This window comes from Bacillus sp. iso_77, assembly GCF_056173625.1.
This window is the reverse complement of sequence record NZ_CM149683.1, coordinates 1095757-1152882: the sequence shown is the minus strand read 5'-3', so window position 1 is coordinate 1152882 and position 57126 is coordinate 1095757. Positions and strand designations below refer to the sequence as shown.

Annotated in this window: 61 protein-coding genes, 1 riboswitch and 1 other annotated feature (2 of these 63 cut by a window edge); of the genes, 14 read left to right on the top strand and 47 right to left on the bottom strand. The window is 40.2% G+C overall.

The window, feature by feature from the left end; all coding sequences use genetic code 11:
• The 3 genes from tenI to AC0VYC_RS05755 form a co-directional block, all read right to left on the bottom strand.
• Positions 1-83, bottom strand: partial view of a thiazole tautomerase TenI gene (gene tenI, locus AC0VYC_RS05765; RefSeq protein WP_327855237.1) — the 5' portion only. It extends 535 nt beyond the left edge of the window; only the first 83 of its 618 coding nucleotides appear in the window; the start codon lies at positions 81-83; its stop codon lies off the left edge, out of view.
• Positions 58-768, bottom strand: a complete 711-nt coding sequence (gene tenA / locus AC0VYC_RS05760; protein WP_017367022.1) for a thiaminase II — start codon at positions 766-768, stop codon at positions 58-60. Before tenA ends, tenI begins: the two co-directional genes overlap by 26 nt.
• 78 nt (positions 769-846) lie before the next feature.
• Positions 847-956, bottom strand: a riboswitch (TPP riboswitch).
• A 53-nt stretch (positions 957-1009) separates the two neighbouring features.
• Positions 1010-2857 (bottom strand): monovalent cation:proton antiporter family protein, encoded by a 1848-nt coding sequence (locus tag AC0VYC_RS05755; protein WP_475389659.1) that lies wholly within the window; start codon positions 2855-2857, stop codon positions 1010-1012.
• A gap of 160 nt (positions 2858-3017) precedes the next feature.
• Between AC0VYC_RS05755 and prpE the strand changes: the two genes are divergently transcribed.
• Complete coding sequence (gene prpE, locus AC0VYC_RS05750) at positions 3018-3761, top strand: bis(5'-nucleosyl)-tetraphosphatase PrpE (RefSeq protein WP_017359667.1); 744 nt, start codon at positions 3018-3020, stop codon at positions 3759-3761.
• A gap of 40 nt (positions 3762-3801) precedes the next feature.
• On the opposite strand, the gene AC0VYC_RS05745 is transcribed toward prpE, so the two are convergent.
• The 4 genes from AC0VYC_RS05745 to AC0VYC_RS05730 all read right to left on the bottom strand — a co-directional run bounded on the left by AC0VYC_RS05745 (position 3802) and on the right by AC0VYC_RS05730 (position 6607).
• On the bottom strand, positions 3802-4695 hold the full coding sequence (locus tag AC0VYC_RS05745) for an RluA family pseudouridine synthase (RefSeq protein WP_178897242.1): 894 nt from the start codon (positions 4693-4695) through the stop codon (positions 3802-3804).
• 17 nt (positions 4696-4712) lie between these two features.
• Positions 4713-5513 (bottom strand): NAD kinase, encoded by an 801-nt coding sequence (locus AC0VYC_RS05740; protein WP_008355343.1) that lies wholly within the window; start codon positions 5511-5513, stop codon positions 4713-4715.
• A gap of 65 nt (positions 5514-5578) precedes the next feature.
• A complete protein-coding gene (gene yjbM, locus AC0VYC_RS05735) occupies positions 5579-6208 on the bottom strand; it encodes a GTP diphosphokinase (RefSeq protein ID WP_008348457.1) in 630 nt (209 codons plus the stop codon).
• 33 nt (positions 6209-6241) lie between these two features.
• Positions 6242-6607: a UPF0738 family protein gene (locus AC0VYC_RS05730; RefSeq protein WP_008348459.1), complete on the bottom strand. Its 366-nt coding sequence runs from the start codon at positions 6605-6607 to the stop codon at positions 6242-6244.
• A 217-nt stretch (positions 6608-6824) separates the two neighbouring features.
• Here AC0VYC_RS05730 and AC0VYC_RS05725 point away from each other — a divergent pair, with 217 nt between their 5' ends.
• The 5 genes from AC0VYC_RS05725 (at position 6825) to AC0VYC_RS05705 (ending at position 10243) form a co-directional block, all read left to right on the top strand.
• Entirely contained in the window at positions 6825-7400 is a 576-nt protein-coding gene (locus tag AC0VYC_RS05725; protein WP_203144248.1) for a CYTH domain-containing protein, read from the top strand.
• A 25-nt stretch (positions 7401-7425) separates the two neighbouring features.
• Positions 7426-8190: a lytic transglycosylase domain-containing protein gene (locus tag AC0VYC_RS05720; RefSeq protein ID WP_008348461.1), complete on the top strand. Its 765-nt coding sequence runs from the start codon at positions 7426-7428 to the stop codon at positions 8188-8190.
• A gap of 277 nt (positions 8191-8467) precedes the next feature.
• A complete protein-coding gene (locus AC0VYC_RS05715) occupies positions 8468-8866 on the top strand; it encodes a globin domain-containing protein (RefSeq protein WP_007499001.1) in 399 nt (132 codons plus the stop codon).
• Entirely contained in the window at positions 8863-9774 is a 912-nt protein-coding gene (locus AC0VYC_RS05710; RefSeq protein ID WP_335350208.1) for a ClpXP adapter SpxH family protein, read from the top strand. The genes AC0VYC_RS05715 and AC0VYC_RS05710 overlap by 4 nt, the downstream gene beginning before the upstream one ends.
• 295 nt (positions 9775-10069) lie before the next feature.
• A complete protein-coding gene (locus tag AC0VYC_RS05705) occupies positions 10070-10243 on the top strand; it encodes a hypothetical protein (RefSeq protein ID WP_475389656.1) in 174 nt (57 codons plus the stop codon).
• Positions 10244-10459: 216 nt separating this feature from the next.
• Here the strand turns inward: AC0VYC_RS05705 and pepF are convergent, their stop codons facing one another.
• From pepF to mecA, 4 genes are all read right to left on the bottom strand, one after another.
• Positions 10460-12286 (bottom strand): oligoendopeptidase F, encoded by a 1827-nt coding sequence (gene pepF, locus AC0VYC_RS05700; protein ID WP_282706805.1) that lies wholly within the window; start codon positions 12284-12286, stop codon positions 10460-10462.
• Positions 12287-12500: 214 nt separating this feature from the next.
• A complete protein-coding gene (locus AC0VYC_RS05695) occupies positions 12501-13661 on the bottom strand; it encodes a competence protein CoiA (RefSeq protein WP_138278393.1) in 1161 nt (386 codons plus the stop codon).
• A gap of 162 nt (positions 13662-13823) precedes the next feature.
• Positions 13824-15344, bottom strand: a complete 1521-nt coding sequence (cls, locus tag AC0VYC_RS05690; protein ID WP_008348473.1) for a cardiolipin synthase — start codon at positions 15342-15344, stop codon at positions 13824-13826.
• An 85-nt stretch (positions 15345-15429) separates the two neighbouring features.
• Positions 15430-16095 (bottom strand): adaptor protein MecA, encoded by a 666-nt coding sequence (gene mecA, locus AC0VYC_RS05685; protein WP_008348474.1) that lies wholly within the window; start codon positions 16093-16095, stop codon positions 15430-15432.
• A gap of 264 nt (positions 16096-16359) precedes the next feature.
• Here mecA and AC0VYC_RS05680 point away from each other — a divergent pair, with 264 nt between their 5' ends.
• The gene (locus AC0VYC_RS05680; protein WP_007499010.1) at positions 16360-17025 is read left to right on the top strand and encodes a TerC family protein; all 666 of its coding nucleotides are present in this window, start codon (positions 16360-16362) and stop codon (positions 17023-17025) included.
• Between the two features lie 40 nt (positions 17026-17065).
• Here AC0VYC_RS05680 and spxA read toward each other — a convergent pair whose 3' ends face one another.
• The 8 genes from spxA to AC0VYC_RS05640 all read right to left on the bottom strand — a co-directional run bounded on the left by spxA (position 17066) and on the right by AC0VYC_RS05640 (position 24486).
• Positions 17066-17461, bottom strand: coding sequence for a transcriptional regulator SpxA (gene spxA, locus AC0VYC_RS05675; protein WP_003211421.1), 396 nt, complete (start codon positions 17459-17461; stop codon positions 17066-17068).
• Between the two features lie 193 nt (positions 17462-17654).
• Complete coding sequence (locus AC0VYC_RS05670; protein ID WP_144678922.1) at positions 17655-18233, bottom strand: GNAT family N-acetyltransferase; 579 nt, start codon at positions 18231-18233, stop codon at positions 17655-17657.
• A gap of 137 nt (positions 18234-18370) precedes the next feature.
• Positions 18371-18658: a hypothetical protein gene (locus AC0VYC_RS05665; protein ID WP_475389654.1), complete on the bottom strand. Its 288-nt coding sequence runs from the start codon at positions 18656-18658 to the stop codon at positions 18371-18373.
• Positions 18659-18763: 105 nt separating this feature from the next.
• The gene (locus AC0VYC_RS05660) at positions 18764-19690 is read right to left on the bottom strand and encodes an ABC transporter ATP-binding protein (protein ID WP_035392432.1); all 927 of its coding nucleotides are present in this window, start codon (positions 19688-19690) and stop codon (positions 18764-18766) included.
• Complete coding sequence (locus AC0VYC_RS05655) at positions 19687-20742, bottom strand: ABC transporter ATP-binding protein (RefSeq protein ID WP_475389651.1); 1056 nt, start codon at positions 20740-20742, stop codon at positions 19687-19689. The genes AC0VYC_RS05660 and AC0VYC_RS05655 overlap by 4 nt, the downstream gene beginning before the upstream one ends.
• An 18-nt stretch (positions 20743-20760) precedes the next feature.
• Complete coding sequence (gene opp3C, locus AC0VYC_RS05650; protein WP_035392435.1) at positions 20761-21789, bottom strand: oligopeptide ABC transporter permease; 1029 nt, start codon at positions 21787-21789, stop codon at positions 20761-20763.
• On the bottom strand, positions 21789-22718 hold the full coding sequence (opp3b, locus tag AC0VYC_RS05645; protein ID WP_035392438.1) for an oligopeptide ABC transporter permease: 930 nt from the start codon (positions 22716-22718) through the stop codon (positions 21789-21791). Before opp3b ends, opp3C begins: the two co-directional genes overlap by 1 nt.
• 109 nt (positions 22719-22827) lie before the next feature.
• Positions 22828-24486 (bottom strand): peptide ABC transporter substrate-binding protein, encoded by a 1659-nt coding sequence (locus tag AC0VYC_RS05640; protein WP_475389650.1) that lies wholly within the window; start codon positions 24484-24486, stop codon positions 22828-22830.
• 449 nt (positions 24487-24935) lie between these two features.
• Here AC0VYC_RS05640 and AC0VYC_RS05635 point away from each other — a divergent pair, with 449 nt between their 5' ends.
• Together AC0VYC_RS05635 and trpS are read left to right on the top strand one after the other, a co-directional pair.
• Complete coding sequence (locus tag AC0VYC_RS05635; protein ID WP_223255625.1) at positions 24936-25199, top strand: DUF3899 domain-containing protein; 264 nt, start codon at positions 24936-24938, stop codon at positions 25197-25199.
• Between the two features lie 44 nt (positions 25200-25243).
• Positions 25244-25462: a binding site (T-box leader), on the top strand.
• A 53-nt stretch (positions 25463-25515) separates the two neighbouring features.
• Positions 25516-26511 (top strand): tryptophan--tRNA ligase, encoded by a 996-nt coding sequence (trpS, locus tag AC0VYC_RS05630; RefSeq protein WP_008348488.1) that lies wholly within the window; start codon positions 25516-25518, stop codon positions 26509-26511.
• A 35-nt stretch (positions 26512-26546) separates the two neighbouring features.
• Here trpS and AC0VYC_RS05625 read toward each other — a convergent pair whose 3' ends face one another.
• The 9 genes from AC0VYC_RS05625 to AC0VYC_RS05585 form a co-directional block, all read right to left on the bottom strand.
• Positions 26547-27299 carry a YjbA family protein gene (locus AC0VYC_RS05625; protein ID WP_025207150.1) on the bottom strand — a complete coding sequence of 251 codons (753 nt, stop codon included), beginning with the start codon at positions 27297-27299 and terminating at the stop codon, positions 26547-26549.
• A 165-nt stretch (positions 27300-27464) separates the two neighbouring features.
• The gene (gene opp4C / locus AC0VYC_RS05620; RefSeq protein ID WP_335350224.1) at positions 27465-28364 is read right to left on the bottom strand and encodes an oligopeptide ABC transporter permease; all 900 of its coding nucleotides are present in this window, start codon (positions 28362-28364) and stop codon (positions 27465-27467) included.
• A gap of 33 nt (positions 28365-28397) precedes the next feature.
• A complete protein-coding gene (locus AC0VYC_RS05615) occupies positions 28398-29348 on the bottom strand; it encodes an ABC transporter permease (protein WP_008348492.1) in 951 nt (316 codons plus the stop codon).
• Between the two features lie 77 nt (positions 29349-29425).
• On the bottom strand, positions 29426-31060 hold the full coding sequence (locus AC0VYC_RS05610; protein WP_427243865.1) for a peptide-binding protein: 1635 nt from the start codon (positions 31058-31060) through the stop codon (positions 29426-29428).
• Between the two features lie 85 nt (positions 31061-31145).
• Entirely contained in the window at positions 31146-32141 is a 996-nt protein-coding gene (locus AC0VYC_RS05605; protein ID WP_024720061.1) for an ABC transporter ATP-binding protein, read from the bottom strand.
• Between the two features lie 23 nt (positions 32142-32164).
• Complete coding sequence (locus tag AC0VYC_RS05600) at positions 32165-33145, bottom strand: ABC transporter ATP-binding protein (RefSeq protein WP_475389646.1); 981 nt, start codon at positions 33143-33145, stop codon at positions 32165-32167.
• A gap of 170 nt (positions 33146-33315) precedes the next feature.
• Positions 33316-34110, bottom strand: a complete 795-nt coding sequence (locus AC0VYC_RS05595) for a DUF2268 domain-containing putative Zn-dependent protease (protein WP_056407963.1) — start codon at positions 34108-34110, stop codon at positions 33316-33318.
• A 77-nt stretch (positions 34111-34187) separates the two neighbouring features.
• Positions 34188-35429, bottom strand: a complete 1242-nt coding sequence (gene fabF / locus AC0VYC_RS05590) for a beta-ketoacyl-ACP synthase II (protein WP_008348501.1) — start codon at positions 35427-35429, stop codon at positions 34188-34190.
• A gap of 21 nt (positions 35430-35450) precedes the next feature.
• The gene (locus tag AC0VYC_RS05585; protein ID WP_024720058.1) at positions 35451-36389 is read right to left on the bottom strand and encodes a beta-ketoacyl-ACP synthase III; all 939 of its coding nucleotides are present in this window, start codon (positions 36387-36389) and stop codon (positions 35451-35453) included.
• Between the two features lie 169 nt (positions 36390-36558).
• Between AC0VYC_RS05585 and AC0VYC_RS05580 the strand changes: the two genes are divergently transcribed.
• The gene (locus AC0VYC_RS05580) at positions 36559-36792 is read left to right on the top strand and encodes a hypothetical protein (RefSeq protein ID WP_008348506.1); all 234 of its coding nucleotides are present in this window, start codon (positions 36559-36561) and stop codon (positions 36790-36792) included.
• Positions 36793-36802: 10 nt separating this feature from the next.
• Here the strand turns inward: AC0VYC_RS05580 and AC0VYC_RS05575 are convergent, their stop codons facing one another.
• From AC0VYC_RS05575 to AC0VYC_RS05560, 4 genes are all read right to left on the bottom strand, one after another.
• A complete protein-coding gene (locus tag AC0VYC_RS05575) occupies positions 36803-37000 on the bottom strand; it encodes a ComZ family protein (protein WP_008348507.1) in 198 nt (65 codons plus the stop codon).
• Between the two features lie 11 nt (positions 37001-37011).
• Positions 37012-37977 (bottom strand): BMP family ABC transporter substrate-binding protein, encoded by a 966-nt coding sequence (locus AC0VYC_RS05570; protein ID WP_017360174.1) that lies wholly within the window; start codon positions 37975-37977, stop codon positions 37012-37014.
• Between the two features lie 90 nt (positions 37978-38067).
• Positions 38068-38643 (bottom strand): nad binding enzyme, encoded by a 576-nt coding sequence (locus AC0VYC_RS05565; RefSeq protein WP_144666830.1) that lies wholly within the window; start codon positions 38641-38643, stop codon positions 38068-38070.
• A gap of 75 nt (positions 38644-38718) precedes the next feature.
• On the bottom strand, positions 38719-39459 hold the full coding sequence (locus AC0VYC_RS05560) for a hypothetical protein (protein WP_007499048.1): 741 nt from the start codon (positions 39457-39459) through the stop codon (positions 38719-38721).
• Between the two features lie 212 nt (positions 39460-39671).
• On the opposite strand from AC0VYC_RS05560, the gene AC0VYC_RS05555 reads away from it, so the two are divergent.
• The gene (locus tag AC0VYC_RS05555) at positions 39672-39866 is read left to right on the top strand and encodes a YjzD family protein (protein WP_024720055.1); all 195 of its coding nucleotides are present in this window, start codon (positions 39672-39674) and stop codon (positions 39864-39866) included.
• Between the two features lie 119 nt (positions 39867-39985).
• On the opposite strand, the gene AC0VYC_RS05550 is transcribed toward AC0VYC_RS05555, so the two are convergent.
• From AC0VYC_RS05550 to AC0VYC_RS05490, 13 genes are all read right to left on the bottom strand, one after another.
• Entirely contained in the window at positions 39986-41251 is a 1266-nt protein-coding gene (locus tag AC0VYC_RS05550) for an MFS transporter (RefSeq protein WP_007499050.1), read from the bottom strand.
• Positions 41252-41420: 169 nt separating this feature from the next.
• Positions 41421-41600, bottom strand: coding sequence for a YjzC family protein (locus AC0VYC_RS05545; RefSeq protein ID WP_008348517.1), 180 nt, complete (start codon positions 41598-41600; stop codon positions 41421-41423).
• Positions 41601-41703: 103 nt separating this feature from the next.
• Entirely contained in the window at positions 41704-42654 is a 951-nt protein-coding gene (gene argF, locus AC0VYC_RS05540) for an ornithine carbamoyltransferase (RefSeq protein WP_047945536.1), read from the bottom strand.
• Positions 42651-45731, bottom strand: a complete 3081-nt coding sequence (locus AC0VYC_RS05535) for a carbamoyl phosphate synthase large subunit (RefSeq protein WP_326378644.1) — start codon at positions 45729-45731, stop codon at positions 42651-42653. The genes argF and AC0VYC_RS05535 overlap by 4 nt, the downstream gene beginning before the upstream one ends.
• The gene (locus tag AC0VYC_RS05530) at positions 45724-46785 is read right to left on the bottom strand and encodes a carbamoyl phosphate synthase small subunit (RefSeq protein WP_374998402.1); all 1062 of its coding nucleotides are present in this window, start codon (positions 46783-46785) and stop codon (positions 45724-45726) included. The genes AC0VYC_RS05535 and AC0VYC_RS05530 overlap by 8 nt, the downstream gene beginning before the upstream one ends.
• Positions 46786-46854: 69 nt before the next feature.
• On the bottom strand, positions 46855-48006 hold the full coding sequence (locus AC0VYC_RS05525; protein WP_035700272.1) for an acetylornithine transaminase: 1152 nt from the start codon (positions 48004-48006) through the stop codon (positions 46855-46857).
• Positions 48003-48779 (bottom strand): acetylglutamate kinase, encoded by a 777-nt coding sequence (argB, locus tag AC0VYC_RS05520; RefSeq protein WP_017360181.1) that lies wholly within the window; start codon positions 48777-48779, stop codon positions 48003-48005. Before argB ends, AC0VYC_RS05525 begins: the two co-directional genes overlap by 4 nt.
• A 14-nt stretch (positions 48780-48793) precedes the next feature.
• Complete coding sequence (argJ, locus tag AC0VYC_RS05515) at positions 48794-50014, bottom strand: bifunctional ornithine acetyltransferase/N-acetylglutamate synthase (RefSeq protein WP_039167371.1); 1221 nt, start codon at positions 50012-50014, stop codon at positions 48794-48796.
• Between the two features lie 20 nt (positions 50015-50034).
• A complete protein-coding gene (gene argC / locus AC0VYC_RS05510) occupies positions 50035-51072 on the bottom strand; it encodes an N-acetyl-gamma-glutamyl-phosphate reductase (RefSeq protein WP_026050072.1) in 1038 nt (345 codons plus the stop codon).
• Between the two features lie 138 nt (positions 51073-51210).
• A complete protein-coding gene (locus AC0VYC_RS05505; RefSeq protein WP_008348533.1) occupies positions 51211-51759 on the bottom strand; it encodes an MFS transporter in 549 nt (182 codons plus the stop codon).
• The gene (locus tag AC0VYC_RS05500; RefSeq protein WP_475389637.1) at positions 51756-53201 is read right to left on the bottom strand and encodes an FAD-binding protein; all 1446 of its coding nucleotides are present in this window, start codon (positions 53199-53201) and stop codon (positions 51756-51758) included. Before AC0VYC_RS05500 ends, AC0VYC_RS05505 begins: the two co-directional genes overlap by 4 nt.
• A 122-nt stretch (positions 53202-53323) precedes the next feature.
• Positions 53324-53632, bottom strand: a complete 309-nt coding sequence (locus AC0VYC_RS05495) for a metal-sulfur cluster assembly factor (protein ID WP_003211530.1) — start codon at positions 53630-53632, stop codon at positions 53324-53326.
• Between the two features lie 46 nt (positions 53633-53678).
• Positions 53679-54464: an alpha/beta fold hydrolase gene (locus AC0VYC_RS05490; protein ID WP_475389634.1), complete on the bottom strand. Its 786-nt coding sequence runs from the start codon at positions 54462-54464 to the stop codon at positions 53679-53681.
• Positions 54465-54601: 137 nt separating this feature from the next.
• Between AC0VYC_RS05490 and AC0VYC_RS05485 the strand changes: the two genes are divergently transcribed.
• From AC0VYC_RS05485 to AC0VYC_RS05475, 3 genes are all read left to right on the top strand, one after another.
• Positions 54602-55414: a Cof-type HAD-IIB family hydrolase gene (locus AC0VYC_RS05485; protein WP_008348537.1), complete on the top strand. Its 813-nt coding sequence runs from the start codon at positions 54602-54604 to the stop codon at positions 55412-55414.
• 88 nt (positions 55415-55502) lie between these two features.
• Entirely contained in the window at positions 55503-55655 is a 153-nt protein-coding gene (locus AC0VYC_RS05480; protein WP_475389632.1) for a competence protein, read from the top strand.
• Positions 55652-55843: a DUF3813 domain-containing protein gene (locus AC0VYC_RS05475; RefSeq protein WP_008348541.1), complete on the top strand. Its 192-nt coding sequence runs from the start codon at positions 55652-55654 to the stop codon at positions 55841-55843. Before AC0VYC_RS05480 ends, AC0VYC_RS05475 begins: the two co-directional genes overlap by 4 nt.
• A gap of 40 nt (positions 55844-55883) precedes the next feature.
• Here the strand turns inward: AC0VYC_RS05475 and AC0VYC_RS05470 are convergent, their stop codons facing one another.
• Both AC0VYC_RS05470 and AC0VYC_RS05465 read right to left on the bottom strand, forming a co-directional pair.
• Positions 55884-56339 (bottom strand): BsuPI-related putative proteinase inhibitor, encoded by a 456-nt coding sequence (locus tag AC0VYC_RS05470; RefSeq protein ID WP_008348542.1) that lies wholly within the window; start codon positions 56337-56339, stop codon positions 55884-55886.
• 14 nt (positions 56340-56353) lie between these two features.
• Positions 56354-57126 carry the 3' portion of a YitT family protein gene (locus AC0VYC_RS05465; protein WP_007499067.1) on the bottom strand. 70 nt of this gene lie beyond the right edge of the window, so the window shows 773 of its 843 coding nt (coding positions 71-843); its start codon lies off the right edge, out of view; the stop codon is at positions 56354-56356.

Below are 57126 nucleotides of genomic sequence, written 5' to 3'. Positions count from 1 at the left end.
TCTACTTCAGACGCAATGTCTTTTATTTGCTTGATGAGCTCCCTGACAGGAAGCGTATCATTTGTCACTGCATGGAGTTCCATTTGCACCAACCCCATCTAAGCATGCTGTTTGCCACATTTCTTTTTCATACGCCATCTCCCAGAAATGGTATTCGTAATAGCTCGAAATCACGAAATTTTCTTTCATATTAGCCCGCACATGTTCTGGCGCTTTTTCTGCAAGTTCATCAAAACGGTTCACCTGTTCAAAAACAAGCTCTTTAAACCAATCCCCGCCATATGTCAAAATCCATTCTTGATAAATCGGATGGTCAGGCGTTGTTTGTTTCAGTTTTTCTCCTACCTCATAATAAAGCCAGTAGCACGGCAATAATGCGGCTAAAATTTCTTCAAAACGACCGCTTTTCACAGATCGGTACATATGCGAGGTATATGCATAAGCAGTTGGAGAAGGTTTAAAGTTTGCCAGCGCTTCATCAGAGATCTGGAGCAGTTCTGTGAACTTTCTATGCAGTGATAGCTCTGCTTCATACGTACCCTGCGCATGATATGCCATTCTGCCTGTCGTATGTAAGTCCTCACTAATAGCGGCTCCATACGATTGTACTTTTGCAAAATGAGTTAAATAGTACGAATCCTGCATCACATAATAAGTGAAACGATCGAGTGAAAGTGTGCCATCACCAATCCCTTTCACAAAAGGGTGTGTAAAGCTCCCATTCCACCATCTAGCTGCTGCTTCTTTACATTCGTTCGAAAATGTCATGTTCCTCTCCTCCTGTTTTTCCATATAAAAAAACCACTTTCCGCGTGGAAAGTGGTTTGGAATTTGTAAAAAGCATAGTCAAACACCGCACCACTTCCCTACGCAGGTATGAACCTGTTCAGGTAATGAGGGTCTAAAAGTCTACACTTTTATCTCAGCCCTTTTAAAGGACTCCCCTAGTGGATCAAACATATATTGTTGTACCTCTATCTTAATCAGGATTTGTTCATCGGTCAAGGGTTCATCGCAACTCTAATTGGGCTCTAAGTCCTGCCACATACTCCCGGGAGCCAGACACAAGCACGCGGTCACCGCTTCTAAGCGTCGTATCCCCATGCGGTACTAAGCTGTCAATTCCTCTAAAAATACGGACAAACACCAAATCGCCGGTAAAAGGAAATTCCCTCAGCATGACATTATGATACCGATGATTGTTCATTTGAATTTGATACAAAGAAGAATCCTCATTTGTTAACAAGCGAATCGCATCAGGTGCTTCAATCAATGCCCTCAGCACCGTTTTAGATGATAAGAAGTTAGAAAAGGTATCGATCCCTGCTTCCTTTAAAGTCAGCTCGGCTTCCGCTTTGTTAACACTTGCAATGACTTGTTTAGACCCTTCTTCTTTTGCAAATAAAGCAATTTCCTTATTTTTCGTTTCACTGCCTGTAGCTACAACGAGCACATCCTCTTGCCCGATGCCAGCCTGCCTGAGCGTATCATCGTCATATTGTTCAATCGCTTCAACTTCAAAGATGGAGTCAGCAAGCAAGGCTTCTTTATTTTCCTGAAAGACGTGTAAAATACGAATGTCATATTCATCCTGATGCAAATCAAGCGTCACAGGTAACGTCAGCTGATTCGCTCCAATAAACGTCACACGCTTTTTATGATTGGTTTCACGTTCTTGTTTAAATAACGCCTTAAACCAAACAGGCGTTAAAACACTCGTGAGCACAGCGACTAGAATAAGGGCTCCTGACATTTTATGATCAATGACACCAAGCCGCTCACCAATCGTTGCAGCAGCAATAACTAGGGATAACGTCGAGGTTAATAAAAAACCAGAACCGATAACTTTTTTCATGTCATACCATTTTTTTAAATAAAGAATCGGAACGAGTTTACTAAGCAATAATGCGATAAACAGTAGCGGAATCATGATCATGATGGTTGGATCTTTAAAGAGTGACCATATATTCAGGTCCACACCAACCATCACAAAAAAGATCGGAATTAAAAATCCATAGCCAAACGAGTCCAGCTGCTGTACGAGCTCTTTATTAGGCGAAAGAAGAGACACAAGCACACCTGCTAAAAAAGCCCCAAGAATATTTTCAGCACCGAGTGATTCAGATAAGGCAACTAAGACTATAATGAGAGTAAAGATGGCTCTTGTCCCAATTTGCACCGTTCCTTTTGACATTGACTGAAAAATGGACTTTGTCTTAAATACCCGGCCAAATAAATAAAGAAGAATACCTGCCGCAAATAATAATAAGAGCAACCACATGTTCCCTGTTCCATCGCCATAAATGGAGGAAAACACAGCAAGTAAAATCATTGTCACCAAATCAGCAATGACGGCTACAAGCAAAATGATTTGACCAATATTCGTCTGCATCAACTTTTCCTCTTTTAAGGTAGGAACCACGACACCCAATGAGATGGTGGAAATAATAAGCGTCATTAAAAAGGCATTTTGAATAAATCCTGCAAGGACAAACGCATAAGACAGGATAAAGGACATACAAAATACGCCAACAAAAATAATGGTCGCTGTTTTAAATGTATTCGGTTCTTTTAATCCATTTGGTAGTTCTCGCGCTTTCTTCTTTGATTCAAAAGAAGAAAAATCTATTTCAAGTCCACTTAAAAACATAAGAAAAATAAAACCTAGCATGGATAACGTATCTAGCCATGCGTCGTGTTCAACAACTAGTTGAAGACCGCTTTTTCCAATGATGAGCCCCATGATGATTTCAGCGACAACGACCGGGATGGTCAGCTTAAACCGGTGCAATAAAATGGGGGTGAAAAAGGCTACAATAATAACGACAACGAGTGATGAAACAGATGTATGCTCCATTGGCTAAAGCCTCCTAACATTCATGTTTAATTTTTAAGTTTTACGTTAAAGCATTGATTCTAACAATTGCCCAAAATAAATGAAAGCCATTTGTTATATTTTCTAAAATTCAAACTTCTTTATATCCGATCAATGGATGAAAAAATCAGGAGGAACCTTTATGAAATTCGATATCATCGGCGATATCCACGGCTGCTACGAAGAGCTGCTTACCCTCATACACAAACTAGGATACGAACTCAAACATGGACTACCTGTCCACCCTGATAAGAGAACACTGGCCCTTGTTGGTGATTTAACAGACCGCGGCCCTCGATCAGTTGCCGTCATGCAATTTGTCATACACGCCTATTCTAAGGGCGCAATCCGCTATGTGCCTGGTAACCATTGTTTTAAGCTGTATCGTTATTTGAAAGGAAATCCCGTAAAATTACTGCATGGCATTGAAACAACGGTGAACGAAATCAAAAACCTGCCCCATGATGAACAAACCATTTTATCACGTGAATTTAAACATTTATTTGAAAAGGCACCGCTTTATGATGTACTGATTCCGAATGAACTGATCATTGCACACGCAGCGATGAAGGAAAAGGATATTGGCAAAAAACCGAACAAACAGATGAGGTCTTATCTATTATTTGGAGCAGTCACCGGAGAAACATGGCCAGACGGTCGACCTGTCAGGAAGGACTGGGCGAAGGAATATCACGGAAAACCATGGATTGTGTACGGGCATACACCCGTAAAAGAACCAAGATTCATCGGTAGAACGGTTAACATTGATACAGGCTGCGTCTTTGGCCACAAGCTCTCTGCCCTTAGATATCCAGAGCTTGAGACCGTATCTGTTCCTTCATCTATGCCATATGACGATTCAAGATTTCAGCATTTCACGCAATAAAAAACCCAGTCCACCATGACAGGTGACCGGGTTTACTTGTTTACTGAAGCAATAATGTCATATCATCCGGTAAAGGAGCCGAAAAGGTCATGGACTCCCCTGTTATCGGATGCGGAAAAACAAGGGTTTCACTATGAAGTGCCTGCCTGCCTATTCTCTCGCTTGTTCCACCATATAGCGTATCTCCAACAAGCGGATGACCAAGGAATTGCATGTGAACACGAATTTGATGAGTTCTTCCCGTTTCAAGGGTAAGGGACACATCAGACATATCTAAATGAGTATGTACCGCCCGCACCGTATAATGTGTTACGGCTTCCTGACCAGATTCATCCACCATTCGTTCAATAATGCTGTCCCCTTTTCGAGCAATTTTTGCTCTAATTGTTCCTTCCTTTTGCGTGATCATGCCATGTGTAATGGCTCTATACGTTCGCTTGACTTCCCCTTTTTTCTGCGCCTTTGATAAAAGGCTGTGTGCAAAGCGATGTTTAGCGACTAACATGACACCAGAAGTATCACGATCAAGACGGTTCACCAAGTGGACAGTCAGCCGAACGGACTGCTCAGCATAATGGTGAAGCACCCCATTTGCAATACTATACTCAGGGTGCTCTCGAGAAGGAATCGATGGGATATACGGCTTTTTATTCAGCACAAGCACGTGCTCGTCCTCAAATAAAATATCAAGCGGAATGGCCGCAGGTTTTAGCCCTTCACTCACTTTTTCCTCGGGAAATAAAATGGTGAGCCTGTCTCCCTCGCGCAGCTCATATCTCACGGTCACATGCTCTCCATTAATCAGAAGATCACCGCCATCAAATTTAATATCTGTCAGCATTCGTTTTGAAATGCCAAGATCGATTAAGTAGTCCTTCAGCAGCCTGCCTTCTTCTTTGGCTGATATGGTTTTGTTTATCTTAAAGTATTCCAGCGAGAACAACCTCTTTCTTATTCTCCTTTGCCGATAAAGGAATCTTGCACCCTTTTCCAAAACGGAAATGGTCTAAATCGGGCAAACCGGACATTCTCGTCTGCCACTCGGCATTGAATGGATTTCACATCTTTATGCAGCAGCGACAAATGATCTATCGTCACCTGAAAATCCACATCATTAATCGGTTTGATCACACACGTATGGTGGTCGGGCAAAATGAGCGGCGAACCGACCGTTCTAAACACTCTGTTGTTGATTGAAGCCATTTCTGCCAGCTGGATCGCCCTAATGGATGGGTGAATAATAGCCCCGCCAAGTGCCTTATTATAGGCTGTACTGCCAGATGGTGTAGACAAACAAAGACCGTCTCCTCTGAATGTTTCAAAAAGCTGACCCCTAATCTCAACATCTGCCACAAGTGTACCTTCCATACTTTTAATCGTACATTCATTCATTGCTAAATATTTTTCTTCTCTGCCCCCATCGTTGTACCTGACGATGACTTCAAGAATCGGATATTCCACAATATGATAAGGCGTTTTGGCAATGGCTAACACAAGCTTTTCAATTTCACTCGGGACCCAGTCCGCATAAAAACCAAGATGGCCTGTATGTACGCCGACAAAAGCGGTTTCGTTCAGACGGTTGCTATACCGGTGAAAAGCGTATAAAAGGGTTCCGTCTCCGCCAACTGTAATGACGAGATCGGGTTCCTCTTCATTTAATTCCATTCCAAAATCCAATAAGTAGGTCTGTATTTTATTTTTAAGTGTGTCAGATACAGAATTCCCTTTCGAAGAAACTGCAAATTTCATGAATTCTTCTCCTTTTCCACCTTGCTGCGACGAGAAAGCAGCATCATATTTGATTAAGCTTAGGCTCAGCTATCGTTTTTCTTTTTCCGGGAAAATGCCACTTGCGCTTCTTGAATTTCCCCTCTGATTTCAGACATCTCATCATCAAGAAGAGATGCTGCCTCAGAAGCTCTTTGAAGGCGCTGCTTGACCTTCTCCGGGATATTCCCGCTATATTTATAATTCAGAGAATGCTCGATGGTCGCCCAAAAATTCATGGCTAATGTACGGATTTGGATTTCGACGAGGAGCTGCTTCTCTCCATTGATCGTTTGTAGCGGATATAACACAACAAGGTGGTACGATCGGTATCCGCTTTCTTTATGTTCTGCAATATAGTCGCGTTTATCTACAACCACAAAGTCTTTTCGTGACTGAAGCATTTTCTTGACGACTTGTATATCTTCTACAAATTGGCACATAATGCGAAGCCCTGCAATATCCTGCATCGTTTCAATCTCATGCATCGGGATGTTTTTACGCTTTGCCTTTTCCAATATGCTGGCAACGGGTTTCACTCGGCCAGTGACAAATTCTACTGGTGAATGGTCATCCTCAAATTCATACAGTTTTCGAATGCCTTTTAGTTTCACTTTTAATTCTTCGACTGCTTGCTTATATGGTGCGAGGAATTGATCCCATTGTTTTTTGTCCATGAAACTTCCCCCAATTCCAAATACCTAATTATTTCAGAGGAATGTGCTCTTCACTTTCTCTTCCATATCTCCGTAATTGGCATTGTCTTTAATATTGTCGATTAAATAGTTTAATTCCTGATGAAGTTGAATGAGTTCTAGCGTTTGCTCTTCCGCCGCCAAATAGACAGGGATTTCACGATTCATTGCTTCTTTTAATGGAGCCCATGTATGTTCTCCTAAAATAAGATACGTAAAAGACTCCTCAGTCTCAAGTATGTAAACGAACGCAAAGTGATCAGAATCAACAAGCATTTGTCCTGATGCTTTTGCTTTTTGAATTTGCTCATCTGACTGGACCGTCAAGATCAGCCTGTCTTCTTTTAAAGTTGCTTCTGTGATTTCAATTCTGTTTTGCATCATGATCTCCTTTACAACAAAGTACAGCTTTATTTTATCATATCAAGTTCAATATTGATAAACCGAACTTTTTGAGAAAATTTGATTTCTCCATTTCGTTGTTCATTTTGCCTCATTTAGCATCTATATACGTCTCTTTTTAAGGAATAAATAAGAAAAAAAGAAGCTTTTCATGTACAATAATCATATTTCCTCTAAATGAAAGGTTGATGTCAAAATGGCACAGGAAATTGAGATAGAACTAAAACAATTATTAATGAAAGAAGAATTTGAACAGCTAAAAGAATATTTTCAATTAAAGGACGAGGACTTCCACACTCAAACCAACTATTATTTTGATACACCTCAATTTGATATAAAATCCAAATTCGCTGCATTACGAATGAGAGAAAAAGGCGGGCAGTGGGTCCTCACATTAAAGGAACCGCATGAGATCGGCCTTTTGGAAACTCACCAAACGATCGATCCTCCCGCAAGTCTTGAACATTTCCACCTGCCAGAAGGTGAAGTGGCAGACAGATTAGTACACCTTCACATTCAAAAGGATCAAACCGTGTATTTTGGTTCACTGGAAACGTCAAGAGCAGAAAAAATGATTAAAGAAGGCTTAATTGTTTTGGATCACAGCCGATATTTAACAGTAGAGGACTATGAACTTGAATTTGAAGTGAGCGATTTAGACATTGGACAAGCCGCTTTCACAGCATTGCTTCAGCAATTTCAGATCCCACCAAGACACACGAAAAACAAAGTCGTACGTTTTTATGAAGAAAAAATGAAAACAAAAGAATAGATGAATTCCTTGAAGGAGGAACATGATGAACGTCAATCAACTTCAATCCTTTATGCAGCTTCAAGCACTCAAAACGTTACAATCTGATAATGGACAAACACAACTCACAGCTGGACAAGAATCAAGCGCTGAGACTTCATTCCAGTCGCTGTTGCAAGATTTTTTAGGCGGATCAGAATTATCTCGTCTCCCGCTTTCCATTTCTGCTTTCATGGGATCGGACCCATCAACGTCTCCGAACACGCAATATGCACGCATGAACCCATATTTATCTGCGATAGCAGGCAGTGAACAGCTTCAATCTCAGTCTCTTTATGCAAATGACAGCCAATTGAATACCGCAAATGGTATTGGAAACGTCTTAAATAACAGCTACACACCGCCGCTTCAAAAAGCTGTTTCAGGCTCTTCATCAAAAGAGATTAATCAGATCGTCTCACAAATGGCTCAAAAGCACGGAGTTCCAGAAAAGCTGATCCACGCAGTGATCAAGCAAGAATCCGGTTATCGCACGAATGCTGTCAGCCATGCTGGTGCACTTGGACTGATGCAGCTTATGCCGTCTACTGCTAAATCACTTGGCGTGAACAATGCCTTTGATGCAGCCCAAAACATTGAAGGCGGAACGAAGTATTTAAAACAAATGCTGCAAAAATATAATGGAAATGTCTCACTTGCCTTAGCCGCTTATAACGCAGGCTCAGGGAATGTAGATAAGTACGGAGGCATTCCTCCATTTAAAGAAACACAAAATTATGTAAAGAAAATCACAGCTCAATATTTCGCCTAAACCGAAGAGAATAACCTCTTCGGTTTTTTGTATGTCGCTTTTCACCCTTTTTTGACTGAATGTGTTATGATATGGTCAATTGAACACGGACCCTGTCTCCCTCACTATTCCCAAAGGACCAAAGCGGTTTGTTTGTGGAATTGAGTAGAGGTTGTTAAAATAAGTATACAAGAATAGAAACAACAAAATAGAACAAACTGAATATCACTTTTGAAATACATGAAATTCGCAATAGGGTGAGCCATCCTATTAGCTACGAGTTAAAGGAGTAGTCAACATGGTACAATCGTTTAACGCACCTTACGAAGCGGTTGGAGAGGAACTTCTATCGCAACTTGTTGATACTTTTTATGAAAATGTAAAGTGTCATCCTTTGCTTCATCCTATTTTCCCGGATGACTTAAAAGAAACAGCAAGAAAACAAAAACAGTTCTTAACTCAATATTTAGGCGGACCGCCGCTTTATACTGAGGAGCATGGTCACCCAATGCTACGGGCGAGACATCTCCCTTTTCCGATTACTGAGGAGCGGGCGGACGCATGGCTTGAATGCATGGAGGATGCAATGGATCAAGTAGGACTAACCGGCGATATTCGTGACTTTTTATTTGAGCGGCTGTCTTTGACGGCTCGTCACATGGTCAACCAAATACCTGAAAAGGACGGACGATCTTGAGCTGCAATCCGCATGAGCAATATTTCTCACATTGTCACGGACATCCTCAAAAGCCGATTGAAATCTATGTATTCATTGATCCTCTCAGCCCGGACTGCTGGTTATTAGAGCCATCAATTAAAAAGTTGAAAATGAAATATGGCCGTTTCTTCACTTTACGAACGGTTACAAGTTCTAGTATTAATGCTTTGAACCGGAAACGAAAAAAACATTTACTAACCGAAGCGTGGGGGAAATTTGCCACGAAAACTCAGACCAAAAAAGAACAAATGCTGTCTGAACAAATTGTGACATCACCTTATCTCGCCTCTCTTGCATTAAAAGCAGCTGAACTTCAGGGCAGAAAATGCGGAATGAAATTTTTACGACTCATTCAAGAATCGCTTTTTTGCCATCAGCAGGACGTCACCAGTGAACAAGTCTTGCTAGAAAATGCAAAAACGGCTGGACTGGACATTGAAGAGTTCCAGCGAGATATCCATTCTCAAAGTGCTGTCAAAGCGCTCCAATGTGATATGAAAATCGCAGCTGAAATGGATGTGTCTGAGCTTCCCACTTTCACCTTTTTTAATACGATAAATGGTGAAGAAGGATTAAAGATTTCAGGTGCATATTCTTATGATATTTACGAGGAAATTCTCTTTGAAATGATTGGCGAAAAACCAACACCTTCAGAACGACCGCCAATTGAATGGTTTATCGCTTACTTTCAATTTGCATCAGCAAAAGAAATTGCCGTTGTATATGACCTGACCCTTGAAGAAGTTGAACGCGAGATGAAAAAGCTCGCATTCGCTAAAAAGGTAGAACGTGTACAAGTACATCAGGAAATGTTTTGGCGTTATACAGAAGGAGACAATCATTCAGATCTTGATGTCTACCGCTGTGAGAATGAACATGGGTGCTGACCCATGTTTTTTTCTTCACCCCCAAAAGAACACTTGTTCTATTTATAAGTACGAAGAAACCGCGCCGGGATAAGCGCGGTTTCACTATGTCTTAACGACAACAAAGGGGATGGGAGAAATTTTTCACGGTCAAACAAAGGGGTAATGTTTGTATGTGATTAATTTCACATCTGTAGTATATCAAATTTTGTCGACTTATGACAACCGATATACTATATGTTCATATTTTTGTCACAAAACATAAGAGGACTGTCACTTTCATATAGTGAAAGTAACAAAAAAATGGGGGATCTGCATGCGCAGCACAACCATTGGACTTGTTGCCATTGGCTTATGTTTCTGTTTAAATATATTAGGCTTAATGAAGATGCTGCCTCTTCACCTGACATCTCCACTCCTATTCGCTTCCATTCTCTTTACACTCTATCGAATGAATCACCGAAAAACCTTCAAAGGATTTAAAGCGTAATACAAACCTCGTTCATATAGACGAGGTCTAGCGTGTAGGCAAACCCTCGCATTCGGTGTCAGTCCTGCAAAGGTTTTCTATCACGCTAAAAAGAAGTCAAAGGGCTAAAATCAAGTTCATTTTAGCCCTTTGTCAACAATCTGGTCTTTTTATTTCAAGAAAAAACTCCTGCCAAAAGGTGAGTTTGCACTCACACATCTGACAGAAGTCTTCTCGTTACTCACCAGTCTTTGAGATGAGCTCTTCCATTTCCTTTAATTTTTCTTCAAACAATTGACATGCTGCCTCAATTGGTTCTTTAGATGCCATATCTACACCAGCTTTTTTCAGCACGTTGATTGGATAGTCAGAGCTTCCTGCTTTAAGGAAGTCTGTATAGCGTTCCACCGCAGGTTTCCCTTCTTCTAAAATTTGTTTACTTAATGCCTGTGCCGCACTATAGCCTGTCGCATATTGATACACATAATAGTTGTAATAGAAATGCGGAATTCGCGTCCATTCTAATCCGATTTCCTTATCCACAACCATACCGTCGCCAAAATACTTCTTATTAAGGTCGTAATACAGGTTCGTCATAAACTCTGGCGTTAATGCCTCCCCTTCTTGCGCTTTCACATGAATCAGATGCTCGAACTCTGCAAACATCGTTTGTCTGAATACCGTCCCTCTAAATCCTTCTAACAAGTGATTGAGCACATACAAGCGCTGCTTTTTGTCCTCTAAATGATTGAGTAAGTATTCACCTAGTAATGCTTCATTTGTTGTAGAAGCTACTTCCGCTACAAAAATGCTGTAGTTTCCGTACGGATATGGCTGATGCTTTCTTGTATAGTAGCTATGAACAGAGTGACCAAATTCATGAGCCAGTGTAAATAAATTATCAATATTATTTTGCCAGTTCATTAAGATATAAGGATTCGTACCATAGCTTCCAGAAGAATACGCACCGCTTCGTTTCCCTTTATTCTCATAAACGTCTACCCAGCGATTTTCGAGTCCCTCTTTTAATACCGAAACATATTCTTCTCCTAATGGCGCTAACCCTTTCAGCATATAATCCTTTGCTTCATCATAGGTCAGCTTCATGCCAGCATCTTTTACTAATGGTGTATACAAGTCATAATTGTGCACTTCATCAAGCTTTAATACCTTTTTACGCAATTCAATGTAGCGGTGTAATAACGGTAAATATTGATGAACTGTATCAATTAGATTGTCATACACTTCTTCAGGAATACTGTTGCGTGATAACGCTGCTTCTCTTGCAGATTTGTAATGACGTACTTTCGCATAAAAATTATCCTTTTTAATCGAGCCGCTGAGTGTAGACGCCAAAGTATTCTTATATTGATCATACGTTTTATAAACGGCTTTAAAAGCATTCTTTCTCACTTCACGATCATCACTGTTTAAAAAGGTAATGAAGTTGCCATGAGTAATTTTCTTTTCTTCTCCATTTTCATCCTTAACAGAAGGGAATGAAATATCTGCATTATTAAACATACTAAACGTAGTGGATGATGTTGATAAAGGTTCAGAGGCTTCAGCTAATAAAGCTTCTTGCTCCTCACTTAAAATATGCGGACGCTCTTTGTTAATTTCTTCGAGAGCGTGAGAATAAAGTTTTAATTCTTCTTTTTCCAAAATAAATTGCTGCAGCTTATCTTCTTGAATAGATAAAATTTCCGGAACAATATAGGCAGATGTACTAGACAGCTGTGTAAATAAATTGGATGCTTTATCATTTAAAGCCTGAAATGATGAATTTGTTGTATCTTCATCGTATTTCATATGCGCATATGTATAAAGCTTGCCAAGTTTTTCAGAAAGTTGATCCTGAAATGTTAGGGCTTCATACAAGACATCAGCAGAATGGGCCAGCTTGCCTTTAAATTGGGCGAGCTTCGGAATTTCTTTTTTTACAGCTTCGAATTCCTTATTCCAAGAATCGACACTTTCAAAAATATCTTCAAGGCGCCATTTGTTTTCTTCTTTTACTTCGCTTCTGTCTGGTAAATGATTGTTGTTATTTTGTGAAGTCATATGAATCCCCCTTGCATGAGTTGTGTTGAACCAACCTTTCGGAAAGTGAAAGAAATTGGTGTTGTATTTATCTTCTTTGTTTTGAACTATATTTGTCAAATCATATGCAGAAATAAATACCAAACAAACTAAAAAAATGAGAAAAAAGCGTTTCTTTCTATTCAATAGCAGCACCACCTTTTTCTTATCATGATCAAAGTGGGCATGAAACATGCTAATGAAATAAGAAAGCATCTCGTTTTATCGCTTCATCTGCTGTTCGTATAGGCTTTTGATTCGACGTTACTTGATAATTACCCTCTTTCGTCATGTATAAAAACCCTAGATTCACAAGCGCCCGTACATATGAAATGATCACCCCTTTGATTTCTTCTATTGTGACATTGGTATATCGGAGCTTCACTTCTTTATTCTGGACACATCGCTCAATTTCTTTTAAAAGAAGATGAATGGTCACTTGTTCTTTTCCCTTTCTAACCATCCAATCATAAAGACATCCTTGCCACACATAAACAGGGCTTGAAAAGATATATGCTTCTGTCAGGGGGATAAATAATTCTGTCGGTAGAAATGGCCATGCTGTTTGATGATGCTCATAAAAAATGGTTCTTAAACGCTTGCTTTCATTTGCTAAAATGCGGGGTGGCCGCTCCCTAAATTGCCGAATACACTTGAGCCACTCTTTATACAATTGATGATTGCTCGAGGAAACAGATAAGAGTGCTGGTAGTTGGCGATAAGCTGAAGGCGGTCTAACGGTCATTGAGGCACATATTTTCGTTGGCTGAAACACGAGAAGTTGATCCAGGTGGATGAATCTATTTTGGATCGGACAATAAAAAATGAGTCTCCTATTCTTTGACTGCCTTAAAATTCCCCAATGAATGGAGGAGAATGAAAAGAGCTGGCCAGCCATTCGTTTTAAACGATTCGCCCCTATGATCCATATAGGATAGAGCCCCGCAGCTTGGAGACCTTCCGTTCGTTTATGTAGCTCTTTCCACGAAATATTTGCACATTGAAATTCGATGGCATAGCTTTTATTTTCTATAGCAACGGTCACATCAGGGCGCTGCTGAATGTTTGAAACATATTTCTCTAGTAACGGCTCATATCCAAGCTGCGTGAGCCAATCCTTAAGAGCCATTTTCCCTGCCTGATGATAAGCTGTTTCACCGGTGGACGCTAATGGACATGCCGAGAGCTGTTTATGTGCAAAATGATGGACACGATGCTCACCTAGCTTTAATAGAACCTCCTGCCTACATTCAGGACAGTAAAATTTGCACGTAGCTCTTACATGCTCTAGCCGCCTTTTAGTCAGATGTTGTGTGATGCGAACCAGCTTGCCATTCTCCATGATCGCTGCATTCATATATTTCGCCCCTTGCTCTTTGATGACCGTATTATAGCTTTTTCTCTCACAAGAAAGCGAATATCGAAAATGAACTTTTACCGTGTCAAAACACGATTTCAACCTGCTTACCCTTAGTAAAATCAAAAATCCCCCTTTTAGAAAAGGGGGAAAATACAATTTTTATAAAAGTGGTGATAATAATCTTGCCGTTGATTCAAACAGCCTCACCCTCAAAGGTCTCTTCGCAAATTCTTCTGGAACAATTTCATGCGACTGCTCTAAATCACCTAAGAAATCGTTGACCAGCTTCTCTGTGCTTTTTGTTTTATAGAGGAAAGCATTCACTTCAAAGTTCAGATGAAAACTTCTCATATCCATATTTGCTGTACCAATTGATGCTAGCTCACTATCCACAATGATAAACTTGCTATGCATAAAGCCTTGATCATATTCGTATACCTTCGCACCTGCTTCTAAAAGTTCGGGGAAGTATGAACGGGACGCATGAAATACGATGCGTTTATCTGGATTTTTCGGCGCAATGATTCGCACATCGACTCCGCTCAATGCAGCAATTTTCAGTGCGGACAAAATATCATCATCAGGTACAAAATATGGTGAAGCAATCCAAATTGATTTTTTGGCGGAGATAATCATGGAGAAAAAAAGATTTTTAATGACTTCCCACTGTTTATCAGGACCACCCGCAATCATTTGTACGCCTTCTGCTCGACTCTCCATATGGCTGAAATCTTTAAAATAATCCACACCCGAGCATCTTTCATTGGTCATGTAATACCAATCCTGCATAAAAATCTGCTGCAAATCACGAACGGCCTCACCTTTAATCATCAGGTGGGTATCACGCCAAAATCCATATTGTCTGCTTCTGCCCATATATTCGTCCCCAATGTTAAGTCCGCCGACAAATCCTACTTCTCCATCAATCACCACGATTTTCCGGTGATTTCGGAAATTGATTTTATTATTTAATAAGGGCAGTCTCACTGGTAAAAACGGAACGATCTGCACGCCAGCCTTTTCTAAGTCAGCAATATATTGACGGGAGAGTTTTAGGCTGCCTACATCATCATATAAAAAGCGGACAATCACACCACTTTTTGCTTTCTCGATTAAAATGTCCTTTAATTCTTGTCCCAGATCATCATGACGGAGAATATAATATTCTAGATGAATGTGATGTGTTGCTTTTTTGATCTCTTCAAAAATATGAGAGAACGTTTCTTCTCCATTGGTCAGAACTTTAGAGGATGTGCGATACGTAATAGGGGTATGTCCAAGTCTGTGGGCCAGCTTAAATAAGAGCTGCTGATGGTCACCCATATGAGTCATTTTTTCAATTGCTTCTCTGTGGATACGTTCATCTTCCTGGACAAGCTGTTCATCCAGTACCGCTTTCTTTTCAAAAAGTCTGCGCTTTTTAATATTGCGTCCAAAGAAAATATAAAACAAAAACCCGAAAAGCGGAAAGCTCCCAAGCAGCACAAGCCACGTAATCGTTTGAGAGGGATTTCTGTTTTCTAAGAAAATGACAAACCCGATGAAGATAATCGATAAAGTGAATAGAACACTGACGGAACTTAATACACTTACCGCTAGATCACCGGCAAAAATTTGGATAATCAAATAAGCACCTATCGTAATGATAAGAAAAAATAGAACTTTGACTACATTTCTCATTTCATTTTCTCCTTGCCGATCACTTTATTTACTTTTTCATTCAGATAAAAAAGTCGATTCCTCTATAGAAATCGACTTTTGGTTGTTACGAGAAGTGCTGTTGAATCGTTTCAAGCGCATTCTCTTTGACAATCAGCTGACCGTATTCTTGCAGTCTGTAGATGCTGACCACTGATTCATGAGCATATTCAAGCAGAATACTAAGCTTATTCTCCACCTGCTCATCTGACAAATCCTCGTGGAAGTCAACATATAGATAATAACGGTTTTCAAACGAATATAAACTTGTCGTAAAATCCTGCATATTTAATTGAGAAAGTGCAATCAAATCTTCAAAGTCATCCATTTTCAATACGAACTGAAGTTGAAGTTTTTTGTCCTTCTCATTATGATCTTCTTGATCTTGCTCTTCTTTATGAAAATCATCAAGCAGAGCATCTAAACTTTCTTCATCTGTTTGATCTTTTTTATCTTCTGGAATCGGCAATTCGAGCTTTTGTCCATCTTTAGAAAGTTGGGCTTTTGTCACGACAATTTCAAGACCTTTATCAAGTGCCTGTACTTGAATCCAAAGTGGTCCCTCTACTGCAAATTCTTCTTCTTCGTGCACTTCGTCCATCACTTCCCAGAACAGCTCTTCACTGCGCTCACGATTATACCAAATCTCTTCACGGTCAAAACCGCGATCTTCAATATCACCGTAGGAAATATAAAATTTGACTGTATGTTCATTTATTCTTTCGATTTCCATTTTGCCAACCTTCCCTTCTATATAAGATGTTGAAGGGACATACAAGCTCCCAATTAATAGTACTTTACTACACTTTACCCGTTCCGTCTACATGTTAACCATTTAAAGAAATGAGGTATTGCTGTGTACTGTCTATTTTATGATAAAACATGAATAAAAGAAATAAAAACGCATTTTTTGCAGAGAAAACTTGCAGAAACATATATTTGAATTGTCCTCATATATTGGTTGTACGAGCTATTTTAGTGAAATGAGGTGAACTGGATGGAAACAGAGTGGATCGTATCCTTACTGATGATTATTGGCATAGACCTCATATTAGGCGGAGATAATGCATTAATCATTGCGATGGCCAGTCGAAGCTTATCAAATGAAAAACGAAACAAAGCCATATGGATCGGCACACTTTTGGCAGTGCTGATGAGAATCACCATGACTGGTGCTGCCGTTTATTTATTGACCATCCCCTATTTGCAATTTATCGGCGGTCTCTTTCTCCTTTATATAGGATACAATTTGTTAATTGAACAAAAGAAAGAATCCATTCGGATTAAAAGCAGCGGCTCCCTTTGGCGTGCTGTTCAGACCATCGTGATTGCAGATCTTTTTATGTCACTTGATAATGTGATCGCTGTTGCAGGGGCAGCTAAGGGGAACATGGTGCTCACTGCCTTTGGCTTAATGATTTCAGTTCCGATTATTATTTGGGGGAGTAAGCTGATTCATGCAGCACTAACCAAGTTTCCGATTCTCTTATACGGAGGGAGTGCCCTTTTAGCTTTTACTGGCGGAGAAATGATTGTCCGTGATGTAAAACTGAATGAATTTATGGCGCAGCATACAACACTTGAATTGTTGCTTCCTTTTTTAACCGTCGCAACCGTTATTTTAGCCAGTCTCTTTTACGAACAAACGGCTGAAAATAAATAAAAAAAGCTGCCAAATGATCGGCAGCTTTTCGTGTTGTCTATTAGTTAGCAAGTCGCTGAGCTTCTCGAAGTTGGAATGTACGAACCGTTCTAGGAAGGAAACGTCTAATTTCATCTTCGTTGTACCCAACTTGCAGTCTTTTTTCATCCAAAATAATTGGACGTCTTAGAAGACCAGGGTGCTCATTGATTAGTTTATACAATTGTTGAAGCGGCATTGTCTCAACATTTACATTTAGTTTTTGGAATACTTTAGAACGTGTTGAGATAATTTCATCTGTACCATCTTCCGTCATACGAAGAATCTCTTTGATTTCATCGATTGAAAGAGGCTCAGAAAAGATATTTCTCTCTTGGTATGGAATATTGTGCTCTTCTAACCACGCTCTTGCTTTTCTACATGATGTACAGCTTGGTGATGTGTATAATGTTACCATAAATCTTCACTCCTCAATTTGTAGAATGAATATTGATCTGTATTCTTAAATTAAAATTGTTCTAAATAAGTAATCTTTATAGTGATTATACTATAAAAAAGTAAGTGTGAACAGATTTTCTTGCAATTTTTGTGACAAAAACTAGACAATTTCATTCTTTTTGTGCTGATGTTTGAAGTCTGAACATTCTCATTTAGTCGAGATGATCGAAAATATTTTTTTGTTTTCTATTTTCAATGAGTTTCAGCACATCATCAACATCCTCATACGATTGTCCATACCATTCTTCGTCTTTATACGTATGGATTCTTTCGTACGTCTTTCTCATGGCCTCCATCATTTCTTCCTCATTATCTGTACGAGGCGACCAATAAAGAATTTCCATGCGGTTCACTTCATTCGTTGCAAGTGACCTGCGTTTATAACCAATTGATTCAGCATGCTTGAAGTGCTCTCTCTGATAAAACTTTAGGCGTTTTGCAGTATCTGCATCATCTTCATCTACAGGCTCGACCTCAAGCAAGATCGGTTTTCTTTTTTCCTTCAGCTTATGAATGAGCTTTGAGCCGAGGCCTTCACCTCTTGCATCCTTGGAAACAAATAAATAATCAATAAAGATGAAAGAATCAAATTCAGCGTACATCATCACATGATGAGGCCCTTCTTCTTTATGATAAATATCACTTCTTTCCTTTAATAAAGCTTCCATATGCTCTTTTGACTTCATTTCTTCTATCGGGAAGTATTCACTGAGCTTTTCATACCAATTCATGGATCCGCTCCTTATGATGTAGTTAAGAACCACTTCCTTATCTATTCCCGATTTCCTGCTATTTAAACGCCTGTACTAGTAAGACGCAGCAATGCCATTGGTGGTTTCACTTTTTTTCAAGAGAAAGCAAAAAAGTTTTATATCGAACGATTCATGAGCATTTGAAAGCAAGTAAACAAAAGAAGTGTCATGGCAATATGAAACATGATGAAATAAAGGTACTTCATACGCCGGACTTCTTCCTTCTGTTTATTCGTGCGCCGATACACAGCAAATTCAACCGAAAACGAAATGATGCAAATGAGCACTAAAAATGCGATCATCCACTTTCCTCCATTTGGTTCCGTTAAAAAAGATATTGAAAAAAGCATCGTGACGATAAAAAAGTGAAGACATGAATAGCGAAACGTCTTCCATAACAACATTTCATTTCCTCCTGGTTTACTCACTTTACATAAAAATTACCATCAACTTGTTTTTTTGTAAAATAAAAAAAGAAGCACTGATATCGCAGTGCTTCTTCTCTGTTCTTATTGTTTTGCTTTGATCTCTTTGAATTCTTCCTCAGTACAGCTGACAAAGTGACCTGGCTTAACTTCACGAAATTCCGTATTTGTTCCTTTATGAACAGATGGATCGTATTTAATCCGTTTGCGGTTACGCTCATAATCAGGATCTGGAAGCGGAATCGCAGATAGTAATGATTTTGTATATGGATGAAGCGGGTTTTCATATAATTCATTCGCTGGTGCCAACTCAACCAATTTCCCAAAATACATCACGCCGATACGATCGCTGATATATTTCACCATGGAAAGGTCATGGGCAATGAATAAATACGTTAAGCCCTTTTCTTCTTGCAGTTCTTTCATTAAGTTAACGACCTGCGCTTGGATCGACACATCTAGTGCAGAGATTGGCTCATCGGCAATGATGAAATCCGGCTCAACAGCTAACGCACGAGCAATCCCAATACGCTGCCTTTGACCGCCTGAGAATTCATGCGGGTATCTATTCGCATGCTCTTTATTCAAGCCAACCGTTTCAAGCAATTGATACACACGGTCTTTACGTGCTTGTGCTGATTTTGCAAGACCATGAATATCGATACCCTCTGCAATAATATCCACAACTTTCATTCTTGGATTGAGGGAGGCATATGGGTCCTGAAAGATCATTTGCATTTTTCGGTTAAATTGTTTAAGATCTGTTGTTGATTTTTTATCATGCACATTCTGCCCGTTAAAAATAACTTCGCCACCTGTTGCATTATATAGACGAATGATGGTTCTCCCAGTAGTGGATTTCCCGCAACCAGATTCACCTACAAGACCCAATGTTTCACCTCTATAAATGTCAAAGCTGACATCATCAACAGCTTTTACTTCATTAGGTTTACCCACATTAAAATATTGCTTAAGATTTTTCACTTGTAAAATAACATCTTTTTCACTCAATGTGATCCCCCTTTTTGCGCATTAAATTGTCGCATTCTTTGCTTAATTGATTCAGGAGGTTCTACTTTTGGCGCATTAGGATGTAAAAGCCATGTAGCTGCAAAATGAGTTTCTGATACTTGATATAAAGGCGGCTGCTGTTCAAAATCAATTTTCATTGCAAATTGATTTCTAGCCGCAAACGGGTCTCCTTTTGGAGGATTCAGCAAATCAGGCGGCGTGCCTGGAATGGCAAACAATTTCTCCTCTTTTGCATCAAGACTTGGCATAGAGCTCAGTAATCCCCAAGTATATGGATGTTTTGGGTTATAGAAGATCTCATCTACGGTGCCAATTTCAACAATTTGACCACCATACATAACCGCTACACGATCTGCTACATTCGCAACGACCCCTAAATCATGTGTGATAAAGATGATAGATGTTTCAATCTTCTTTTGAAGATCTTTCATCAGTTCTAAGATTTGGGCTTGAATGGTTACATCTAAAGCAGTAGTTGGCTCATCTGCAATTAAAATTTTCGGATTACAAGCAAGAGCTATTGCAACGACAACCCTTTGTCGCATCCCACCAGAAAATTGATGAGGGTATTGCTTGAACCTCTGTTCCGGTTTCGGAATACCTACAAGACTCAAAAGCTCAAGTGCTCTTTTTTTAGCTTCTTCTTTACTTGCATTTTGATGTTTTAAGATGGGTTCTATAATTTGTTTGCCAATTGTCATTGTCGGATTCAAAGATGTCATTGGATCTTGAAAGACCATGGCAATATCTTTCCCTCTTATTTTCTGCATCTGTTTGTCAGAAAGTTTTGTTAGGTTTTTACCTTGAAACAAAATCTCTCCTTTTTTCACTTCGGAGTTAGATTTAGGAAGCAGACCCATGATTGATTTAGAAGTTACCGATTTACCAGAGCCTGATTCTCCAACAATGGCAAGCGTCTCACCTTTTTTCAATTCAAAATTCACACCTCGAATTGCCTTAACTTCGCCAGCAAATGTGTGGAATGAAATATTTAAGTCATTTACTTTTAAAATCGTTTCTTGTTTATTCATCAACATCACCGCCCCGTACTAATCTTTCATTTTTGGATCAAGTGCATCTCTCACACCGTCGGCAACAAGGTTAAAGACGATCATGATAACACTAATGATAATTGCTGGATAAACCATCTGATATGGGAAAGCGATCATTGATTTAAACCCATCTTCAATTAATGTCCCTAGTGAAGCTTGCGGCTCTTGCAGACCTAATCCAATAAAGCTTAAGAAAGCTTCAAAGAAGATCGCACTAGGAATAGTGAACATTGTATTAATAATCATCACACCTGTTAAGTTTGGCAACATGTGCTTAAAGATAATTTTAAAGTTACTTAATCCCAAAGTTCTAGCGGCTAGTACATATTCCTGTTCTTTCAGCTTCATGACTTGAGCACGCACGACCCTAGCCATACTGATCCACCCGGTAATACTTAGTGCAATAATAATTGGAATAATCCCTGGTTTTAAGACGAGAATCATTAATATGACAACGATTAAGTTTGGAATCCCCATTAGAACTTCCAAAATCCGCTGCATCGCATTATCAATTTTCCCACCGAAATAACCAGAAATAGCGCCGTAGGCAACACCAATAATTAAATCGATCACAGCTGCAACAACAGCAATAAGCAGTGAGATTTGAGTTCCTTTCCACACACGTGTAAATAGATCTCTCCCAAGATTATCGGTACCGAACCAGTAGTAATGTTCAATCCCTTTTTGTTCATATGGATTGACCACATCACCATTTTTTAGTGTTCTTTCACCAGTAAAAGGTAAGAAACTAACATGCTCTAACCCTTGGATTCGCGGCGGTAAGTTCGCTTCAGACGTTGTTTGAGTACTAAAGTCTTTGCCACTAATTAATGGTCCGACGAGCGCCATGAATACAATTAAAAATAAAATCACCATACTAACAACAGCGGCTTTATTCTTTTTAATTCTAAGCCATGCGTCTTGCCAATAATTTAGACTTGGTTTTTCAATTTTTTCAGCAGATAATGTATCAACACCAGCGGGTTCAAACAGACTTTTATCAATATTTTCTTCTTGCTGTTTCATTATTTGTTACCTCCCGCTACACGAATTCTAGGATCGATAATTCCATATAGAATATCGACAATAAATACAACCACTACAAAAAGAACGGCAAATAAGATAGTTGTACCCATGATGACTGGGTAGTCGTTTACTGTAATGGCTTTAACAAACTGCTCACCAATTCCAGGAATTGAGAAGATTTTTTCTATTACTAGTGATCCCGTCATTAAACTAACAGTCAATGGACCAAGTACTGTGACAACAGGTATTAAAGCATTTCTCATTGCATGTTTAAATGCGATCTCAAAATAGCCTGCTCCTTTTGCTTTTGCAAGTAAAATGTAATCTGTCTCAAGTACTTCAACCATTTCTGTTCTCATAAAACGAGCACAAATGGAGATAGGGAACATTGCTAACGCTATAGTAGGTAAAATTGTATATTCAAACCCATTCCAAAATTGAGTTGGTAATAACCCCAATTTCACCGCAATATAGTACTGAAGTAATCCAGCGAATACAAAACTCGGAATTGATTTACCGATAACTGCCAAGAAAGTAGCAGAGTAATCCACCCATGTGTTCTGTCTTAAAGCTCCAACTACTCCCAAAAAGATACCAACAATCGTTCCTAAAATAATCGCTTGAAGGCCTAGGACAGCAGATGGTCCTACTCGATATGAAAGAAGTTCTGTTACGGAGGTATTGTTGAATTGGAATGAAACACCTAAATCCCCAGTGAATGTATTAATCATGTAATGAAAATATTGAACAGGAATTGGCTGATCTAGTCCATATTTTGCATTAAGTACAGCTTGTTGAGCTTCTGATAACTTTTGCGCATTAACAAAAGGAGAACCCGGAATAAGTTTCATTAAGAAAAAAGTGATTGAAACAATGATGAAGAGGGTAACAACCATGTAGGCAACCCGTCTGATTAAGTATTTCAGCATACTTGCACCTCCTGATAAAACTGACTTTTCTGTATATTTCGACATATTTCTCTCAGTGAAAAAGAGAGTATATTCAGAGAATACACTCTCTTTTCTATAAGATTGTTAATTATCCTTCAATTTTCATCCATTTGTAGCTGAATTCAGGTCCAACTTTGTGAATGACAAATCCTTTTACTTTGTTATTAATCAGATAGTTAGTTGCTCTCTGATAAATTGGTAAAAGTGCTGCGTCATCTTGTAATAATACTTTTTCAGCTTCTTGTAAAGCTTTCCAGCGTTCTTCAGGTTTAGCAGCTAATTTGCCAGATGCATCTTTTAACAACTGATCATATTTTTTATCTGAGTAACCCATGTGGTTGTTTCCGCCACCTGTGATGAACAAGTCAGAGAACGTGATCGGATCAAGGTAATCTGGACCCCATCCAGCCATCTGAAGATCGTAATCCTCTTTCTTATCACGATCAATACGAGTAGCGAAAGGAACACTTTGAATATTGATATCTAAGCCAGGTAAAGTTTTCTCGAGCTGATCTTTAATGAAAGCACCGATTGTTTTAGCTGTCTCAGAATCATCACCTAAGTAATTAAGCGTTACTTTAGACGTTCCTAATTCTTTCAACCCTTTTTCAAAAAGCTTTTTCGCTTCATCTTTATTAGTTTCTAAGTATTTAGGCATTCCATCACGGAAGTCTTTTCCGCTTTCATCATGTACGAAATCTTTTGGAATTTGATAGTATGCAGCAACTGAACCATTCTGCAATACATCATTTACAAACGCTTCTTTATCAATTGCCGTTGCAATTGCACGACGAACGTTTTCATTCTTTAAAGATTTATTTCCTTGGTTCATTTTCAACCAGAACACAGTAGGTTCTAGTAATCTTTTCATCCGCTTATCACCTTCGTATTGAGAGATGATGGCAGGTGTTGATAATTTAGGTGTAATATCAGCTTCTCCCGCTTCAAATGCGTTAACAGCTGCTTGTGGATCTTTAGATACTTTAAAAGTAAGTTTTGTCATAGAGACGTTCTTTTTGTCCCAATATTCTTCATTCTTTTTGTATTCCCAAGTAGTTGCTTGTGGTCCATCCCAAGAAGAAAGTTCATATGGGCCGTTGTATACAAGGTTCTTTGCAGTCTTCGCATATTTGTCACCTTGTTCTTTAACGAATTTTTCATTCACTGGATAGAATGTTGGGAATGAAAGCAGAGATTGGAAGTAAGGAATTGGTTTTTCAAGTGTAATTTGCAGTTCTTTATCGCTTACAGCTTTAATTCCTAGTTCCTCAGGCTTTGCTTTTTTGTTGTAAACTTTATCAGCATTCTTAATTTTACCAACCATCATATATGGGCCATACTCAGACTTTTGTTCTGGATCTAAAGCACGTTGCCATGCATATACGAAGTCTTGAGCTTTAACTGGGTCACCATTAGACCATTTTGCATCTTTAATTTTGATGTTGTAAACTGTTTTATCTTTGTTAGCAACTGGTTCTCCATCAGCCATACCAGGCACTAATTCTTCTTTATCGTTGAAACGATACAAACCTTCAAACACGTTATTCATAGTCGTAAAGCTGATTGTATCACTCGCTTGGATTGTATCCATTGCAGGCATTTCCTGTGATTCTAAAATTGTAGCCTCTTGTTTTGAATCTTTGGATGCAGTGCCCTTGTCGCTACTTTGTTTACCTGAACATGCAGATACAAAAATAGTCAGCACCAATAAAAAAACTAAAAGCAGTGAAAATTTAGACTTTTTCATCTAGTTGTTGACCTCCCCTTCATAAATGAACTACAGGAACTATTATACTAGCAAATAAGTAATTGTGCATTCATTTTTTTAAGAAAATTTTCATATTTCCACTGTTTTTTAATATTTTTATTAAAAAATTGAAATAATTTGGTTATTTTTCTGAGATTTCGTGATCTTAAATACCTAATCAGAAGTAATCCTGTCTATACAATTGGCAATCTTCATGATTCATTGTAAACTGATATCAAGAAATTGATTAAAACAACAGCTTCGTTCCTTGTTTCGTTTTTCTTATATAGTGAAAGTCTTGAATTAAACGTTTTTATTGCTATTTTAGTACAGTAAAGTTTTAATGCGCAGGAGTGATTGTTATTAGATTTTTTATTCTTTTACTTAGTTCTAATGGCCTTGTTTTCATTTTAAGCTTCCTCTTTTATGGGCACATATCTTTCTTAAGCATGATTAACATCACATTTTATTTAGCTTCTGGCACTTTGCTAGTGTGGTTATCGTTCATCACTTTAAAAAGTGGATTTTTTGATCAAATATCTTACAGCTTCCGAAAGGTGTTTGATTCTTTAAATAAGCAAAAGGACCATGTTGATGACAGTTTAAACAAACATTTATCATCATCTTTTCAAAGTAACTTTTCAACCTTAAGAACATTAGGTTTGAGTTTACTCATTGAAATGTTAATATTGCTCTTGATTTATTATATGTAAGTTTTGACTTTTGATTTTTGCTTATTTATAATGAATGAAATTACATTTTTGCGATGAAAAAGAAGAGTACATATATTCACCATTTACAGAGAGTCTGCGGTCGGTGCAAGCAGATAATGGCATGTATGGAATGGGCTTTGGAGCAGCTAACCGAACACTTGATAGAGTCAGTAGGCTTAGACGGAGCAGTCTCCGATATCAACGTCTTGAGTGATTTCGTATTGAAATAACAAGGGTGGTACCACGGTTCATTCGTCCCTTTTCTGTTGAAAAGTGATGGGTGGGCCTTTTTATATTGAAGAAAAGAGGTTTTAGTATGACAAAAAAGACGATTTTCTCAGGCATACAGCCTAGCGGTTCTGTGACATTGGGGAACTACATTGGAGCGATGAAACAATTTGTCGATCTTCAGCATGATTACAACGGCTACTTTTGTGTGGTCGATCAGCATGCCATTACGGTCAGTCAGGATCGTTTAGCCCTTCGACAAAATATTAGAAGCTTAGCCGCTCTTTATTTGGCAGTGGGACTTGATCCAGAGAAGGCAACATTGTTTATCCAATCAGAGGTACCTGCCCACGCCCAGGCAGGATGGATGCTGCAATGTGTCGCTTATATTGGGGAATTAGAAAGAATGACTCAATTTAAGGACAAATCTGCTGGTAAGGAAGCAGTCGTTTCAGGACTATTAACGTATCCGCCATTAATGGCTGGCGATATTTTGTTATACGGTACGGACTTAGTTCCTGTAGGAGAAGATCAAAAGCAGCATCTTGAATTAACGAGAACGCTTGCTGAACGCTTTAACCGAAAGTATAACGACATCTTTACTGTACCTGAAGTCAAAATTCCAAAAGAAGGCGCTCGGATTATGTCTTTAACAGACCCAACGAAAAAGATGAGCAAATCTGATCCGAACCAAAAATCTTTCATTACCTTATTAGATGAGCCAAAACAGCTTGAAAAGAAAATCAAAAGTGCTGTGACTGATTCAGAAGGCATCGTCAAATATGACAAAGAAAACAAACCTGGAATTGCCAACTTGCTGACGATTTATTCTGTATTAGGGAACGTATCGATTGCAGAGCTTGAACAAAAATACGAAGGCAAAGGTTATGGTGAATTTAAGGGAGATCTTGCGAACGTGGTCGTGGATGCGTTAAAACCAATTCAAGATCGCTATTATGAACTCATTGAGTCAGATGAGCTTGATCGCATTTTAGATGAGGGTGCTGAAAAGGCAAACCGTGCGGCAAATAAAATGCTGAAAAAAATGGAGAATGCAATGGGTCTTGGCCGGAAACGCAAATAAAACAAGCTTGCAGCATATTCAGCTGCAAGCTTTTTCTAATTCACTTTTGATTCGTTTTCCATTTCCCAAAGTTTTTCAAAAAATGGCTGTCCTTTAATCATTTTTTCACAAAAGGCTAAATGGTTTTCTGACCATCCATCAATGGTTTCGTTATAAAGCATGTTCCAAATTTCCTCGAAAGACATTCGTTTGATCTGGTTGTACATGCGCGGATTCCATTCTGTATACCAATAGGCAATTTCTGCTCGGTTTTGAAGCCCCTTTAGTTGATCTAGCGCCATAAACATCAGCTGCTTCAGCTGTCTTTCTTTTCTCGTTAATCCGCTGATATGCTGCGGTGGTAATGATAGGATGTGATATTCTTTCGTCGATTCAAGGCTGTCCGGCGTGAATTCATACTCCTCTGCCTTCACATCTTTCACCATTTCATAGACCAATTGCTCCTGTCTTGGAATCAATCGGCTCTTTCTCACAGGGATGGAATAACCAATCGTATCCACAGCGATGATTCTAATCCCGTCCGTAACCACAAAGCAATACTCTAATTTACGGCGTTCATGATTTTTTCGAATATATGATTTCTCAAATACAGTCTCTAGCAGCGTCTTTGGCAGCTCTGATAGATCATTCTCTATGTAATCAAACAAAGGACTCTGCACCTTGAGTAAAGGTACTTGATCTAACAGCTCCACGCTGTCCTCCTTGCGCCACTCATGAAAATGACACACATTATAGCCATTCTCTTCCCCTTCAAACCAATTCACCCATACGTCATGAAGAAATAACATAACCAATCCCTCACTTTTTAAAAACTGTTGTCCACAGTATGGGCAAGGGATAGAGAAATTATTCCAACTTTATTAAAACTTCGCCCTGACGGAAGGACGGCTTTATTTCCTGGGAAAAGGAGAACGTCTCACAGAGTCCTTTCACGATCTTCTATAAGCAGAACCTTATTTTAGATTTTTAGGATCAAGGGCATCTCTCAGTCCATCACCTAAGAAGTTAAAGCATAAAACGGTAAGTAGAATCAGTAAACCTGGGAACAGTGGATACCACCATGCTTGCACCATTATGGAGAAATTTTGTGCATCTTGAAGCATGTTTCCCCAGCTCGCCGTTGGAGGCTGGATGCCGAACCCTAGATAGCTAAGTGTCGACTCAGCTAAAATAACAGAACCGACTTTCAATGTAGCAGACACAATGATAGGGCCGATACAGTTCGGTAAAATATGCGAAAAGATGATGACATGGTTTTTCGTTCCGATCGTTCTTGCTGCGAGTACGAATTCTCTTGTGCGAAGTGACAAGAATTCACTACGGATCAGTCTAGCAGTTGTTGTCCAGCCAGTCAGCGCAAAGATTAAAATCAATTTATCAATACCCGGTTTAAAAATTGTCACTAGCGTGATCAAGAGAAAAATATCTGGAATAGACAATACGACATCCACCATTCTCATGAGCACAGAATCAACAAAGCCTTTAAAGTATCCCGCTACCGCCCCAATGACGGTACCAATGGTGATGGCTCCGACTACTGAGACAAAGCCAACTAATAGAGACACCCTCGCTCCGTATAGCACCCTTGAAAAAATATCTCGACCAAACTTGTCGGTTCCCATAAAATGCTCTGCACTTGGAGGCTGTAGCCGTTTCAACAAGTCTTGCTGTTCCGGTGCGTAAGGTGCGATCACCGGAGCGAAAATAGCGGAAAAGATAATGACCAATAAAATAGCGGAGCCGGCAACCGCCAATTTATTTTTGAAAAATTTCTCGCAAAATAAACGAAGCATCGTCTCTGGTTTTGGCGGAAGGCCTTCTTTTAATTTGAGATCAACTGGAGGTGTTCCCATATTAGGTTGTGGCAATTGTGCTTCAGCTCCCTTCTAATATTCAATACGCGGATCAACGATCGCATAGAGAATATCCGCTATTAAGTTTCCAACGACCACGAGCACAGCAGAGATAACAGTCATCGCCATAATGACGGGATAATCTCTTGAAAAAGCAGAATCGATAAACAGTTTCCCAAGCCCTGGCCATGTGAAGATTTGTTCCACCACGACTGCGCCGCCAATAAAGGATGGAATCATGAGTCCAAAGATCGTAATAACAGGCATCAGACCGTTTCTCAATCCATGTTTGAAGATGACTTTGTTCTCTCTAAAACCTTTCGCTCGCGCCGTGCGAATGTAATCCTGCCGCATCACATCGAGCATACTTGACCTTGTATAACGTGTAAGGCCGGCCATATCAGCCGTTGCTAAAACAAAGGCCGGTAAAATAATATGATGAAGCCGGTCAAATAGATTAAAATCTGCATTTAAGGTAGAGACACCCCCGGTCGGAAACCATCCTAAATTCACCGATAACACCATAATAAGGATCAAACCAAACCAGAAATTCGGAATAGCCAGTCCGATAAATGATGTAACCGTAATACCATAGTCAAGTTTTGTATACGGACGTTTTGCTGAAAGAACACCAAATGGGATGGCAATGATCAGGGCAACTAATGTAGAAAAGATCATGAGGATGAGGGTATTTGGTAGCCGGGCAAAAATCAAATCCGACACGGGCGTTCCTTTTTTTACAATGGATGTGCCAAAGTCACCTTGAAGCATATTACCGAGCCATTTCATATATTGCACATATTCAGGATCGTTCAAGCCGTACTTATCAATAAAGGCTTCCCGGTCTGCGGCACTAATGGTCGGGTCCATCATGAGTGACATCGGATCGCCTGGTGCTGCTTTCATAATCGCAAAGGACAAAATCGTAATACCAAACAAAATCGGGATGGAAAGAAGTGTCCTTCTAATGATATATGTAACCATGTGCACAACTCCTTTTTCATCGGATGGCCATACTATGATGAAAAAAGGGGAGACCCCTCCCCTTCTTCACTAGCAGACTACTGTTCAATCCACCATTTTTCAATTTTGTAATATTCATCTTTCGGGTGGTAAGAGTAGCCTTGTAGATTAGATGGCATCGCGCGATGTGAGTTGGCATAATAAAGGAACGTATACGGCTGATCTTCTGCAATCAGCTCATAAATTTTTTCATACGCCTTTGAATACTCTTTTCGATCACTCAAGTTTTTGGCATCAACTAGCAGTTTATCGACTTCTTCATTTTTATACCAAATGTTATTTAAGCCTTTTTCAGACTGACTTGAATGGAAAATGCTGTATTGGTCAGGGAATGTCGCTAAGCTCCAGCCGAGTAATAACGCATCATAATCCCATTTTGGCGGGGTTGTTTGTTCGATTAATGCACTAAATTCTACAATTTGCGGTTTTGCTTCAATGCCAATTTCTTTGAGCTGCTGCTGGACAACGACAGCAATATCTTCACGGACTTTGTTTCCTTGGTTCGTCTTCAAGACGAAGGAGAACTTCTTACCGTCCTTATCAAGATAACCATCTCCATCTGTATCCTCCCAGCCTTCTTCTTTCAGCATCTTTTTCGCTTTTTCTTGATCAAATTCAAATACTGGGACTTTTTCATCTTTTGGGTAGTTCCATGACAGCGGGCTTTCTGGGATGTTGGCTACTTTCCCGTCTCCATTTAACACTTGATCGACAATCGTTTGACGATCAATGGCATGGGTAAGAGCTTGACGGACTTTTTTACTTTTGAACAGTTCGTTTTTCTGATTCCAGCCAATATATGAATAATTTAGCCCTAGATCAGATTCAATTTTGATGTTACTAACTTTTTCAGCTGTTTGCAGTTCTGCTCCAGGCACTGCAAAGAAATCAATATCACCTGCGGATAGCTGAGCCATGGCTGCATTTTGATCAGGAATCGTTTTAATGGTGACTGTATCAAGGTATGGCCGTCCATCCCAATAGTCATCAAATGCTTCGAGTTTGACATAGTCTCCTTCTTTCCACTGGGCAAATTTAAATGGACCGGAGCCGATTGGATTTTTTCGGTTAAATTCATTTTCGCCAAGATCCTTTATAGGGACATCACCTAAAATATGCTTTGGTAAAATCCCATAGCTTCCTAGCGTGACATTATAAAAATATGGATCTTTTTTATTCAGCTTAAATTCGACCGAATAGTCCCCTGTTTTTTTGACAGACTCTAATACTTCAAAGCCTGATCCACGCTCACCATTGTAATCCTTATTGATCGGAATGCTGTATGTAAACACAACATCATCAGCAGTCAGTTCTTCTCCATCATGAAACTTCACGCCTTTTCTAATGGTCACATCAAACTGTTTGCCGTCATCGGATTCTTTAATATCTTCTGCCAACGCCAGCTGTGGGTTTAGCTTTCCATCTGTTTGCAGTAAAAAGCTATAGATTCTTTCTTCAATATCAGAACTTGCCACGTCTGTTGAGTAAAGTGAGTTAAATAATGTAGGCTCTGCAATCGAACCAATGACAAGATCGCCGCCTTGTACAGGTTTACCTGTGGATTTCTTTTCACTGTCTCCAGACGTTTTATTTCCACCAGAACAAGCAGCAAGGATCAATGTAAAGATCAGCAGCAAACTGACCAAAATGGACTTTCTCTTTTTATCTTTCATAGACAATTCCCCCTATCTTTTTTAAAAAATGATGACAGAAGCCCGTTTTATCCCCCCTCTCAAAGATGAGATCATACAAGCGTGATCAAGCGTCGTAGAGGTGGCAGGCCACAAAGTGGTTCGTTTTTAATTCTTGAAATTGTGGTACTTTTTCTTTACAGACTTCTTTCGCGTGCGGGCATCTTGTATGAAACACACAGCCTTTTGGTGGATTTGCAGGGCTTGGTAAATCCCCTTGCAGCATAATCCGTTCCCTTTTCATCTGACCTTTTTTACGGGTGACTGGAACGGAAGATAAAAGCGCCTGTGTATATGGATGAAGCGGATCATCGTAAAGGCTATGTTTATCCGCCAGTTCCATCATTTTGCCAAGATACATGACGCCCACTCGATCACTAATGTGGCGGACCACACTGAGATCGTGAGAGATAAAGAGATAGGTGAGGTCAAACTCTTCTTGAAGCTCTTCCATCAAATTGATGACCTGCGCCTGAATGGAGACGTCAAGCGCTGAAACAGGCTCATCTGCTATGATCATTTCAGGATTCATGGCAAGTGCACGAGCGATACCGATCCGCTGCCTTTGTCCGCCGGAGAATTCGTGCGGGTATCGATTCGCAAAACTTGGGTGAAGGCCGACTTTGGATAAAAGCTGTTCTACTTTTTCATTTCTTTCTTTTAAGGAATATAAGTGATGTGTTTTGTAGGGTTCTTTGATGATACTTCGAAGTGTTTTTCTAGGGTTGAGTGATGCAAAGGGATCTTGAAAAACCATTTGGATGTTTTTCCTTGTTGATTGTCTTAGTTTTGATTCAGATACATGAGAAATATCTTGCCCTTTAAATAGAATTTGTCCTTCTGTTGGTTCATATAAACGAATCATCGTCCGTCCTAATGTGGATTTACCGCATCCAGACTCTCCAACGATGCCTAACGTTTCGCCTTTATAAATGTTTAAGTCGATGCCGTCAACCGCTTTGACTGCTCCTACTTTCTTTTGCAGCACCCCAGCTTTAATCGGAAAGTGTTTTCGTATATTTTTTAATTCCAGGATGGTTTCTTTCTCAGATCGATCTGTCATGTATGGTTGATTTTCAGCAAGTGTCATGTTTGGCTTGCCTCCTCATATAAGAAACACCTGACGCTTCTACCATTTTCAAAGGTTGTCAGTTTGGGCAATTCACCTATGCAGCGTTCCATTACTTTCGGGCATCTAGGCGCAAAACGGCATCCTGCCGGAAGCTGATCTGGCGCAGGGACATTTCCTTTTATCGCCGTTAATGGCTGAATGTCTCCGTCAATGACTGGAATGGATTCAAGCAGTCCTTCTGTGTATGGGTGAAGCGGCTCATCAAACAACTCTTCAACGGTTCCATTTTCAACAACCTGTCCGCAGTACATGACAATGACGCGGTCTGCTACTTCCGACACAACACCTAAATCATGCGTAATGAGAAGTATAGATGTACCAAAGGTCGAACATAAATCTTTCATAAAGGTCAGCACCTGGGCTTGTATGGTCACATCGAGAGCAGTAGTCGGCTCATCCGCAATGAGGAGCTTCGGATCACAGCTTAGCGCAATGGCGATCATGACTCGTTGACGCATACCGCCGGATAAACGGTGCGGGTAATCTTTGATGATTTGTTCCGGCCTTGAAAAGCCTACAAGCTTTAGCAAATCAATCGCTTTTTTGGTCGCTTCTTTTTTCGAAAGTTTTTTGTGGTAAATGAGGATTTCTGTTATTTGTTCCCCGATGGTTAAGACGGGATTAAGTGAGGTCATGGGTTCCTGAAAGATCATGGATACATCATTACCGCGAATATTGCACAATTCCTTTTCACTATATGTAACAAGGTCTTTTCCATCAAGCTTAATGGAACCATCCATAATCTTCCCACCAGTCCCATTAATCAGACCCATGATGGATAAAGACGTAATACTTTTACCAGACCCAGACTCACCGACTAATGCGACTGTTTCCCCTTTTTTGATACTAAAATCAACGCCATCAACAGCAGGTATTGGTTCCTTTTTTCGAAAAAAATAGGTTTTTAAGTTTTGCACTTCAAGCAGTGTGCTCATGCATTCGCCCCTTTCTCCATAGATTAAATGAACCGGATCAAAAAATTCTGTCTTTTTAGAATAAAAATAATTATCAAAATTTATATTTGTATATTATTACATCAGCATGACGAAATCAAGAATTATTTAGTAAAATTGTAATATGTCACTTTTTTTGTGAATGATTGTCTTTATGATTCTATCGCCTTTAAAAACGTTTCCGCTGGCTCCGCAATCATAGACTCCTCGCTGATTCGGTGCTCATCGAAATACTTTTTCACGATATAAAATCCAGTGGCATAGCCAAGCATTTTGGGGTAGTTCCCTTTTCCATAAAGGAGATTCTGTATCAGCCTTTCGTCGTCCTGCACTTTCTGATAAAGGTGACTGGATACCCATTTCTTGTACATGCGCTGCAGCTGCGATTCGTCATATAAAGTCGTCCACTTTGCTGTATAGCTTTCTCCATATCTATGATACACAGCATATTCAGCGAGCCCCTCCATCATGATTGTATCAAGGAATGTAAAATCTTTTTCTTCTTTCGTGAGAAAATGCAACCTGCATACATGGTGATATTCATGCGTCAGCAACGTACCGATTCGCTCCTTCGGTGTATGCGGGGATAAAAAAAGAAAGATTTTGTCATCAAATGCCATGCCGGATTGAAAGTAAAATTGTTCTCTGATCTCTTTGCTGCTCTCATTAACAGGCAAAATAAAGACGGGGACATCAGGACCTCCCCACTTTTTTTGCAGCGCTTTGTATTCTTTCATCACAAGCTTGAAATACCCTTTTTCTTTGAGCTTGTCGATCATTTCCTGGCAGGCGTTCCATGATCGCACCATTCCGTGATGTTGTAAATGGGCGAGAATAGATGATCCTTCTTTTTTCTCCGCTCCTTTAAAATAAGGGACAAAACGTGCCGCCAGCTCCTGAAATGATGATGATTGTTGGATGAGATATTGTGTATTGATCAGACCCATACCGCTGAACACCTCCATTTTCATCATATGCAAAAAGGCGGCGATCTGTTTATAGATCGCCGCCTTCTTAAGACATATTACGCTTCGTATTTTTTGAAGATAATTGTCGCATTGTGCCCGCCAAAACCAAGTGAGTTGCTCAACGCAACTTGTACTTCTTTTGAACGTGCTTCATTTGCTACATAATCAAGATCACATTCTTCATCTGGTGTTTCAAGGTTAATCGTTGGCGGAATGACACTGTCTTTAATCGCCAGAACAGAGAAAATCGCTTCTACTCCGCCTGCTGCACCAAGTAAATGACCTGTCATTGATTTTGTCGAACTGATCGCAAGCTGATTCGCATGCTCTCCGAACACTTCTTTAATCGCCATTGTTTCAAACTTATCATTATACGGTGTGCTTGTTCCGTGGGCATTGATATAATCAATTTCTTCCACTGTTAAACCTGCATCACGAATTGCTTCTTTCATTGCACGTACGCCGCCTTCTCCGTTTGGAGCAGGTGCTGTGATATGGTATGCATCTCCAGTTGAACCGTAGCCAACGATTTCTGCATAAATGGTCGCACCACGTTTTAACGCATGCTCTAATTCTTCAAGAACAACAATTCCCGCTCCCTCACCCATAACAAATCCGTCACGGTTTTTATCAAATGGACGACTTGCTGTATCTGGATCAGGATTTGTCGAAAGGGCTTTGTTTGCACAGAAACCAGCAAACGACATTTTCGTTAATGGTGCTTCTGTTCCACCTGTAATCATCGCATCTGCATCTCCGCGCTGAATCACTTTAAAGGCATCACCAATGGAGTTTGTTCCTGTCGCACATGCTGTCACTGTACAAGAGTTAACCCCTTTTGCGCCAAGTGCAATCGAAATTTGACCTGTCGCCATATCTGGAATCATCATTGGAACGAAGAACGGGCTTACGCGTCTAGCTCCTTTATTTGAATACACTTCGAATTGCTCTTCGAATGTTTCAAGTCCGCCAATACCAGATCCAACCCATACCCCAACACGAGGTGCGTTTTCATCTGTAATTTCGAGGCGTGAATCTTCTAAAGCCTTTTGAGCAGCAACGACTGCATATTGTGTGAAGCGTGCCATCTTTCTCGCTTCTTTTTTCTCCATGTAATCTTCGATGTTAAAATCTTTTAGTTCTGCTGCTACTTTTGCTGTATATTCACTTGAATCAACACGTGTGATCGGGCCAACACCTGATACACCTGCTACAGCATTTTTCCATGTTGTCTCTACATCGTTGCCAAGAGGTGTCAAAGCACCTAATCCTGTAACAACTACTCGTTTCTTATCCATTAATTTGTGCACCCCACTCTTTTATCGGCCCCATCGCATAGCGATTGCGCCCCACGTTAATCCTCCACCAAAACCAACCATTACAATCACATCGCCGTCATGAATTTTTCCGGCTTCGATTTCTTCACATAGTGAAATTGGAATGGATGCTGCTGATGTGTTTCCATATTTATGGACTGTTTTCGACATTTTTTCAACTGGCAGCTCTAAGCGTTCGCGTGCCGCTTCCATAATGCGAATGTTTGCTTGATGCGGAATCAAGAAGTCTACGTCTTCTTTTGATAGTCCAGCTTTTTCAATCACGTTTACACTTGACTCGCCCATTTGTCTCACAGCAAATTTAAATACTTCTCTTCCATTCATGATTGTATGATCTTTTTCATCTAAGTACAAGTGCTTCCCGCCTCTTCCATCGGCTCCAAGCTCAAATGATAGAATTCCCTTGCCTTCGCTGACTGTTCCTAGTACAGCAGCACCTGCTCCATCTCCAAACAAAACAGCTGTGTTGCGGTCATCCCAGTCGGTAATGCGAGAAAGCTTTTCTACACCAACGACAAGCACATGTTTGTAAGTGCCAGATTCGATAAATTGTTTTCCAGTAACAAGCCCATACATAAAGCCAGCGCAGGCAGCGCTAATATCCATTGCACATGCTTTATGTGCACCGAGCTGCTCTTGAATCATACAAGCGACTGTCGGAAATGCTTGATCTGGCGTAACTGTCGCTACAAGAATCATATCAATATCTTCTGCAGCCACATCTGCGTCAGCTAATGCTTTTTTTGCAGCAGCAAGTGCCATATGAGATGTATTGACATCATCAGATGCAATTCTTCTTTCTTCTATACCTGTTCTAGTACGAATCCACTCGTCAGAAGTTTCAACCATTTTTTCTAAATCACGATTTGTTAATACTTTTTCAGGTATATAGCGGCCAAGGCCAATAATTCCAGCATTCATTGAATAAGACTCCTTTTACTCATACGAGCATGTGATATTGTGATCTTATATTAGTATCTGGTACTAATTTTACCTTATTTTTTTCTGCTTGGCAATACAAACGTCTAACCTTTCCTCTCACTTTTTTCATAGATTAATGATATACCAATAGTAGAAAGGAACATGTGATATGGCGCAAAAGGATATTTTCTCAGCAATGATGTTTGGTCAGCCGCTTGAAAAGGAGAAAAGCAAGACAGAAAAAAAGGAGGAGCGTGCAGAGACTTCTTCAAGTGATGACTCCATTGACTACATGCATGTCATGAATCAAATTGGAAACATTATGAACTCCATCGATGAGCTGAAGCCTGTGTTTAAAGATGTCGGCCCTATGATTAGTGCCTTCAAGAAAAAATTATCATAAAAAAAAGCCACTATTCTGTGGCTTTTTCTGATGCTGCATCTGCTTTTCCAAGCTCATATGCCTCTTGCATGACAGATGTAAACAAAGAGAGAAGCGGCTGAAGTGCTTGTGGATCAAGCTGAATCCCTGCTTTATCTAATTCTTCTTTTGCTTGTGGAAAATACTTCATCGCAATTTGTAAAAACTCCATCGATTTTTCGTGTTGCATGTTCAACGTCCTCACTTTTCATTTGGCAATTTGCCTGTTTTTTTGTAATTCGCAATATCCTTCTCAATGTCTTTCACAAAAGCGCGGTCTATGGTTGAGCTAAATTTCCCCATTTCGATCACTCCTTCTTTAAAGTCAAAGGAGTACTCACCTTGTTCGTTTAGCTTGCCTTCATTAAACTTCTTCGCAATGATACTGTACGCTTTATCGACATGCTGTACAGTGCTAGTTAACACCGTATGGCTTCCAAGGTTGGATTGATCAGTGACATATCCGATCGCAGATAAATTGTCGGTTTTGATTTGTTCAATGACAGGGATATTATAACCATCACCTGCTGGATACACAACATCTACACCTTGTTTTTTCAATTTTTGATAGAGGTTCACCGCTTTGTCAGCATCATCCCAGTTTTCGACAAATTCCGCTAGGACTTGCACATGTTCGTCCTGATATTTTGCACCTTTGATAAAACCGTCTACTTCACTTTGCCAATCATATGTAGCCAGAATACCAATCTTTTTTGTTTTGGACATATGTGCTGCTGTCATGCCTCCGAAAAAGCCCATTGCTTCTCCTTTAAACGTGACGTTTGTGACATTATCAGCTTGAGGCTTGCCTCCATTGACCGTGATAAATTGTGTTTTCGGATAATCTTCACTGATCAAGTTGAAAATTTCGCTGTATTCATTGCCATGGCCAATAATTAAATTGACTCCTTTTTTATGAAATTCTTCAATGGCATCAACGATTTTCTCCTTGTCGACCATCCCTTCCTTATAATAAACATCTACACCAAATGTTGATTGGATATTTAATAAGCCTTTATAACCTTTCGTTCCCCAAACTTGATCATTAATCGTATCGGGGACGAGTAAACCCACCTTCTCAATATGTCCTTTTAACGGCGCCTGCGAGCAGGCAGATAGCATAAGAAGAAGGAACGAAAAGATCATGACAAGCCGCTGGTACTTCATGCCATGTTCAACTCCCTTTGCAACACGCAGGCATGAACCTGTATGTTAAATATAGGTTTATTTTATACTGAAAAAAGATAAGATGGAAGATCATTCTTGCTTTTTGTCGAAAAATGTTGAGTTTTGTCTTTTCCATTCTGCTATGATTTCTTCTGCTTGTTTGTCACCTGTTTGTCTTTCTACCTTCAATTGATGGATCATTTCCTGCCTTTGATCAGTCCGTGCCCACTTTAAAAGCTCCTTTGCGACATCTTCTACAAAAAAAGCGTGATCGTCCTTTATTCGTCTCTCTTCATGGAGTGTCCACGGACCAAACATGCGTGGAAGGATAACAGCCGAAACGCTTTGTTCATGCGAATGGCTTTCGGGTTCTTCGTAAAACAAGCGGTATATGCCATGCTTCGCTTCGAGGTCTGTCTCTCTATTCATTGAATCATCTGATTGAAAAAAGATCAGGTCATATGCCTCTTTCCTATCTTGACGATCAATGACACGGACAAGGTCATTACGGCCGAGCCACATCATCCGCTCTTCTAATAACATTTTTTGCTCCTCTGACTGCTCCTTAGGATATGTGATATCCACTTGTATGCCCTCTTTCATCATATATTCACAAAGTGTCAGTCCAAAAAATTCATCTGCACCTATGATCAGTCCTGTTTCCATGTTCATGTCCCCTTTTTTAGCATATCGAATAAAAAGAAGAGCCCTTTCCATGAAGGGCTGTTATCATCCTATTCATTACAATTCTCTTTCATGCGATTTATAAAACTTGTGAATGGACTGAAAGATTCTTCTTGGATGATCAAACATATGCAAGGTAAGGTCCATCTGACAATGGTCTGGATTCATCATATGTTGATCAATAAAAGGCTTTGCATGTAGTTCATAGGCATACGGTGCGCCGTTTAGTCTCTGCCATATATGAATCGGTACATGAGCTGAATGAACGGGGCAAGAAGGAAGTGGATACGTTTCTGCTTCCTTTGCAGAGCACCCATAGCTCTGTGCGAGTTCTTTCATGAACTGTTTGTAGAAGAATTTGTGTTCCTTTTCTCTTTCTCTTTGTGCTTGCAGGTGTAAACATGGATTCATCATGGCTATAGACCTTAGCACTTCTGGCATTTCTTCGGCAAGACTCATGGCGACAAGTGCGCCCATTCCCTCTGCCAGCACATGAATTTCCCGGTTTAATATTTCTTGTTTTAATGTGTGATGAACAAGCTGTTTCGCACTAAAAACAGCATCTTCACATCCCCAGTGATTCCCATGAAGATGACTATTAAACAATGTATATCCTTCATCCTTTAAAGCAGTTAATAGCTGGTTTCTTCCGTAATGCTGAAGCCAGAATGATGTATTTTCCTGCACAAAGTGATTTCGGTCACCGAGGATTAGAATGCCAAAGCCATTTGGTTTTTGAGGAAGGTGAATGACGTTCCACTGGGAACCAAGCTGGAAAAAACGTTCGCTTACACCCATATGGCCAGCCTCCTTTCAGTGATTCTGCTTTCTATGATATGAACAACAACTCTTGTAGGAATAAGGAAATCCCCTAAAGACAGAAGAATTCTTTTTATTTTTATAGTAGAAGGTCTCAAAATGATCACATAAAGGCGGAAAACAGTCTTTTCTCTGAACTCGTATCTATGGTATGATAGTCAATAGATTGTTACATAAAGGACGGTGGAATAATGCATTACATTATCACCCTCATTTGGACTTTTCTGCTGACACATATGGCTGGTTACATCGTTTCATCTATGAATGGAGCTGCTTATGATTTTACGTTAACTTCCATTCTTGCCATAGTGTTTACGGTTATTTTATTCATCTTTGCTGAAGTAAGTCCAATGAAAGAAACAGAAAGTTCAACAGAACATTCTTAATATTGCTGGAAAAGAGCTAATGATTTGAGATTAGCTCTTTTTCTTTTTTTCAGAATGATGACTAGAAGTTGAGAGCGCACGCTAAAACCCCCTGCCGTCAATTACAGGGGGTTTTTGAGTTACACCTCAACCGTTTCGGACTTCTGTTTGTCTGCTGACAAATGGCTTTTCGCTAGCCCTGTGAACAGGAAGATCGCGATGCCCGATAAAATTTCAAGCACACCACCCCCCGCAATGACAGGTCCTGCTCCAAAGCGTTCTGCCAGGACGCCCGATATGACGGCTGCAAGCGGGAGAAAGACATTTGATGACGCATTGATCACGGCATATACTTGCGGCTGATCTTCTTGGTCAACAGACGTTTGAATAATGACCATCTCTGGGACATTGATCGCACTGACGGCTGCACCAAAAATAAAGGAAGCTAGAAGAACGACTGGAAGCCATGTACTCATTCCAGTGATAAAGAATGCAGCTCCTTCAATCATGCCTGCGACAATAAAGAACAAGCCGAATCTTTTGATTTTCACCTTCGCCAGTGCAAAGCCCATCATAAACGCACCGACTGCAGCGACACCTCTTAAAATGGAATACACCATTGAATCACTTTGCAGCGCTTCTGCTACATATACAGCGGATAATGCCTGCCACGGAGCTGCGGCGACATTCATTAAAATACAATAAAGGGTTAGTGCAAATAAAATATGATGATTTTTAACGACTAGAAAGCCTCTTTTTAAGTTATACAGATATGTATTCTTTGCTTGTTTAATGTCTGCTGCTTTTTCTGCATCTGACTTTTGGAGTTTAACGCCAATAATGAACAAGCCCGATATGATAAATAAAGCAGTGGTGATTAGGAGCGTATCTGCAGGGCCAATTAGTTTGACCAAAAGACCAGCGACCATCACCGCAGCAAGTGCGACAATTTCAAAAGATGATTGCAGGATCGCATTTGCTTTTTGAATGAGATGCTTTGGAACAATCTGCGGCAGGATGGCCACAGAAGCCGGGTTATATGCTGCACCTGTTGCCGATTGAATAACCATTAATGAGATCAATAACCATAGAGGCAATATGTGCGAAAAATGCAGTAGTGGAATAATGAGTACAATGGTTGCTCGAATGACATCTGAAGCAAACATCCATTTAGATAAATGATGTCTTTTCATAAGAGGTCCTAGTATTGGGGCCAACAATGATGAAGGAAGAACTGTCACTGCTAGAAGAAGTCCGGTACCGAGCGCTCCATCCCCTCTTAAAATCAATAACCAAAGAACGGATGTAAAAGCAAAACTTTCTCCTGTATTTTTTATGAGTCTTGATATGAACAATGAGGTGAAGCGTTTATTCCAAACACTTTCACTGAGATTCATCTTTTCCATCACACAAATCCTTTCAACCTTATACTATTTTTACATATTTTACCTTAATCTTTCTTTTTTTCATACTATTTATTTGAAAATTGGAACTTAATTGTTTTTTATTATAAAGAAAAAAGAGGCATGACACATGCCTCTAAAGACTTATTCATATGGACTCTTAGTCAATTGCTTACGGCTTTCTTTGGTACGTCCAAACACGGTTATGGTTCGAGTTATCCGGAAAGACGTCTCCTGCTTTAAGCTTTATCTTTAAAGGATCTTTCACCATACTACCGGTCTCACCGATTTCGATATAAACACCATTATTAGGTGCCTTATTACCAGATTTAAACTGATGCTGTTGACCCATTTCCATCCTCCTTTCTCGATTGATGTTATTATGTCCCGTCCATTGCCTCTCCAATCCAATATGTAAAAAGTCCCTGCTCAGTCGAGACAGGGACACTTGTGATTTATTTAGGTTGTTGATACATGAGCTCTTTGATTAACGCTTTTTGCACATGCAGGCGATTTTCTGCTTGCTGGAATACTTTAGAGTGTGGTCCATCAATGATATCAGCCGTCACTTCTTCTCCGCGATGTGCCGGCAGACAATGAAGGAAGATATAATCTGCTGCTGCATGTTGCATGAGTTCCTCATTGACTTGATATTCTTTAAATTCAGCTAGACGTTTCTCTGTTTCAGCTTCCTGTCCCATGCTTGTAAATACGTCTGAATAAATGACATCTGCATCCTGAACAGCAGCTACTGGATCTGTTGTGACGATGACTTCTGCGCCTGATTGTTTTGCAAACGCCCGGGCAGTGTCTGTCACTTCTTGAAGAGGTTCATAGCCTTTTGGTGATGCAACGGCAATGTCACAGCCTAACTGCGCACAACCGACCATTAAGGAATGAGCCACATTATTCCCATCACCGATGTACGCCACTTTCACACCTTTTAGTGTGCCTTTTGCTTCTTTAATCGTCAGTAAATCAGCCAGTGCCTGACATGGATGAGAGTAGTCCGTTAGTCCGTTGATCACTGGAATAGTGGCGTATTTTGCAAGTTCTTCTACCTTCTCATGTTCAAAGGTTCGAATCATAATGCCATCTACATACCCAGACAGCACCTGCGCTGTATCACCAATCGTTTCTCCTCTGCCAATTTGCAGATCATTTGAGCTGAGGAAGAGCGCATGTCCGCCTAGCTGCGTCATGCCCGCTTCAAACGAGACACGGGTTCTAGTTGAAGATTTTTCAAAGATCATCGCTAATGTTTTTCCTTTGAATAAATCTTGATATGGATGTTGTTTCATTTCTTCTGCTTTTTCAATTAAGTACGCAATGTCATTGATCGAAAAGTCTTTTAACGATAAAAAGTCTTTTCCGTATAATGCCGGTTGCACGTCGACTTGGCTCATGCCGTCACTTCCTTTTTATATAATTCGTGGAGAGATACTGGTGATACATCTCCATCTTTTCCTTGCAGGAACGCTTGCGCCGTTTCATATTCGGTTAGAACTTGAACACCATGTGTGAGTGCTTTTACACGCTGTTCTTTTGCCTCTTCATCATCACCTAAATGAATGTGAAGCGATTTATCGTCTTGTTGTAGCCACGATTCAAAGCTGCCAGTCCAGACGTCAAAGCCTGCTCGTTTTGCTTCATCTACGAATAATTCACTGCCTTGTATAAAGAGGCTTCCTTTCTGTTTCCAGATCGGTGCAAACACTTTTTTCAAGGCGCTTTCGACGTTCTTTCCTACACACATTCCTTCACCCGTCGCCTTCATTTCAGGTGTGAGCTTTAAATCGATATCTTGAATGGCATGTGAGGAGAAGACCGGGAATTTAACAGCTGTGCCCCCCTTATTCTTCGTTACAGGTTTCAATTCTTCAAGCGTTGCACCAGCTAACAGCTGAGTCGCCATTGGAATCATGTCAACACCCATGACTTTACTTACAACTGGAACAGTCCGGCTTGCCCGAGGATTCACCTCTAATACGAGCGCCTGGTTCCCTTTTATCACAAATTGAATATTCATAATGCCTTTAAAAGCTAATTTCTTTGCGATTTGTTCAGAAGCGTTATACACCTGTTGTTTGATGTCTTCACTAATAGAGACACTTGGTAAGATGGCAAAGCTGTCACCTGAGTGTACGCCCGCTTTTTCAATATGCTCAACAATGGTTGGAATGAATGTCGTTTGTCCGTCTGAAATAAGATCCACTTCCACTTCTTTTCCAGTGACATACTCATCAATTAAGATCGGATAAGGTAAATGATCTGGCTGATCAAGTAGTTCTGCCAATTGAGCTTCTGTATGAACAACGATCATGCCCATTCCACCAATGACATATGATGGACGAATAAGAACAGGGTACCCGATGCTTGCAGCATGCTCCAGTGCTTCTTCTTTTGAATGTGCTGTATCTCCTTTTGCATGAGGAAGATTCAGTTCATCAAGAAGCTGATAGAATAAATCGCGATCTTCTAATGCATCTAGTGTGTCAAAGGACGTGCCTAACAAGGTAACGCCGGCTTTTTCTAAACCTTCCGCCACATTGATTGCTGTCTGCCCGCCAAATTGAACGATGACAAAATCAATTTGCTCCGCTTCAACTACGTTTAAAATATGTTCTAACGTGATCGGCTCAAAGTATAAACGATCTGCAATCTCATAATCGGTACTAACCGTTTCTGGATTATTGTTCATCATGATGGTTTCAAATCCAAGCTTTTGTAAAGTAAGAACGCCGTGAACGGCACTATAATCAAACTCGACCCCTTGCCCAATTCGAATCGGACCAGAGCCAATGATGAGTGCACGCTCCTTTGTTTTCTCTTGATGCTCTCCATCACTTTTGCCAAAGTACGTAGAATAGAAGTAATTCGTTTTTGCATCGAATTCAGCCGCACATGTATCGACAATTTTAAATGAAGCGGCAATGCCATACTCTTGGCGAAGCTGTCTGATATCTTGTTCACTGCGATCCGTCAGAGAAGCGATTGTTTCATCAAGGAAGCCTTTTTCTTTCACCTTTTTTAAGGTGTCTTTGGATAGCGTCCCCTGATGATTCTTCAATTCTTGTTCGAGTGTGATCATATTCTTGAAGACATGTAAGAAAAACAGATCAATCTTCGTCGTTTCATGAATCGTTTCAACGGTTTCTTGTCTGGAAAGCAGCTCCATGACAGCGAAGAAACGGCGATCGTCCGGTGTTTTGATTAATTCAAATAACTGTTCAGTCGAATGTTCTTTCAGTTCAGGCAAGTGGAAGCCCTTTGTTTTGATTTCAAGTGATGCGACGGCTTTTTGAATGGCAGATTCTAAATTACGGTCAATCGCCATGACTTCACCAGTCGCCTTCATTTTTGTGCCTAATTTCCGGTCTGCCTGTTTAAATTTATCGAACGGCCAGCGCGGGAATTTCACCACGACATAATCGAGTGCCGGCTCAAAGCTAGCATACGTTGTTCCTGTAAGCGGGTTTTTCAATTCATCTAGTGTATAACCGACCGCAAGTTTTGCCGCCATTTTGGCAATCGGATAGCCTGTTGCTTTCGATGCAAGAGCAGAAGACCGGCTGACCCGAGGGTTGACCTCAATGACAAAATATTCTTTGCTAAGTGGATCAAGAGCGAACTGGATATTACAGCCGCCAACGACATCAAGCGCTGAAATAATTTTTAAGCTTGCTGAGCGGAGCATTTGATAATCCTGATCCGTTAATGTCTGTGACGGTGCAACGACAATCGAGTCACCTGTATGCACACCAACTGGATCGATATTTTCCATGTTACATACAGTGATACACGTATTTTGACGATCTCTCATGACCTCATACTCGACTTCTTTAAAGCCAGCAATGCTTTTTTCAACTAAGCACTGATGAATCGGACTCGCTAGAAGAGCACCTTCAATCAGCGGTTTAAAAGCCTCTTCAGTTAAAGCGATGCCTCCCCCTTTACCACCAAGTGTGTAGGCTGGTCGAAGAATGACAGGAAAGCCCACTTCTTTTGCAAATTGAAGGGCGTCTTTCGCATTATCCACAATTTCACTTTCTGGTACAGGTTCATTCAAATGCTTCATGAGAGCACGGAATTTCTCACGATCTTCACCGTTTTCAATTGTTTCAACTGACGTTCCGAGCAGTTTTACCCCATGCTTTTTCAGCACACCGGCTTTTTCCAGCTCGACAGCAAGGTTTAAAGCCGTCTGTCCGCCAAGATTGGCTAAAAGACCATCTGGTTTCTCTTTTTCAATGATTCTTGTCACTGAATCAACTGAAAGCGGTTCAAAATAAATTTCATCAGCAAATGACTCGTCTGTCATAATGGTTGCTGGGTTGTTATTCACTAAGATGACGTTGTAGCCTTCTTCTTTTAAGGCCATACAACCTTGTGTTCCTGAGTAATCAAATTCTGCTGCCTGACCAATGATGATTGGACCGGACCCGATGACTAGAATGGTTTGTATGCTTTGATCTTTAGGCATGTGCGACTTCTCTCCTTGCTTGTTTCACTTTCTCAATAAAATCATCGAATACCCATTCACTTTCTGCAGGGCCTGGATGTGCTTCTGGATGAAATTGAACGGACATAATCAGCTTCTCTTTATGAATGAATCCTTCAACAGATCCGTCATTCACGTGGAGGAATTTGACGTCCACTTCTTTGTCATTCATGCTTTTTTCATTGACCACATAGCTATGATTTTGGCTTGTCATAAAGACACGTTTTGATTCTGTATCTTGTACAGGATGATTCGCTCCGCGGTGGCCAAAAGGAAGCTTATACGTATCCCCGCCAAGCGCAAGAGCAATTAATTGATGACCTAAGCAAATGCCTAGTGTCGGGAAGGTCATCATGATGTCATGAATGGTTTTTAAATATGGCTTCATTGTTTTTGGATCTCCAGGTCCATTTGACAAAAGGATCGCATCTGGCTTGATATCAAATACCTTTTCCATTTGTTTGTACGGAATCACTGTGACTTTACAGCCGCGCGCTTCGAGTGAGTCCGCAATTGATTTTTTAAAGCCAAAATCAATGAGCGCTACATGATCCTCGCCGCTGCCTTGTGTGTATACTTCATCTTCTGTGACCTGCTCAATCACATTGTCTTGCTTCATTGCAGGTGGCGTTTCATTTTCGTCTAAACTAAGCACTGCATTCATCGTTCCATTTGCTCGAATGTTCTGCACGACTGCACGAGTATCTGTATGTGTAAGAAGCGGAATGTTCCACTTCTGTAAATAATCTTTTAAGCTTACGGCTGCAAGGTGATGAGAAAAATGGTCAGCTGCCTCATAGACAACGACCGCTTTCACTTGTGGTTTTTTGCTCTCAAAGTCTTCATGATTGATGCCGTAATTTCCGATGAGCGGATATGTGAAGACAATGATTTGTCCTTTATAAGAAGGATCTGTAAGCACCTCTTGATAACCTGTCATCCCTGTAAAAAAGACCACTTCACCTGTCATGCCAGCTTCTCCTGTCAGATCTCCTTCAAAAGAGGCTCCATCTTCTAAATTTAAATAACCTTTCATGCTTGTGTCACCCCATATTGAATAATTAATAATATAAATGCATGTTTATGCGTTTTGGTGTAAAAAAATTTAGACCGTTACTGTTTCATTTGCTAACACTTGAATGATTGCTTCAATGGCTTGATCCAATTCAACTTTTTTGACATTCAGCGGAGGTAATAAACGAATGACATTCGGACCAGCTGGAAGCACAAGCAAACCTTGCTCTCGAAGGGCTGTGATGTAATCACCTACTGGCTGATGACACTCAATTCCTGCCATTAATCCTTTGCCACGTACTTCTTTCACGATGTTCAGCTGTTTGACTTCTTGCAGTCTCTTTAAAAGGTACGCACCCTTTTCTTTCACTTCTGAAAGAAAGTCTTCTTTGAATATTACATCAAGAGTTGCGTTCACAGCTGACATAGCGAGCATATTGCCACCAAATGTTGTGCCATGAGAGCCTGGAGAAAATGCATCCCCTAAAGCTTTTTTCCCTATCACTGCACCGACTGGAAATCCATTTCCTAAACCTTTTGCGGCTGAAATAATATCAGGATCAAGTCCCGATTGCTCATAGGCAAATGCTGTCCCTGTTCGCCCAATACCCGTTTGGATTTCATCTACAATTAGCAGTGCTTGATGTTTTTTGCAAAACGTTTGAACGGCTTCTAGAAATTCAGCTGTAGCTGGATTCACTCCACCTTCACCTTGCACCACTTCCAGCATGACCGCTGCGACATCATCGATTTCACACGCTGTGATCGCTTCAGGGTCATTAAACGGTACATAATGAAAGCCTTCCAGCATCGGTCCAAAACCAGTTTTGATTTTATCTTGACCTGTGGCAGCCATACCAGCATACGTGCGCCCATGGAAAGAGTGCAAAAACGTCACAATATTTGTTTTACCTGTTGCTTTTCGGGCCAATTTGATAGCCCCTTCATTCGCTTCAGCCCCGCTGTTGCAGAAAAATACGAGATCTCCTGAACTGTTGGCTGCCAGCTTTTCCGCTGCTTTTTCTTGCAGTCCATTTTCAAATAGATTTGATACGTGCCAGACCTCGTCAAGCTGCTTCTTGATGGCTTGATTGACCTTTGGATGATTGTGACCTAAATTCGTGACCGCAATGCCTTGTATAAAGTCTAAATATTTTTTCCCAGTTGTATCAACTGCCCAAGAACCTTCTGCCTCTTTAATTTCAACATTCCACCGTCCGTAAGTTTGAAAGAGATGACTCACAGGACCGCCTCCTTTTGTTTTACAATTCGAGTTCCTTTAAAGGTATCTCCTGTAAAAATACTACCTTTTCCATTCACAATCATGACTTCATCCACATCTCCCGATAAAGCACTTAGCGCAGATTGCACTTTTGGAATCATTCCCCCGGAAATAATACCTTCATCGATGAGCTTGAGAGCTTCTTGTTCGGTGACAACGTCTAACAGCTCACCATTTTTTAAAATTCCTTCCACATCTGTGACAAACATGAGCTTATCAGCTTTCATAGCTCCTGCGACTGCTGATGCTGCAAGATCAGCATTTACATTTAACGTTTGGCATTCTTCGGTCATAGATAGCGGCGCAATGACGGGAATGAATTGTTTCTCCATTAGTGCTTCTGCCATCTCTGGATTGACTTCTTTGATTTCGCCAACGTACCCATATACATCTTGATCGAGAAAATCGGCGACAAGCATCTGTCCATCTTTACCAGATACACCGACAGATGATATATCATGCTTTGCCAACTCTGAAACAAAGTATTTATTCACCGTTCCTGAAAGGACCATTTCGGCTACCTCTAACACCGGCTTTGTTGTTTTGCGCTGTCCATCTACAAATTCCGTTTTCACTTCTAATTTTTGCAGCATGCTCGTGATTTCAGGACCCCCGCCATGTACGATAGCCAGTTTAAATCCAGCAGCTTGAAGTGAGCGGACATTTTCATAAAAGGTATCGGAAAGTTCTCGAATGACACTGCCTCCACACTTGAACACGATCGTTTTATCCATGTCTATCTCCTTCATTATGTGCGATAGCTCGCGTTAATTTTCACATAATCATAGGTAAGGTCACAGCCCCATGCTGCCGCTTCACCATTTCCTTCATTCATTTGAATGAAAATCGTAATCTCATCCTGCTCTAGATACGCTTTTGCTTCCTCTTCTGAGAAAGACTGAGGTTCATTATGTTTAAACAGACATTGCCCGCCTAAGTAAACTTCAACCTCTTCTGGCGTGACAGAAGCTGCGCTATGACCGATTGCTCCGATAATCCGTCCCCAGTTGGCGTCCGTACCGTATACGGCTGTTTTCACAAGACTTGAACCTACGATTTTTTTTGCAATAATTCCCGCTTCTAAGTTGTTTTTAGCACCAACAACTTTTGCTTCGATTAATTTGGTTGCGCCTTCTCCGTCTCTTGCAATCTCTTTTGCTAGATCTTCACAGGCTAGTTTTAATCCTTCTTTAAACAATGGCCATTCTGGATGTTCTTCATTCAGTGCCTGGTTTTCTGCCATTCCATTTGCCATCACAAGCACCATATCGTTGGTTGATGTTTCTCCATCGACGGTAATTTGATTAAACGTCACATCTGTAATGTCACGAAGAGCATTTTGCAAAGCTTCTTGTTCGACATTTGCATCGGTTGTGACAAACCCGAGCATTGTTGCCATGTTCGGATGAATCATACCAGAGCCCTTTGCTGCACCAGAAATGAGAATCTCTTTCCCGTCTATCGTCAAGGAGTATGTCGTATTTTTAATGACTGTATCTGTTGTTAAAATCGCTTCTTCAAAGTGGCCATTTCCTGCTTTTGCTTCTTTTAGCTGAGCGATGCCTGTTTTGATTTTATCCATATCCAGACACTCTCCAATGACACCAGTAGAAGAAACAGCAATGTAATCAGGCTCTGTGCCTAACATGTCTGCACAGGCTGCCTGCATGTCGTATGCATCTTTTAATCCCTGCTCACCTGTGCATGCGTTGGCGATGGCACTATTGACAATGACACCTTTTAGTTTGCCCGTCTTTTTCAAGCTTTTTTGTGTGACTTGAAGAGGCGCAGCTTGAAAGTGACTTTGAGTGTATACCGCTGCACTCGCTGCTGGTACTTCACTGATGATCAAGCCAAGGTCTTTTTTTGAATAGCGTAATCCTATATGAATCCCCTTTGCTTCAAAACCTTTTGGTGATGATACGTCCCCGTCTATTTTGACAATACTTTTTTCATTCAATTCGATCATGTTTGTTGTCTCCCCTGTTCTTATGGATAGAGAGGTGTCATTGTGAGGCCCGCCTCTTCATGTAAGCCTTTGATGATATTGAAGTTTTGAACCGCTTGGCCGGCTGCGCCTTTCATGAGATTATCTATGACAGATACAATCGTCAGTCTCCCTGTTCGCTCATCTAAATGAAAACCAATGTCACAGAAGTTACTGCCATATACTTCTTTTGTTTGCGGATATATCCCATGATCTCTCACTCTTACAAAATAGGAATCTTCATAAAAGTCCTTCATCCGTTTCATTAATTCTTCTTTTGTGACATCTGATTTCAATTGTGTATACATCGTCGCCATAATCCCTCTTGTCATCGGGACAAGGTGTGTTGAAAAAGTGATGTTCGCCGTTTGCGGGTTCCATTCTCTAAGTACTTGTTCTATTTCAGGTGTGTGCTGATGTTCATTCACCTTATAAATTTTAAAGTTATCATTCAGCTCTGAAAAATGTGTGCCAAGTGAGGCTGATCGTCCTGCACCGGACACCCCGGTTTTTGCATCTATTATGATCATAGATTCATCGATTAAATTCTGTTTCATCAGCGGTGCTAAACCTAGAAGAACTGCAGTAGGAAAGCAGCCTGGGTTTGCAATGACTTCCGCTTGCTTAATGGTTTCACGATTCAATTCAGATAATCCGTATACAGCTTGTTGAACCGATGCTTCATCCGCTGCCCTTCGTTTATACCAAGCTTCATAAACAGTTCCATCTTGAATGCGCAAGTCACCTGATAAATCAATAATTGGCACCCCTTGATTCATGAGCTTCGGTGTGAGTTCACTTGAAACGCCTGCTGGTGTCGCTAAAAACACAGCATCTGTTTCTTGCACAATGGCAGCCGGATCAATGGCTTTTAATGTTTGGTCAGTAATCGTTGTCAGATGCGGATAAGATTGACTGTATAATTGCCCATCACCACTTGATGAATACAATATACATTCCTCCACATGTGGATGCTGCTTAAAGATACGAACTAATTCCGCACCGCCGTACCCTGTAGCACCTATAATACCTATTTTCAACGTCAATACACCCTCTTGATCTTTGTGAAATTATTTAACATTATAACATGTATAAAAATTAATTCAATTGTATATTTAATATTTGTTTTCATTTTTTTTCATAAAAAAATCCACATATCTTCGTGAGACATGCGGATTTTATCTATTGTTCTTCATATTGAGGACCAGAAGCGCACTGCATAAATATAATAGGGAACTTGCATAAAAAATCAAATGAATGGTGAAGAAATCAGCAAAAAGGCCGCCAAGCATAATGGCGATGGATGAAAAAAGCGCTGTCCAAAAATGATAGTGCCCAACTTCTTTCATTCGCTTTTTCTCATTTGTGAGTTCGGTGACGAGTAGTTTCTCTCCGTGCTTCTGAACACCACCTAGCACACCTAAGGCAAGCTGAATCATATAAACTTGCTCTACTTCTGTGATATGTGGAAAAAGTAGAAGAAGAAACGCCATACCAAACGAATGAATGATTAAAAAGAGACGCCTGTCGGTCGTTTCAGGAAGTTTTCCTAATAATAAATGAATGAACGCACCGCTCAAACCAAACAGACCATAAGCAAGACCAAATTGAGAGTAGCTCGACCCAACATTTTTAATAAAAAGAATATAAAAAGGGAAAATGAGGCTACTGGCGAAAAACAGTAGACTTTGTGAATAGACGAACCATTTCATTGCTTTAGCATTCATTGTGTATTGTACCTTTCATAAAAGTAGTTGATAAATCTGCCATCTGGATCTGCTTGCTTTTTCTTTTGAAAGAATAGATCGGTTTTTGGATACGCTTGTTTCATTTGTGCTTTCGTTTGATACGGCATGTATGGTAAGTAATAGCTTCCATGGTGCCGCAAGGTGATATCTGTCATTTGCCGGATGACCCGCTCTGCTTCTGCCCTCTCTTCTTTCTCAAAACCATAATTCACTAACAAAACAAGTGCAAACATATCTTCTTTCGCATATGATAGATCCGCTTTTTCATTTTTTTGTACGTAGCGGATCGTGATGTTCATTAAATTCAATTCTTCCTGTTGTAAAAAGCTTCTCATGTCATCGATATACGCACGAAAACGATCAACTGGAACAAAGTATTCTTGAAGCACATCGGTATCTGACTCATTTTCATATTCTAAAAAAGCAGAATCAGACCGCATCACGTTATTTCTTGTGATCAGCTGGTCATTTTGACTTTGAAAATACTTCTTTTGCAAGTTCCATAGCAAATCTTTCCCCATATCAAATCTTCTCGAAAGGCCGAGCATAAATTTTAAAGGGATGACGAGCTGATCTTCTTTGAGCTCGCGGTATGGATCGATCTGTTGATCAGAAGTAAGCGAATAATTCGTCACATACATCTCTTTCAAAAAATTTGTTTTCGCTGTAGAGATTCTTGCGAGATGCATGCGCACTTCTTTATTGTTCTTTACATGCTTTTGAAAATAATCAGTGTATTCATCGAAGTGTAGAGAGGTTGTCTCCATTTTATATAATTCATCCTTTGTTAAGGACAGCTCAACATCTAAAATGACACCGAATAAGCCGTATCCTCCAATCACGGCAGTAAATAAATCATCGCTAGGCTTTACTGTGATGATCTCTCCATCTGCTTTTAACAGTGTGAAAGAGCGCACAGTGTCAATGAGTGAGCCGTAGCGAATGTCACGTCCATGTGCATTTGCACTTAACGAGCCACCAATCGTAAAGATGTTTTGAGATTGCATCACCTTTACTGCAAGACCATATGGGTTCACATATTTTTGAATATCATCCCATGTGGCGCCGCTCTGGACCCGAATGGTCTTCTTTTTTTCATTAAATGATACGATTCGGCGAAATTTCGTCATGTCTAGTACAATGCCATTTTCATAATACGTGTGGCCGCCCATACTATGCTGCTTTCCGGCGATTGAAATGGGCAGATTCTTCTCTTTTGCTTCTTCTAATACTTCTTTTAAAGATTCTATTTCTTTTCCTTGCACGACTTTTTTTATTTTGACCGGCATGAGGTGACTCACATCTGTAAACGCATCAAGTCCTTGTCTTTTGTGTGCTTGACCTTCACGTATAGAGACTGATGCAAAAAAGGCAGCGCCATATCCCATCAAAAGAACGATCCATATCCACTTTCGTTTCATTATAGGTACTCCGTTCTATAAAATTACATCCATTATATCAAGCCATACTCCTCCTCTACCTTAATTTTTCATAAAAAAACCTGGTACGAGTTCAACTCATACCAGGCATTTTTCGTATTTACTTATTGAATACCAAGCGCAATTTTAGCGTATCTTGACATTTTGTCACGTGTCCAAGGTGGATTCCATACGATGTGAACTTCTGTTTCTTTCACTTCAGGCAAGTCACTTAATGCTTTTTTCACTTCATCGACGATAACTGGTGCAAGAGGACAGCCCATTGATGTTAAAGTCATTGTGATATCCGCTTTTCCATTCTCATCAAGATCGACATCATAGACAAGTCCAAGGTTGACGATGTCTACGTTTAACTCAGGGTCAATCACCTGTTCTAGGGCGCCTAAAATATTTTCTTTCAATGCTTCATCCATGATATCCACTCCTTTTTCAACTAGTATAACGTACTTTTCCTTTTGGCTAAACGTTTGTGCTTTTCAGGTGTGTCACAAACCAGTCAATGGTTTCAAACACCGCTTGTCTTGAGACCTTATGGCCAGCCTGTCCATCTGTGATAAAACGAATCAGGTGCGGATCTTCTTTATATTGGGTTTCTGCTAACTCGTCATAAAGAGCTTTTGCATGTCTGTAAGGGACAACTGGATCGTTTTCTGCATGCCAGAATAACAGTGGTCTTTTGTTTAATCGATCTGTTTGCAGCGTTAAATCATAAGGGCGCAGCGCGTCTAATTGCTGATGAACCTCTTCATCTGTAATCTCTTTCATCAACCCTTTGTGCCGCATGTCCATAATTTGTGCTTGTAGGAATGTCGTATATTTCGGACTGCCCATCAAGCTGACTGCCGCTTTAATCCAATCATGTTTTGCGAGTGCACCAAAGGTCGTGATGCCTCCCATGGAAGTACCTGCAACACCTATTAGATCGGCTTCAATCAATTGTTTTTCTTGAAAATATGTTTTTAAGATATCGATTTCACGTATTTCGTTCAGGACGATTTCCCAAAACTTTGATGCCAGTTCCTCTAAGCTGAGGTTTTCTGATCTTACACCATGATAAGCACAGTCAGGCAAAATGACTCTCATGCCTTTTTCCGCCAAATGAAAGGCGAAGTGTAAGTTGTGCTCGCGTGCACTTGTAAATCCATGAATAAAAAATACAAGCGGCAGCGGTTTATCTTTATTTTCAGCTTTTACGATATGTAAAAATGGAATATCGTGCGTCATTTGCTCATCAATGGTGATCACAGCCTATGAATCCTCCTTTATCATTCCCGTCTTTGTTTATTTTAACATGTAGACAACGAAGATGTGATAAAGATACACTATAGGTGGAGGCACCTGCACCAGCTGCCTCCTATTACTTACAGATCAAAGGAGATTTTATGGAGACTAAACCTTATCTAATCGCACTTGACCTGGATGGCACGTTATTAAAAGACGATAAAACGATTTCTGCACACACACTTGATGTCATTCAAAAAGTGAAAGACAGCGGGCATCATGTCTGTATTTCAACTGGCCGGCCATTTCGTTCCAGCTCTCCTTATTATCAGCAATTGCAGCTCGATTCACCGATTGTGAACTTTAATGGAGCGTTTGTCCATCATCCTCTTGATGAAAAATGGGGCAGATTTCACACATCACTTGATCTTCAAGTCGTGAAACAGCTTGTGGATATTAGTGAGGAATATAAAGTACACAATGTGTTAGCTGAAGTGCTAGACGATTTGTATTTCCATTATCATGATGAAAAGCTCATTGATATATTTAATATGAATGCAAACAAAGTGACCGTTGGAGACCTTCGGAACAATCTTGGAGAGAATGTCACAAGCGTCTTAATTCACGCAAAAGAAGAAGACGTCGGAGCGATTCGGAGCTATTTGACAGATGTTCATGCAGAAGTGATTGACCACAGACGCTGGGCTGCTCCGTGGCATGTCATTGAAATCATTAAAACAGGTATGAACAAAGCCGTTGGACTGCAAAAGATCAGTGATTATTACGGTGTGCCTCAGGAGCGGATTGTGGCATTCGGAGATGAAGACAATGATTTAGAGATGCTTGAATTTGCTGGATGCGGGGTTGCAATGGGCAACGGGATTGATGCAGTGAAACGCGTCTCTAATGAAGTGACAGATACGAATGAACAAGATGGGATTGCAAAATTCCTAACGAATTACTTCTCGCTTTAATTTTTCCATTCATACATAGCAGGTCGAAGCGGGCATACTACCGTTAGACAGGTTGTCCTGTCAGCTTGTGTAAAGGGGCGGATTCCGAATGGGTAAAAGAAGCAAATCGAAACGCTTTATACAACAAGGTAAAGATTCAGTCAGTCTGCATGACGCACGTTTTCCGTATCGTTCCACACTTGAAGAGGCTGCGGAGGACAGGGGAAATATGAAGACTGATGATTCTGGAGGTTCATTGTGAGAAACGAACTTTTTGATCAAGCCAAATCATTTACTGAGGAAGCCCTTACTTCTTCATTTCCATCTGGTTTAGAGCGTCAACAAGCAGTTCAGCGAGCTAAAAACGCTGTATCATCTGCATTTGCTAATTCGACAGATGCAGAAAGAAACCAGCTGCATACGTTCCAAGACCTGCTTGATGATCTTTAACGAAAAAAGCTGTCCGCTTTGTGGACAGCTTTTCTTATGCTTATTTCACTTGGAACGTTTTCTTCTCAGTGATTTGCTTTAGCCCTTCTGCTTTTCCTTTAAATGTGACAACCGCTTCATACGTTCCCGGCTCCACACCGTTTGACCACGTATCTTGGAAGTCATATGTTTCATCTGCTTTCAGCACAAAGGATTGGATGGCTTGTGTGAACATACGGTCTTTCGAGTAACGGTATTTTTCATTTCCGTCTTCATCGTACACACTCAATTCGAATTTTTGGCTTGTGTTAAACGTGAATTCAATATCTCGATCTGATTCATTTTTTAGTGACATATGAAATTGAACCGAAGAACCTTTTTGGACGGGGTCTACTGTGAGTACAACGGTTTTTTCTCCCATTTGACCGGATACCTCCTTGTCTGGTTCATCCTTTTTTTGTTGTCCACAAGCTGTTAAAACCAATAGAACGAGAAAAAGCACTAACCCTTTTTTCATCTTCTACCCACCTTTTAATCTCGTCTGAAAAATCCAAGAATATTGGTTGTTTGAACAATATTTGTAAAGGCTTTTGGATCGACTTCCTTTATAATTTGTTCAAGTTCATACAGCTCATACCTTGTAATGACAATGACCATCATTTCTTTTTGTTCATTGGTAAATGCCCCTTTTGCCGGAACAGTCGTAATCCCTCTGACCATTTTTCCATAAATGGCTTCTTTGATTTCATCTGCTTTCTTTGTCACAATCATGGCGGTCAACTTTTCATGTCTCGTATGGATGGCATCAATTACTCTGGTCGTCACATATAATGTGACAAGGGTATATAAGGCTTTCTCCCAACCTTGTAACAATCCTGCTGTAAAAATGATAATTCCGTTTAAAATGAAGAAATACGTGCCCACTGGTTTGTCTTTCCATTTCGCTAAAATCATCGCAATAATGTCAAGGCCGCCTGTAGATGCCCCATATTTCAGTGTAATCCCAATGCCAAGTGCAGAAATGACTCCGCCAAATACAGCATTTAATAAAATATCTTCAGAAACACTTGTCTCTGGTAAAATGCCGAGGAAAATCGTTGTCAGTGCCACACTAATAATGCTATACAAAGTAAAGGAACGACCAACCTTCATCCAGCCTAAAATGCCGACCGGAATGTTTAAAATAAATAATAGAATCCCTGTTGATAAATAAAACGGTGCATATTGATCGATTAAACTAGATAACAGCTGGGCAACCCCTGTAAAACCACTTGCATATACGTCAGCAGGGATTAAAAATAAAT

Excerpts from the sequence above, each read along its gene's own strand:
- prpE (WP_017359667.1), top strand. The coding sequence starts at position 3,018 with ATGAAATTCGATATCATCGGCGATATCCACGGCTGCTACGAAGAGCTG.
- opp3b (WP_035392438.1), bottom strand. The coding sequence starts at position 22,718 with ATGCTGAAATACTTAATCAGACGGGTTGCCTACATGGTTGTTACCCTC.
- AC0VYC_RS05545 (WP_008348517.1), bottom strand. The coding sequence starts at position 41,600 with ATGGGTCAACAGCATCAGTTTAAATCTGGTAATAAGGCACCTAATAAT.
- AC0VYC_RS05570 (WP_017360174.1), bottom strand. The coding sequence starts at position 37,977 with ATGAAGTACCAGCGGCTTGTCATGATCTTTTCGTTCCTTCTTCTTATG.
- AC0VYC_RS05715 (WP_007499001.1), top strand. The coding sequence starts at position 8,468 with ATGGTACAATCGTTTAACGCACCTTACGAAGCGGTTGGAGAGGAACTT.
- AC0VYC_RS05740 (WP_008355343.1), bottom strand. The coding sequence starts at position 5,513 with ATGAAATTTGCAGTTTCTTCGAAAGGGAATTCTGTATCTGACACACTT.
- AC0VYC_RS05615 (WP_008348492.1), bottom strand. The coding sequence starts at position 29,348 with ATGGTTACATATATCATTAGAAGGACACTTCTTTCCATCCCGATTTTG.
- opp4C (WP_335350224.1), bottom strand. The coding sequence starts at position 28,364 with ATGGGAACACCTCCAGTTGATCTCAAATTAAAAGAAGGCCTTCCGCCA.
- AC0VYC_RS05480 (WP_475389632.1), top strand. The coding sequence starts at position 55,503 with ATGGGTAAAAGAAGCAAATCGAAACGCTTTATACAACAAGGTAAAGAT.
- AC0VYC_RS05530 (WP_374998402.1), bottom strand. The coding sequence starts at position 46,785 with ATGAAAGGTTATTTAAATTTAGAAGATGGAGCCTCTTTTGAAGGAGAT.
- AC0VYC_RS05755 (WP_475389659.1), bottom strand. The coding sequence starts at position 2,857 with ATGGAGCATACATCTGTTTCATCACTCGTTGTCGTTATTATTGTAGCC.
- AC0VYC_RS05695 (WP_138278393.1), bottom strand. The coding sequence starts at position 13,661 with ATGAATGCAGCGATCATGGAGAATGGCAAGCTGGTTCGCATCACACAA.
- AC0VYC_RS05595 (WP_056407963.1), bottom strand. The coding sequence starts at position 34,110 with ATGGGTCTGATCAATACACAATATCTCATCCAACAATCATCATCATTT.
- spxA (WP_003211421.1), bottom strand. The coding sequence starts at position 17,461 with ATGGTAACATTATACACATCACCAAGCTGTACATCATGTAGAAAAGCA.
- AC0VYC_RS05680 (WP_007499010.1), top strand. The coding sequence starts at position 16,360 with ATGGAAACAGAGTGGATCGTATCCTTACTGATGATTATTGGCATAGAC.
- AC0VYC_RS05585 (WP_024720058.1), bottom strand. The coding sequence starts at position 36,389 with ATGAATGCTGGAATTATTGGCCTTGGCCGCTATATACCTGAAAAAGTA.
- AC0VYC_RS05505 (WP_008348533.1), bottom strand. The coding sequence starts at position 51,759 with ATGAATGCTAAAGCAATGAAATGGTTCGTCTATTCACAAAGTCTACTG.
- AC0VYC_RS05730 (WP_008348459.1), bottom strand. The coding sequence starts at position 6,607 with ATGCAAAACAGAATTGAAATCACAGAAGCAACTTTAAAAGAAGACAGG.
- AC0VYC_RS05550 (WP_007499050.1), bottom strand. The coding sequence starts at position 41,251 with ATGGAAAAGATGAATCTCAGTGAAAGTGTTTGGAATAAACGCTTCACC.
- cls (WP_008348473.1), bottom strand. The coding sequence starts at position 15,344 with ATGAGAAATGTAGTCAAAGTTCTATTTTTTCTTATCATTACGATAGGT.
- AC0VYC_RS05560 (WP_007499048.1), bottom strand. The coding sequence starts at position 39,459 with ATGGGTGTAAGCGAACGTTTTTTCCAGCTTGGTTCCCAGTGGAACGTC.
- AC0VYC_RS05720 (WP_008348461.1), top strand. The coding sequence starts at position 7,426 with ATGAACGTCAATCAACTTCAATCCTTTATGCAGCTTCAAGCACTCAAA.
- AC0VYC_RS05625 (WP_025207150.1), bottom strand. The coding sequence starts at position 27,299 with ATGTTATTTCTTCATGACGTATGGGTGAATTGGTTTGAAGGGGAAGAG.
- AC0VYC_RS05665 (WP_475389654.1), bottom strand. The coding sequence starts at position 18,658 with ATGTTGTTATGGAAGACGTTTCGCTATTCATGTCTTCACTTTTTTATC.
- AC0VYC_RS05635 (WP_223255625.1), top strand. The coding sequence starts at position 24,936 with ATGATTAACATCACATTTTATTTAGCTTCTGGCACTTTGCTAGTGTGG.
- argJ (WP_039167371.1), bottom strand. The coding sequence starts at position 50,014 with ATGATCGAATTGAATGAAAAAAGTATTGTCAAAATAGACGGGGACGTA.
- AC0VYC_RS05495 (WP_003211530.1), bottom strand. The coding sequence starts at position 53,632 with ATGGATGAAGCATTGAAAGAAAATATTTTAGGCGCCCTAGAACAGGTG.
- AC0VYC_RS05725 (WP_203144248.1), top strand. The coding sequence starts at position 6,825 with ATGGCACAGGAAATTGAGATAGAACTAAAACAATTATTAATGAAAGAA.
- mecA (WP_008348474.1), bottom strand. The coding sequence starts at position 16,095 with ATGGAAATCGAAAGAATAAATGAACATACAGTCAAATTTTATATTTCC.
- AC0VYC_RS05470 (WP_008348542.1), bottom strand. The coding sequence starts at position 56,339 with ATGAAAAAAGGGTTAGTGCTTTTTCTCGTTCTATTGGTTTTAACAGCT.
- AC0VYC_RS05555 (WP_024720055.1), top strand. The coding sequence starts at position 39,672 with ATGCATTACATTATCACCCTCATTTGGACTTTTCTGCTGACACATATG.
- AC0VYC_RS05640 (WP_475389650.1), bottom strand. The coding sequence starts at position 24,486 with ATGAAAAAGTCTAAATTTTCACTGCTTTTAGTTTTTTTATTGGTGCTG.
- AC0VYC_RS05610 (WP_427243865.1), bottom strand. The coding sequence starts at position 31,060 with ATGAAAGATAAAAAGAGAAAGTCCATTTTGGTCAGTTTGCTGCTGATC.
- AC0VYC_RS05670 (WP_144678922.1), bottom strand. The coding sequence starts at position 18,233 with ATGAATTGGTATGAAAAGCTCAGTGAATACTTCCCGATAGAAGAAATG.
- AC0VYC_RS05600 (WP_475389646.1), bottom strand. The coding sequence starts at position 33,145 with ATGAGCACACTGCTTGAAGTGCAAAACTTAAAAACCTATTTTTTTCGA.
- argB (WP_017360181.1), bottom strand. The coding sequence starts at position 48,779 with ATGGATAAAACGATCGTGTTCAAGTGTGGAGGCAGTGTCATTCGAGAA.
- opp3C (WP_035392435.1), bottom strand. The coding sequence starts at position 21,789 with ATGAAACAGCAAGAAGAAAATATTGATAAAAGTCTGTTTGAACCCGCT.
- AC0VYC_RS05565 (WP_144666830.1), bottom strand. The coding sequence starts at position 38,643 with ATGGAAACAGGACTGATCATAGGTGCAGATGAATTTTTTGGACTGACA.
- tenA (WP_017367022.1), bottom strand. The coding sequence starts at position 768 with ATGACATTTTCGAACGAATGTAAAGAAGCAGCAGCTAGATGGTGGAAT.
- AC0VYC_RS05500 (WP_475389637.1), bottom strand. The coding sequence starts at position 53,201 with ATGAAACGAAAGTGGATATGGATCGTTCTTTTGATGGGATATGGCGCT.
- pepF (WP_282706805.1), bottom strand. The coding sequence starts at position 12,286 with ATGACTTCACAAAATAACAACAATCATTTACCAGACAGAAGCGAAGTA.
- argF (WP_047945536.1), bottom strand. The coding sequence starts at position 42,654 with ATGAGCCAAGTCGACGTGCAACCGGCATTATACGGAAAAGACTTTTTA.
- AC0VYC_RS05580 (WP_008348506.1), top strand. The coding sequence starts at position 36,559 with ATGGCGCAAAAGGATATTTTCTCAGCAATGATGTTTGGTCAGCCGCTT.
- AC0VYC_RS05575 (WP_008348507.1), bottom strand. The coding sequence starts at position 37,000 with ATGCAACACGAAAAATCGATGGAGTTTTTACAAATTGCGATGAAGTAT.
- AC0VYC_RS05535 (WP_326378644.1), bottom strand. The coding sequence starts at position 45,731 with ATGCCTAAAGATCAAAGCATACAAACCATTCTAGTCATCGGGTCCGGT.
- trpS (WP_008348488.1), top strand. The coding sequence starts at position 25,516 with ATGACAAAAAAGACGATTTTCTCAGGCATACAGCCTAGCGGTTCTGTG.
- AC0VYC_RS05485 (WP_008348537.1), top strand. The coding sequence starts at position 54,602 with ATGGAGACTAAACCTTATCTAATCGCACTTGACCTGGATGGCACGTTA.
- AC0VYC_RS05655 (WP_475389651.1), bottom strand. The coding sequence starts at position 20,742 with ATGAATAAACAAGAAACGATTTTAAAAGTAAATGACTTAAATATTTCA.
- fabF (WP_008348501.1), bottom strand. The coding sequence starts at position 35,429 with ATGGATAAGAAACGAGTAGTTGTTACAGGATTAGGTGCTTTGACACCT.
- yjbM (WP_008348457.1), bottom strand. The coding sequence starts at position 6,208 with ATGGACAAAAAACAATGGGATCAATTCCTCGCACCATATAAGCAAGCA.
- AC0VYC_RS05705 (WP_475389656.1), top strand. The coding sequence starts at position 10,070 with ATGCGCAGCACAACCATTGGACTTGTTGCCATTGGCTTATGTTTCTGT.
- AC0VYC_RS05605 (WP_024720061.1), bottom strand. The coding sequence starts at position 32,141 with ATGACAGATCGATCTGAGAAAGAAACCATCCTGGAATTAAAAAATATA.